The sequence below is a fragment of the Seonamhaeicola marinus genome (assembly GCF_008085455.1).
The window spans coordinates 1-57,671 of record NZ_VSDQ01000332.1 but is presented as its reverse complement, the minus strand read 5'-3'; the positions used below and the strand labels follow the sequence as shown (position 1 = coordinate 57,671).

Below are 57,671 nucleotides of genomic sequence, written 5' to 3'. Positions count from 1 at the left end.
ATTTAAGGAAGATATAGAAGAGCTTAGTAAAACAATTTCCACTGTTTTTTATGCTGGTTTTATTGCTACTGTAATTGTTTCTGTAGCATGTTACTTTAATGCAGAGCATATTAAAGATATTATCTTTCCTAGTTACAATAATTATACGTTAGCAATAAAAGTCTTTGCAATTGTACTTCCTTTTTATGCTTTAAATATGTTCTCTTTTTCTATAATGAATGGATTTTCGAAGTATAAAATCCTGATCATTATAAACATCATAGGTCAAATCTTAAGCGTATCTATTGCTTTATTATTAATATACCAAGAAAAATTAAAAGGAGCGTTAATTTCTGTGGCAATTGCCGAATCATTAATATTCCTTATAACACTTGTTGGTATAACAAACAGGAGAAGTTTAGTACCACTCATAAAGGCACATAAGGTAAGCTTAAGTTTCCTAAAAAAATTAGCACCGTATTCCACAATGGCATTGTTTTCAGCTATTATATTGCCTTTGGTAGCAATTGCAATTAGAACATACATTATAGAAAATATTGGTTATAAAGATGCTGGGTATTGGGAGGCTATGACGCGTATTTCCAAGTACTATTTAATGTTTGTAACCTCTTTAATGACGCTTTATATTTTACCTAGGTTTTCTGAAATTACGAGTAAAACAGAGTTTAAAAAGGAAGTTTTTGCGTTTTATAGAACAGTAATGCCCTTTCTAGCAATTGGGCTACTTCTAATCTACTTTTTAAAGCATATTATTGTTTTAGTTATTTTTACGGATGAATTTCTGCCAGTTGAAGATTTGTTCTTTTGGCAAGTGCTAGGAGACTTTATTAAAGTACATTCTATGGTAATTGCATTTCAGTTTATAGCTAAAAAAATGTTCTGGCATTATATTATTACCGAAGCGTTATTAATTGTTATACTGTATTACAGTAGCATCTATTTCTTAAATTACTTTGAAGATGTAATAGGTGCTGTATTTGCTCATTTTGTTAGCTATTTAGTATATTACATCATTATTTTAAGTATTTTTTGGACTTCCTTGTTTGGTTCCAAAGAAGACGTAATTAAATAAATGTGGATAATAAAGAAACTAACCATCTTTTTTTAAAAGTATTCTCATATAATAGTATTGTTGTTGTTGGTAAGCTAATTACTTCTTTTGTAGTTTCTAAGGTTAGCGCCATTTATCTTGGACCGTCTGGTTATGCCATTGTTGGAAATTTTAAAAATGTTCTTCAAGGTCTTCTAGGAATTACCTCAACAGGTTTTCAAAGCGGAGTTGTTAAATATGTAACAGAAAATAAGAACGATAAGGAGAAATTAAATATACTTATTTCCTCTGTTTTATTTCTTACCGTAATAATATCTTTTGTTGTTGGAATATTAATCTATTTATTCTCTGAGCAATTAACCGTTTATGTTTTAAAAGAACCTACCTACATCTATGTTTTTGAGTGGTTGGCTTTTTTTTTGCCACTTGTTTCATTAAACTTTATTACTATTTATATTGCTAATGGATTACAAAAAATTAGATTATACACATTAATTATTACTCTATCTAATGTTGTTAATGCACTAGGGTCATTTTTTTTAATTTATTATTTTAATTTGAAAGGAGCTTTAATGGCTAGTTTAATTGTTCCATCATTATCCTTTTTGCTTGGATTTATTTTTAAGGAGATTCGCGAAATATATTCGGTGTTTTATAAATACTACAAAGATATTTCAATAACGTTTATTAAATCAATTTCTACTTACTTGTTTATGGCTATTTATTCATCTATTTTAATTAGTCTTTCTTACATATTAATTCGAAATAAAATCATTGAATCTATAAATACTTTTAACGCTGGGTTATGGGAAGCAATGAATAAAATATCAACGTTTTATATGATGTTTTTTTCATCATTATTTACACTTTACTTATTACCGGAGTTAACAAATAATAAGACCGTAAAAGGGTATTATCAAATAATGAAACATTATTTTAAATATATACTTCCAATAATGCTTGTTTTGTTCACTGGGTTATATATATTTCGGGTTTATGTAATTAAAATAGTACTAACTAATGAATTTGAATACGTAAAACACTTCTTTTTATTACAATTTGTTGGAGATTTTATCAAAATTCTTGCTTTTTCCATAGCTTATCAGTTTCATGCAAAGAAAATGGTAAAGTTCTACTTAATTTCAGATTTTATACTTTATGGAACTTTTTACATTTTTAGCACTTTTTTAATAAATGATTTTAACTTACAAGGAATCTATTATGCATATATTTTAAGTGCATTATTGTATTTTTTATCTGTCGTTCTATTTGTTTCTAGGAACAATCAAAAATATTTGGTAACGCATGTCTTATGATTTCAAAAATTTACTGCTTTTAAGTATTCCTTTAATACTTAAGTATATCTTTTTATTATTATTAGTTGATATTTATTTCATAGAGATAGGTGATGTTAAAGAAGATATTTTGTTTTTTACTGTAATTGTAGCTTTGTTTTCAATGCTTAAATTCATGCGAAAACAATTGTTTTATGACGTATTGACTTTCAGTTATTTGTTATATTTTATACTAGAGACAACATCGTATATTGCAGTTTCTTCTAACTTTTCTTCTTCATACATGTTTTTATTATTAGAATCTAACAAGGAGGAGCTAACAGAATTTTCAAGTTCTTATTTAAATGAGGCTATAATCATTTTTGCTTCCATTATTTTGGGGGCTTTTTTTGTTGTTAGACGCGCAAGGATTAATGCCAAATATATAAGAAAGAATTACATAAAAGTTACAGTTGTCCTTTTTGTTGTTGGCTTTTTAAAGTATACAGGTTTAATAGAAAACAATGCTTATCATAATATAGTAAGAGGTGCATACGGATACATTAATTTAAAAAATAATGTTAGTTATAATGAAAATGTATTGGCAAAGGACATTAATATATCATCTAGTAATGAGGTGTTAGTTGTTGCATTAGGAGAATCTACTACTAGCAAACATATGCAAGTCTATGGTTATGATGAAGAAACTACCCCTTTTTTAAATAGGATTAAGGATAGTTTGTTTTTATACTCTAATGTTATTTCAACAGATGTTATTACTACCAAGGTAGTACCAAAAATTTTAACGTCTTTGGATAACGGTACCAACAACAATGAAGATTTGGTTACCAATATTATTGAAGTTTTTAATATAGCGGGATTTGATACATATTGGCTATCAAATCAGAGACCTATTGGATTTTTTGATAATAGAGTTACAGAAATGGCTTCTGTATCAAAAAACATTAAGTTTTTAAATCATGCCCATGAGGTAAAAACAATCAGTTATGATGAAGTTTTAATACCAGCTTTAAAAGCGGCTTTAAGCAAACCAGGTAAGAAAGTTATTTTTTTAAGGTTAATAGGTACGCACTTTGACTATAATAAACGATATCCTGAGGAATTTTCTAAATTTATTGTTAGTAGTAAAGCAACTAAAAAAGAGCGGGTCATTAGTTATTATAATAATGCTGTAGCTTATAATGACTATGTTGTTTATTCTTTTATTAAAGAGCTTAAAAAGAAACGAATTAAAAGCATGCTGTTGTATTTATCAGACCATGGTGAAAATGTTTATCACGGTAACGATTTTTTTGGAAGATCCGAAAATAGTTTAACTAAAAGTATGTTTCAAATTCCTTTTTTGGTATGGACTTCAAAGGATTTTGAGTTTCCTAATGATTTTGAATATGTTCCAAATAGGGCCTTTATGACCGATCATACTTATGAAAGTTTAGGTCATATGTTTGGAGTTAAATATAAGGATATGGACGAATCTAAAAGTATCTTTAGTAAATCCTTTAAAAAACGAAAAAGAAAGGTTGTAAATGATATAGACTACGACTCTTATTTTTTAAATGTAAATGAATAAGAAAATTTGCTTATTAACAACAAGTTTAAGTTCTGGAGGTGCTGAAAAAATGGTGGCCAATATGTCTATTGCCTTAAGTAAGGCAGGTTACGATATTACTATTTTTTCAATGAAAGATGAAATACATTATAAGTACAAAGGTAATCTATATAATTTTGGTCTGGATAAATCTAATTTAGGTAAAGCTAAGGCGTTTTTTAAATTTAGAACTTTTTTTAGAACAGGTAAATTTGATTTTATTATAGATCATAGGCTAAGGGATAATTTTTGTAAAGAGATTCTTTTTTCAAAGTTTATTTTTAATAGATGTAAGGTTATTTATTGTGTCCATAGTTATAGACTAAAATATTATTTTCCTTTTCGCGTATCTTTCCTGGCTAAATTTCAGCATGTTAAAAAGAGAATATTTGTTTCAGTTAGTAGGGAGATTAAAGACCGTATTAAACGAGATTTAAATATTGATAGTATAACTATCCACAATTTTTTAAATTTTGAATATTCTTCTTCTGTAGAAAATTCTAATGAAAGAAGTAAACAGGCTTATATTCTCGGGATAGGAAGACTTACAGAAACAAAACAATTTGATGTTTTGATAAATTGCTATGAAGCATCTGATCTTATTGAAAGGAATATTAAACTTTTAATATTAGGTAATGGACCATGCCGAAATCAGTTAGTTAATTTAGTGAAAGAAAAAAAACTAGAATCTTTTGTCGAAATTTTGCGGTTTAGAAAAGATCCTATTCCTTTAATTAAAGACGCAAAAGCTTTAGTTTTATCAAGCAAAGTGGAAGGGTTTCCAATGGTTTTATTAGAAGCTCTAGCTTTAAATGTACCCGTAGTTTCTTTTAATTGTAAAAGTGGTCCTTCGGAAATAATACATAATGGTGTTAATGGTATTCTTGTTGAAGATCAGAACAAAGAAAAATTTGTAGAGGCTCTTAACAAACTGCTTGATAAGGATTTTTATGATGGTCTTAAAAATAATACTTGGGTAGGTTTGGAATCTTTTTCTGAGGAAACAATACTTTATCAATGGGAAAAACTTTTTACCCAGATGTAAAATGTCTTTAAAAAATAAAATATTGATGTAGGTGTATAATATTTTAAACCTTGTATAACAGTGAGATTGGTAGGAGAAATTTTTTCACTATAGAACTTAACCAATTTATAATTTAATTCCATTTTATACAGAACAACAAGTTTAAAATGCACAAAATCTATATATTTTTTTAAATCTTTATTTTGATTGTTTTTTAAATATACCTCATAATCTGGAATGACTCTATTGCTATTTTTGTTTGGAGCAGTTAGTTGATTTTGTATGCCTACTCGATATAGCATTTTTGCTTCTTGATAATATACCAAATTATATTTGCTAAAACACTTTATAAAATATTCATCGCCCTCTCCGTAAGTTATAGATTCATTAAAATATCCTATGTCTAAGACAAGATCCTTTTTTACAACCAAAGAACTTGGGCCAAAGATATTTTTACATATCTTAAAATAATTTGTGATTAGTTTTTCATTACTAGGGTTGTAGGAGAAAGAATTTAGATCACTATGCTTTCTTGAAGTAAACTCCCTAAGATTAGTGGCGAATATAGATTCGCTTTTATGTTTTTGAATTAAGTTGTACTGGGTTTGAAGGTAATCATGCATCCATAAATCATCGGCATCTAAAAAAGCAATATAGTTAGCTTTTGCTTTTTTTATTCCAGCATTTCTTGCAGCAGATAATCCTAGGTTTTTCTGTTGAATTATTTTAATTCTTGTGTCCTTAAATTCTTGTGCAACTTTAAGACTGTTATCTGTAGAACCATCATTAATGATTATTAGTTCAAAGTTGTTAAAAGTTTGATTTAATACACTATTTAATGTTGTTTCAACAAAATCTTCTTTATTGTAAAGAGGAATAACTACAGAAAAAAAAGGATTCATAATTTAAACTTTTAGACTGTAATAACACATGATGGTGAGTTTATATACTTGCAGAAGGAATATAGACGGTTTTTTACCTAATAAGTTTTTTTTAATTAGTGGACTTATTGTAAGATGAATGACATACATTAAATAAACTAGTTTAGATTTCTTAAAAAAAGTATACCATTTTAGTAAATCATTTGAATGCTGTGAAAACTTTTCTTCATTACTTAATTTCATTAGCGTTTTTACAGCTTGTTCCGTTTTATTTAAAAATATAGAGCTTTTTTCTAACCCTAAATGATATACTTCATTATTAAGATGTAGTATTTTAATTTTAGTTTGTTTAAGTAAGGCCCCAAAATAGTTGTCTAATCCGTAGTTATTAAATAGCATATTAGAATTAGTTTTCAAGAAAACTTCTTTGGTAATAAACATATTACCTGAGATTATTACTTTGTAAGGTTCTTTATTTCTAATAGTTTCATCGATCTCTTCTCTAGATTTTCCATATTTCCATCTTAGGATAGCATTATTATCTGGTCTTATTTTATCATAAAAAAAACCACCAAGTATAACATCATAACCCTTGCCTATTTGTGTAATATAATTGGAAATGTAATTTTTAGATTTAGGAATAGTATCAGCGTCAATAAATAGTAAATGGTTGTATATGGCTTTTTCTGCTAGTAAATTTCTAATAGAGCTTCTACCAATATTTTGAGTATTGGCTTTAAAAGTGCAATTTTTTAATTTATTAATTTCTTCGTTAACGTTGTTTGTTGGGGAGTTAGAACCATCGTCTAAACAAATAATTTCATACTCAATATTTACTTCATTAGACTGTCTATGTAATTCTTTAACTAATGTAGTTACATCATAATTATATATAGGAATTAATATTGAAAGCATAAATTAACGTTTCTTCTGCACCACCTCATAAACCTCATTATTATCACATTTTAAGGTTTTGCTTGGGTATTTCAGAAGTAAGGCATAATCATGTGTAGCCATTAAAATGGTATTGCCGTTTTTGTTGATATCCTGTAGAACTTCCATAACTTCAACACTTGTTTGCGGGTCTAAGTTTCCTGTAGGTTCATCAGCAAGTATAAGTTCAGGATTATTAAGCAAAGCTCTTGCAATAGCAATACGCTGTTGTTCACCACCAGATAACTCATGCGGAAATTTAAAGCCTTTAGTTTTCATGTCAACCTTATCCAAGACCTCTTCTATCCGCGTATTCATTTTGTCTTTATCTTTCCAACCTGTAGCTTTTAAAACAAAAAGAAGGTTGTCGTTAATTGTTCTATCGGTTAGTAATTTAAAATCTTGAAAAACCACCCCTAATTTACGTCTTAAAAAAGGAATGTCTTTTTCTTTTAAGGTTTTTAAATCGTATTCAACAATACTGCCGTCGCCTTCTTTTAGTGGTAAATCACCATAAAGGGTTTTCATAAAACTACTTTTTCCTGTACCTGTTTTACCTATTAAATACACAAATTCACCCTTGTTGATTTCAACATTAACATTAGATAAAACCAAATTATCTTTTTGGTAAATAGAAGCGTTTTGTAATTGTAAAATTGGGTTCGACATAAAATAGAAACGTAGTTTTAAGTTTGGTAAATGTATTATTAAAAACTTTAAAGTTCAAAGTTTAGTGTTCAAAATCTTAAGATTCTTCAGTAGGATTTTTAGATGTTTTTTAACATTTAATAAGTCGGTTTATAATTATGGCACGATTATTTCGTTATAGGGGGTATATTAAATTATATTTGATATTAAATTAAAAAACGAATAGTCAATGACTAAAAAAAGTATCGTTTCCCTCTTTGTAGCTATAGGGTTTAGTCTTCACCTAATAGCTCAGCAATCTGCCGCATATACCAGTAATATGGTTGATTACCAAAAGGCTTTATCGCTTTATAATAATCAACAATACTTGGCGGCGCAATCTATGTTTGGGAATGTAAAGAAAACAGCGAAGGAAGAAATTTTACTATCTAATTGTGATTACTATATGGCTAATTGTGCGGTTAGATTAAATCAGCATAACGCCGATCAAATGGTTGAGGATTTTGTAAAAGAATACCCAACCAGTACAAAACGAAATACAGCCTTTGTAGATGTTGCCGATTATTACTTTGAAAACTCAAAATACCCACATGCCAGAAAATGGTATGCCAAAGTAAATGAAGACGCTTTAGGTAGAGCTGAAAAAGAAAAATTCTATTTTAATAATGGCTACACTGCATTTGTAACTAAACAATACAGAGATGCTAAGAAGTATTTATCTAGGGTAGAAAATTCTCAAGAGTTTGGCTCTCAGGCAAAATATTATATAGGTTTTATGGCTTATGAGGGAGATGACTATGATAGAGCCAATGAGTATTTTGAGCAAGTTGAAGACCAAGAAAGGTACAAAGAAAAACTATCTTACTATCAAGCAGATCTAAACTTCAAATTAGGAAACTTTAAAAAAGCAATAGAATTAGCAAAGCAACGTCTAGCCAGTAGTGATGATGATGAGATTTCAGAATTATCTAAAATTATTGGAGAGAGTTACTTCAATTTGGAAGAATATGAAGCGGCAATTCCATACTTAACTGCTTATAAAGGAAAAAAGGGAAAGCGAGATAGAACTGCCAAATGGAGTAATACCGATTACTATCAATTGGGATATGCGTACTACAAACAGAAAGATTATGAAAAAGCCATTTCTGAATTCAATAAAATAATAGGTGGTAATAATTCTATTGCCCAAAATGCATATTATCATTTAGGAGAAAGTTATGTTCATGTAAGTAAGAAGCAAGAGGCTTTAAATGCGTTTAGGTTAGCTTCTCAAATGGACTTCGATAAAAAAATCCAAGAAGATGCATGGTTAAACTACGCTAAAATTAGTTATGAAATTGGGAACCCTTATGAGCCAGCACCTCAAGTTTTAGCTGGTTATTTAGATAAATATCCAGAGACCAGTTATAAAGAAGAAATTGAAACGTTGTTAATAGATTCTTATATCACTTCAAAGAATTACAAAGAAGCACTTAAGTTGTTAGAAGGTAAAAAGAGTTTTGAAAATAAAGTAGCATATCAAAAAGTGGCATTCTATAGAGGTATTGAGTTATACAATGAAAATCAATATTTAGAAGCCGAAAATTTGTTCGATTTATCTTTAAAAGAGCAACAAGATGAAAACTATACGGCAAGAGCAACATTCTGGAAAGCCGAGGCAGATTATAACCTCACTAATTTTGAAGATGCTTTAATTGGTTTTAAACAATTTGAGCAATGGATGACAAATACTCCAGAAAAAGAAAATCTAGATTACAATTTGGCTTACACCTATTTTAAGTTGAAGAATTATGCAAAAGCTATAGATTATTTCAATCAATTTATAGCTAATAGAAAAGATGATAAGGTTAGGTTGAATGATGCCTATTTACGTTTAGGAGATGTCAATTTTGTTACCAGTAACTATACAGCAGCTATAAATGCTTATAACAATGCCATTAAAGTAGGTGAGATTGGAGCAGATTATCCGGCATTTCAAAAAGCTATTAGTGTCGGATATTTAGGAAAAGCCAATAAGAAGATTAAAGAGTTAGAACAGTTTATTAACGATTATACTTCATCAAAGTTACGAGATGACGCCATGTATGAACTTGGTAATTCATATGTAAAAACAGGTGAAACAGATAAGGCCATAAAAATGTACGATAGATTAAATGCCGAGTATAAGGCAAGCTCTTTTGTACCAAAAGCTTTGTTACGCCAAGGGCTGGTGTTTTACAATGCAAGTGAAAATGAAAGAGCACTTGGTAAGTTTAAAAATGTGGCTAAAAGTTATCCTGGAACTCCTGAGTCTATTCAAGCTGTATCTACTGCCAAATTAATTTATATTGATATGGGGAGGGTAGATGATTATGCGCGCTGGGTAAAAACCTTAGATTATGTTGAGGTAACAGATTCTGAGTTAGATAATGCCACTTATACCGCAGCAGAAAAGCAATACTTAGACGGAAATACAGAAAAAGCTATTAGACAATTTAATGGTTATGTAAATGACTTTCCAAACGGATTACACATTCTACAAGCACATTTCTATTTAGGACAGTTATATTACAAAAAGAATTTAGTAGCTAATGCAGCACCACATTACAAATACATTGTAGACGCTTCGCAAAGCGAATATACAGAAGAAGCTCTATCACGTTTGTCACAATATTATTTAGAAGAAAAAGATTGGTTAAGAGCTATTCCTACTTTAAAACGTTTAGAGAATGAAGCTAACTTTCCTCAAAATGTGGTATTTGCTCAATCTAACTTAATGAAAGCAAATTATCAATTAAACAATTATGATGAAGCGGTGTCTTATGCCGAAAAAGTATTAGCAAGCTCCAAAATTGATAACAAGATTAAGAGTGATGCATTAATAATCATTGCCCGTTCCGCTATTAAGACTGGAGATGAAGTTAAAGCGAAGTCTGCCTATGCAAAGGTTGAAAAGGTAGCACAGGGAGAAACTGCTGCAGAGGCACTTTATTATAATGCCTATTTTAAAAATAAAGAGGGTAAGTTTCAATCTTCTAACAATGCTGTTCAGAAGTTGGCTAAAGACTATTCGGGATATAAATATTACAGTGCAAAAGGTTTAGTTGTTATGGCTAAGAACTTTTATGCTCTAGATGATGCTTTTCAAGCTACTTATATACTAGAAAGTGTTATTGAAAACTTTTCAGAATTTAATGATGTTGTTGAAGAAGCAAAAGAAGAACTAAGTAAAATAAAAGTTGAAGAGTCTAAAACAAACTCATCTATTCAACCAGAGTAATACAGTTATCAGTATGCAGAATTCAGTTCTCAGTAGGCAGTCTCAGTTAGCAGATAGATTAATTAAATCTTTAAAAAGGTTGAATTCTTTGCATCTTAGTGACTCTATGATAGAGTATTTTACTGAATAAAGAAGAGGCAACTCAATAAAAAATAGTCAATTATCATTAGAAAATTATAAAATATGCGCAAGCACATAAAACATATATTAAGTTTTGTATTACTGTTAAGTGTTATAGTAATGCATTCACAGAATAGAGATAAAGATACAATCAATACAGGTGTAATAGATGTTGTTAAACCTTATACACCATCAATTTCAGACGCTTTTAAAGTAAAAGAAATCCCTACTTTAGAAGATGAAACTACAGAAAATAAAAAGGAAGTTAAGTACAATATTTTTTCGTTCCCTGTAGCATCAACCTTTACACCTGCAAAAGGAAAAGCAGCTGTTGTAGAGAAACGCAAACCTGTTAAGTTATTTGATAATTATGCAACTGTAGGTGTTGGAACCTACACTACAATTTTGGGTGAAGTATATTTAAATCATGCTATTAATAGAAATGAAAGCGTTGGTGGTTATATAAGTCATAATTCTTCTGCTGGAGGAATAGAAGGTGTGTCTTTTGATGATAACTATTCTATATCAAAAATTAATGCCAATTATGCTACAAAATTAAGAGATTTATCATGGAATGTAGAGGCGGGATTTGTTAGTCAAAAATACAATTGGTATGGCGTGCCACAACCTTTTGATACAAATGCTATTAATGACAATATAGATGAGGAACACACATTTTATGATGCTCATTTTGGTGGCGATATAAAATTTGAAGACACCTATATAAATTCAGGAAGTTTCTTTTTTAGACGTTTTGGTGATAACCAAGGTAGCGGAGAGAACAGGTTTTTAGTAAATACAAAAATTGATATTCCAGTCAATAGAGAAGAGATTTCAACCATATTCACTTTCGATTATATAAACGGTACTTTTGATAGAAGTTATGAGGTAGATGAAGAGTTTAAGTACGGTAATTTTATAGTAAGTGCTGCACCAACCTACGAAATGAAGCAAGATGACCTAACCGTTAATGTGGGTATTACAACATCGTTTTTAAGAGATTCTGAAGCCAAGAAAAACAAGTTTTACATATTCCCTAACGTTACTGCAACTTATAGGTTAGTTAATGATGTATTAATTGCCTATGGAGGCATTGGAGGAGAGCTAATTCAGAATTCGTACTATGGTTTTGCATCAGAAAACCCATTTGTATCTCCAACTTTGGCTGTAATGCCAACAGACCAACAATACAATGTGCATATTGGTTTAAAAGGAAAGCTATCCAGTAACATGAGTTACAACATTAGTGGACTTTATAGAGCCAATAGAAATAAAGCATTGTTTAAAAACAATAGTATTACTTTAATGACAGATCAGGCCTATTCTTACGGGAACTCTTTTGGTATTGTTTATGATGATGTAAGTACTTTTGGAGTAGCTGGTGAAATAAATGTAGATGTAAATAGAAATTTTAAACTAGGGATAAAAGCAGAGTATTTTGGTTATTCAACCGATGTTGAAGATGAAGCCTGGAACTTACCAGATTTCAATGGTTCGTTATTTATGGACTACCAAATTAATGAACATTGGTTTACAGGAGCTAATTTGTTTTATGTAGGAGAAAGAAAGGATCAATTCTTTTTAAACGATGGTATCGCAATTACATCGCCATTTACAGTAACATTGGAAAGCTATTTTGATGCCAATGCACATTTAGGCTATCATATTAATGACCAAATTTCTGTATTTGCTAAGGCTAATAACATAGCAAATAACGACTACCAACGTTGGCAAAACTATCCAGTTCAAGGCATTCAGTTTTTAGCAGGAGCTACGTTTAAGTTTGATTTCTAAATAATCTTATTTGTCATTCTCGCGAAGGCGGGAATCTAAGCTAACATGATTCAAGGTATTTTAGAACTTATAGCAGATTTTTGGCTTGACATAGCCGATTATAAGCACGAAAAGAAAGTTGGTAAAAAAGAAAAGAAAGATGGTATTAAAAGACCATTGGAAAAATATTTTTTACAACCTAGTACTAAAACTACTTTTTTAGCCTTAATTGTTTTTGGTTTAGGGTTCGTTTTGTTTTTTATTTATCAGAAAAGGGTAATCTATCCGAAAAATACAAAAGAAGAAATTCAACAAATAACGGAATGGATTGAAATGTGGTATGATAAATATGAATCTTATCCTAAAAGTCTGAAGGAAGCAATAGGTACCAATCCTATGAGACAGGATTGGTATAGGGATGCATGGGGTAGGGAATATAAATATTCTTTAATGAATGGAATGTTTAAAATTGTATCTGCAGGAAAGGATGGAGAATTTGGCACTAAAGATGATGTAAACTTAAAATAGCTAACTCAATCTGGCCAAATAATCAAAATGCTCGCCTTCTAAGACTAACTTGCATTTTAAACCAACAGTTTCACAAGCTAGTTTTAAGGTGTCAAAATCAAGATAAAGCCATTTCATAGGGACTTCCTTTTCGCCTTTGTAACTAATAAAATAATCTAATTCACCATAATAATTGGCATTCATATCTTGCCAAAAGCCACCATCTTCGTCTTCATACATGTATTTAATATCCGAAGAATCAATAAGAATTTGTCCGTTAGGTTTTAGGAGGCTTTTTAGGTGCTTTAAATATTTAGAAACCTGTTGCAACTCTTGAAAAATACCTGTCCCATTCATTAGTAGTAGAACAGTATCAAAGGTTTCCGTTTCCTCTAATATACCTAATACTGCAGCATTTAAAACGCCACGTTCCTTAGCAACTTCTATAGCTCCTTCAGAAATATCAATAGCTTTAACATAAAGGCCTTTTTCCTGCAAATACAAGCTATGACTCCCTGAGCCACAACCAACATCTAAAACATTACCCTTAGCAAGTTGTAATGCTTGCTGTTCTATTTTGGGCATTTCGGTAAAGTCCCTAAATAAGTAGGGAAGCGGTAAAACATCTTCCTCTGAAATACTTGTTGCGGTAATTATATCTTCAGAATAATTTCCATTTTGATAATCTAGTAAAGCTTTTCCAAATATGTCTTGCATAATTAATATTCGCTCATTCTCGCAAAGGCGGGAATCGATTTTTTGTCATGCTGAACTAGTTTCAGCATCTCGTTTATAATAGGTCTTGTTGTCATTGCGAGGACGAAGGACATGGCAATCTCTTCCTTGAAATTGTTTACCTCTGTCAGTTCGAGTGATTTCATTTTTCTGAAATCGTATCGACCACTTGTCATTATAAATTAAGTCTAAACTTCTCTATAAATAATTCTTGGATGCTTCTGCTTTGCCCACTACCCAAGAATATCACATAAAGTGACATCTTTATAATTTAATAAATGTCTAAATTAGCACCATGCAAGACATCATAGATAATCTTCCAAAGCAGGCCAAAGATAAGCATAACGAGAACAAGAAGTTCTTTCAGAAATTAAAAAAGAAGGCTCCAAAGAATTTAGACTATATCATGCAAGATTTGCATGAAGATGAATTTGAACGAACCGATTGCTTAAAGTGTGCTAACTGTTGTAAAACCACTGGGCCGTTGTTTACAAATAAAGATATAGAGCGTATATCGAAATTTTTAAGACTAAAGCCACAACAATTCATTGCGCAATATTTGCGAGTAGATGAAGAAAATGATTATGTCTTACAAAGTGTTCCTTGTACGTTTTTAGGAGTGGATAATTATTGCTCTATTTACGATGTGCGACCAAAAGCTTGTAGAGAGTTTCCACATACCGACAGAAAAAAGTTTCAGCAAATAGCTAATCTTACACTTAAAAACGTAGCTATTTGTCCAGCGGCCTATAATATTGTTGAAGCCATGAAAAAGGCAATTAACTCTTAAAAATTGGTTCTTAAAGTTCAAAAATTGAGCTAATGTGTTCAAAATAAAATAGTTGCGTTTTAAAAGACATTTGTTGTCTAAGTGGTTGATAATTAGAGGTAAAATGCTATAGAATTTAAAACTCTAGCATTATGACCAGCAAACCATACCTTCATAATTTAACAGCTTTACGGGGTATAGCCGCTATTTTGGTAGCCGTACTTCATTTTCACTTTTTCTTAGGGCCAATAATGCCTTATAAGAATGCTCCTGTTATAGATAAACTATACTTAATGGTAGATTTATTCTTCATTTTAAGCGGATTCATAATGTGCTATGTTTATGAAGGTAGTTTTAAAATTGGTGTTAAAAAGCAAAACTACAAGAACTTTTTAATTGCCCGATTAGCTAGAATTTATCCTCTACACGTTTTAACATTATTAGCGGAAGTTTTCATTTTTCTATTCATCTTGAGTATAGGCAAGTTTGATTTTTTACCGCTACCAAAGCAGAATATGTTTAATCTAAACGCTATACCAACTAACTTAACATTTTTGCACACTGTTGGGTTTCATGATTTCGCCTCATGGAATTCGCCTTCATGGAGTTTAGGTGCAGAATGGTGGGCGTACATATTGTTTCCATTTCTATTTATCTTTTTTAGGAAATTAAAGAATACCAATTGGATAGTAGGTTTAATAATGGCAATTGGCGGATGGTTATGTATCGAATTTATTCTTGCCGGTATGGAGCCATTTATGCATTTTCCTCCAAACCCTGAGAAACGTACTTTAAATGTTATTTGGCATTACGGAACCATTCGGGGTATTGTTGGTTTTGTTGCCGGAATGGTCGTTTGGCAGATGTATAACAAATCAAAGTTTAAAGAGGTATTGGCAAATGGTTGGGTGTTGTTAATATTCACTTTACTCTCAATTCTATCGATGCAATTTAGCTGGTACGATACGGTTACTGTAGTTTGTTTTTCTGTAATTATATTATCGATAGCCTATGGAAGTTTTAGAATTAACAAGTTTTTCAGTTTTAAACCTCTAAGGCTATTAGGAGATTGGTCGTTTTCAATTTATCTATGGCATATGATACTTATTAATTTGGTTCGGTTATACTTCTTTTGTCAACTAACTGAACCAGCCAAAAAGTTTCTCTTACGTCCTTGGCAAGGTGAACCTGCCTATGTAATTCTATTGTTGTTGTTAGTTTTTCTGCTTCTTACAAGTTTGGTGGGGTGGTTGTCTTTTAAATATATAGAAACACCTACACGCCAATGGATAAAGAAAAAGTATTCGAAATAAGTTCATCATCTCAATCAAAAATAAATGCAAAAACCATATTTACATAACCTAACCTCATTACGAGGCATAGCGGCAATTTTAGTTGCCATATTACACTTTCATTTTTTTATGACGCCTGTAGCTTCAGGTAATACTGCACATGTAATAGATAAGTTTTATTTAATGGTTGATCTATTTTTTATTTTAAGTGGTTTTATAATGTGCTACGTTTATAATGATAGTTTTATTAATGGGATTGAAAAACGAAGTTATAAGAACTTCTTAATTGCGAGATTAGCCAGAATTTACCCTTTGCACGTAGTAACCATTGGAGCAGAAGTACTTGTGTTTTTAAGCTTACTTAGTAAAGTTGGTTATGATAATCTCGGACCTTTTAAACAACACCTTTATAGGCTAGATGGTATTCTGGTTCAATTAGGTTTTTTACAAACAGTTGGTATTTTTAATTTTGATACCTGGAATGCTCCAGCATGGAGTTTAAGTGCTGAGTGGTGGGCCTACGTATTGTTTCCTTTCTTATTTATAGTTTTTTCTAAGCTGAAAGGTTTTAAACAATTCTTACCAATTGTTATAGCTATAATAGGTTGGATATTGATTGAGTTTGTATTGTCAGCCAAAGAACCCTTTATGGACTTTCCATTAAACCCGAATAAAAGAACATTAGATGTTAATTGGCATTATGGCACTTTAAGAGGAATAGTCGGATTTATATGCGGTATGGGGATTTGGCTCGTTTTTGAAAAATTGAAATTTAAACCTGTTTTAGGAAACGGGTGGACTTTGGTTGTAACTGGTACATTAGTAATTATTTCTATGATGTTGGGATGGTACGATGTAATTAGTGTCTTTCTCTTGGGAACGATAATTTTAATTTCAGCTTATGGGAGTAAAAATATGGATAGATTTTATGCGTTTCCAATTTTGACTAAATTGGGTAATTGGTCATTTTCGATTTATATATGGCATAATGTAATTATTCATGTAATATTAATTCCTTTTAATAATGTTGGTACTAACCCCAAAAAAGCGTTTCAAACATACACTCAAGATATACCCTCGTTTTTGTCGTTAATAGCTTTTCTTCTAATTACAAGTTTGGTAGGTTGGTTGTCTTTTAAATTTATTGAAAGGCCTACGCGTCAATGGATTAAGCGTAGGTTTAGTAGTTAAAACAAATGTTATGCATGCATAGTTTATTAAAGAGTTGTATATTTAATGAAAACTAAATAAGACCATGCAAGAATTTTTAAACTATTTTGAAAATATACCTTCACTTCATAGAAGTATCATTTTGATTGGTGGATTAACCTTATTTTGGTTGATAGAAAGTGCTGTTCCGTTGTTTAAGTTCAATTATAGAAAATGGAAACACGCATGGCCGAATATATTTTTTACACTAACAACCGTGGTTATAAATTTTGTTTTGGCTTTTCTTTTATTAAAATCGGCCGACTGGGTTACTGAAAACGACTTCGGAATTATAAATTGGCTACCAGAAATGTCTCTTGGACTATACATATTTCTCGGTGTACTATTGTTAGACTTTTTCGGAGCCTATTTAGCCCATTTAGTAGAACATAAAATTGGAGCGCTCTGGATGGTACATTTGGTACATCACACAGATCATAATGTAGATACGACTACAGCTAACCGACATCACCCTATTGAAAGTGTCATACGATTTACTTTTACGCTTTTAGGCGTTATCATTGTTGGTGCTCCTATTGGTATTGTAATGCTCTATCAATCTTTGTCGTTAGTATTTTCCCAATTTAACCATGCAAACATAAAGCTCCCAAAAACAATAGATAAGACCATAAGTTATCTTTTGGTTTCTCCCGATATGCATAAAGTGCATCACCATTTTAGATTGCCTTATACAGATTCTAATTACGGAAATATTTTCTCTGTTTGGGATAGGTTATTAGGAACTTACCTAGAATACGATCGAGAAAAATTGGTGTATGGTGTAGATGTATTTCCAGATGAAGAAAAAAATGGAAAGATTACAGAGCTTTTAAAACAACCTTTTCAGAAGTATGAAAGGCCAACTGAAACACCAGAGATTTAAATTACATTGGCATAATTAATGATGGTTTGCATGATTATTAATTTATAGTGAATGGAGGCTTTTAAAAGTTTTTTGAATATTGTTATTTTACTGGGAGCTTTACAAGGTTTTATCTCAAGCATATTACTTTTTAAGTATAAACATAATAGGTCTAATAAGTTTCTAGCTTGGATAATTCTATTTATTTCTTTAGCCTGTTTAGATGTGTATCTATTTCAAGCTATTGATAATGACGTTCAATCAACGACATATCACCTAATAAGGGCCATATTACCATTGGGTATTTATATGCCAATATTTCCTCTAGTTTATTTCTATACGAAGTCCTTGTTTAATACTGAGTTTAAACTTAATAAATCTCATAAAATTCAGTTGTATACTGTTTTATTCGACATTGTGCCTTACCTAGTAGCTCTAGTATATGTGGTTGGCGTATTGATGAAAAGTATAAGTTCGCAAAATAGTGATGGTTATGGAAATTTTATTTACATCTGGAATACCTATGGCGATATTCCTAGGTGGTTATCCCTTATGTTTTATTTGCGGTTAACTTATAAAGAGATAAGTGCCAATAACGATTCTAAAGTATACAAAGCTACAATAAGTTGGGTGAGGCAGTTGTTTAAAGCATTTTTGATGTTTTCAATACTTTGGTTATTCTATTTAATACCTTATGTTATACCTTCTGCATCAGAACAACTAGTAAAGGTACTAGGCTGGTTTCCTATTTATATCCCACTCTCAGTTTTAGTTTATTGGTTAGGAATAAAAGGATATATAATAGGAACTAAAGTAAATGCGCATAGAGCACCGAAGACAAAACTAGAACCACATATAATTGAAAAAACAGTGCTGAAATTGAACAATGCGATGCAAAACGATAAACTGTATCTTGATGCGTCGTTAAAATTAAATGATATCGTAGCATACGTGAAAATTCCTCAAAAAACTATTTCAGCCGTGTTAAATCAACACCTTCAAAAAAGCTTCAACGAATATGTAAATGAGTATAGAATTGAAGAAGTGAAATCAAAATTAATAAACCCCGATTTTGACCATTTAACCATAACCGGCGTTGCACTAGAAAGTGGTTTCAATTCTCAAGCAACTTTTCAACGTACTTTTAAGAAAATTGTGAAACAATCTCCCAAAGCTTTCAGGTTAAATTGTACTAATACCAGTATAAACAGTTCTCAAATCTAGATTTGAGTAGACCGGAGTACTCATAAATTTTTCATTTGTAGAAAATAAATAAAATTCTAAAAATGAAACAAACTGCTTATATCGTATTAATACTAGCCTTTGGTTTAACAAGTATTATTAATGGTCAATCTAACAAAAAGATAAAGAAAGGAATTGAAAAATATCTAGCCAAAAAAATTAACAAAAATGAGCAGGGAGCATCTGTTTTAATTGGGAAAAAAGGAAAGATTTTATACAGCAAAGGATTTGGCTTAGCCAATCAAGAATGGCATACACCAATCACTAATGAAACTGTTTTTCAAATAGGGTCATTAACAAAACCAATTACGGCATTGTGTATTTTACAGTTAGTAGAAAAAGGGAAATTATCTCTTGAGGATAGCATTCAAAAGTTTATACCCTATTTTCCTTCAAAGGATTATACTATAACCATAGAACACCTATTAACACATACATCTGGAATAAAAGAATATCTAAGTTTAAACCATCAAAACCCTTTTATTTTACGAAGTGATTTGGAGTCAACTGAAATTATTATTTTTTTCAAAGATGAACCTTTGAACTTTATGCCGGGAACAAAATTTTCGTATTCAAATTCTGGTTATTTTTTGTTGGGAGTTATAATTGAGAAAGTTTCAAAACTTTCATATGCTTCTTATGTGAAACAAAATATTTTTGAGGCATGTGGAATGAAAAATTCATTTTATGGTAATAATTTTAAAATTATTCCAAATCGTGCAACCTCATATGTCAAAGATAATGGAGAATTAAAAAAAGGCGATTATTGGAGTATGTCAATTCCTTATGCCGCTGGTGCGCTACTTTCTACCACCGAAGATTTATTTAAATGGCAGCAAGCCGTATTCAATAATAAGCTATTAAGCAAAGAATGGGTTACTAAGGCAATTACAAAATATGAATATAGTAATGGTATTATTTCTAATTATGGATATGGGTGGTTTTTAGATTTTATTGATATTAACGGAAGTAAAACTATTGCACATAGCGGTGGCATATCCGAATTTAATTCGTTGTTTTTGTATTTACCAGAGGAAGATATCCAAGTTATTGTTTTATCTAACTATGGGGATACAGATGTTAATACAATTGCTATAGATTTAGCAAAACTAGCAAGTGGTAACGAATTAGCATCATTTCAGTTAAATAAAGAGTTAAAAGAAAGTTATAAGGGAACATATGAATCTATTATAGATGGGGAAAAGAAAACCATCCAGATATATGAATTAGAGAATAAGTTAGTATTAGATACTGTTGAGTGGAAACTTGAAATGGTTCCGCTTACAAATACTAAATTTCAAATGAGGAATGCAAGACCAATTATCACTGTGGAATTTATTAAAGACATTCTTGGAAATATAAAGTTTATATCAAAACAAAAAGAACAGCTATATGAGTGGAAGAAAATAGATTAAAAAATAATTGTTGAAGAAGAATTACTTAGATTTTGGTCTTTATTGGTCAGATATTCTAAAACCTGATTCATTAAAAATTTATTGTATTTAAAAACTCATTTGTTGTTTAAATCGTTGATAATTAAGGTTATACTTGATTGTGAATTTAAACCCTCTAATTATGAAAAGCAATTTATTTTTTGTTGGCATGTTATGTCTTTTAATGATTGGTTTTCAGTTGAAAACTGAAGCTCAAGAAGTCGGAGACTATAACTTTTTAAAAGAACGTTTAGAAAATACAAAGGCAATTACTATTAAAGTAATAGAAGCCATGCCCGAAAGCCTATATATGTATAAACCAACTGATGACCTTAGAACATATAAAGCTTTAGTATCTCACATTGTATACTCTATTGAGTGGAATATAGCATTATTGAAAAATGAGCCCATTAAATGGCAACCTGGAGATGAAAATCGTTTTTCAAAGCAAGAGCTTATTGAATACGCAAATGAAGAATTTGACAATCTTATTCAATTTATGACCTCCACTAAAGCTTCTCCCGAGTTAACAGAAAAAGTAATAGATGTTTTAAATCATAATGCGCATCATAGAGGACAACTTATGATCTACCTAAGATTAAAAGGTATAACACCACCAAATTAAATATAGCATGAAGTCATTCAGATACGTTTTAATCGTCATTATCTCAACTATTAGCAATGCTAATGTATGTGCACAAGATTCAAAATTTCTTGCCCATTTAGTAGATTCACTTCCAAAAGGGAAACCCATATTGGTCAATTTTCAAATAAAAAAAGGGTTTATGGCAACAGAGCGTATAGCCATTTCTAAAAACGGAAAGCAAATCTATTACGGTGTTAGAAATGGCTACGGAACTTTGGGAAAGCATGATGCAAAAGCTCATATCATGAAAATTAATTATACAGAAGGGGCTTGGGGTGCACCTCAAAAAGTTTTCGCAGATAGTGCAGGAGCACCAGCGTTTTCCAAAAATGAAAAAACACTGTATTTTCAATATGATGACACACTTCTCGTAAAAGGATTGTATACTAATAAAACTAAGCTAGGGTGGCAAACGCCTAAACAGTTTAATCCTTCAATTAGAAAATCACATTATTTTCAATCACCTAAAAAAAACAGTTACTATTATACAGCAGGTATTAATAAAGCTGAAAGTGTACAAGATGTATTCCAAGTAATTACATCAAAAAAAGACACCATTATTAATCGTTTAGGCTTTAATATAAAAGGAGAATGGGCAGATTTTTATATGTCACCAAATGAGGACTTTTTAATACTGCTATTTGGTAAAGAAAATAAAGGAGGCAATTATAAATTCTATGGAAATTCTAATTTATTTATATCTTTCAAAAGAAAAAATAATACATGGACCAAACCATTAAACTTAGGTAAGGAAGTCCACAGTATTTCTAAATGGAATTGGGGACCCTATGTTACAAGAGATAAAGAGTATTTATTCTTTTCAAGCTGGGGGAAAACTGTTGGTACGTATATGATAGATTTTAAACCTATTTATAATAAATTGAAAATTGAAGCATTAAAGGAATGAAGCATTTTTCTGTTGTAGCTAGTTTAGTTTTTTTGATACTTTTTATGAATTGCAAAGACAATAATACTATTGATATTCAAGGCCATCGCGGATGCCGAGGGTTAATGCCAGAAAATACTATTGAAGCTTTTAGAAAAGCCATTGATTTGGGAGTTCATACTTTGGAATTAGATGTAGTTGTTTCAAAAGACAATATGGTTGTTGTTTCACATGAACCTTTTATGAATCATGAAATGTGTTTAGCTCCAGATGGAACTGAAATAACTGAAGCCGAAGAGAAACAATACAATGTTTATCAAATGACGTTTAATGATCTTAAAGAGTTCGATTGTGGTACAAAAGTTCATCCAAGATTTCCTGAACAAGAAAAGTTAAAAACCTATAAACCATCTTTAGATAAGGTTTTTAAAATGTCTTTAGCAAAGAACCCTGATATTAAATTCAATATTGAGTTAAAATCGAAACCAGAATACGATGAAATTTATACTCCAAAGCCTGAAGAATTTGTAGGGTTGGTTTTGGATATAATCAACAAAAATGATGTTTTTAATCAGGTTAACTTACAGAGTTTTGACCTAAGAACTTTAGAAGAGATAAAAAAGCAAGCTCCAAAAATGGAAGTAGCTTTACTAATTGATGAAGATGAAGATATTTGGAACAAAATGACTAAGATGTCTTACCTACCTGAAATTATTAGTCCATATTATAAACTATTGGATGCTAAAAAAGTAAGAAACCTAAAGGCAGAAGGTTTTAAGGTTATCCCTTGGACCATTAATAAGGTTGAAGATTTACAACTTATGATGGATTTTAAAGTTGATGGTATTATTACCGATTATCCTGATAGATTAATTAAACTAATAGAATAGTGTCATGTCATCAAGAAGGAAGAACGACTACAGAAGCTATGCTAACTTCAATTATAAAAGGTATATTAATCATAAATCAAATACTTTTTCCTAACAAGTTTAAAAGCTTCTAAGTCTTTCTGCCATGTTGCTTTGATATCTGTTTCAGACATTCCAGATTCAATTTGTTTTTGAAGCGTTGTGGTTCCGGCATGCTTTGTAAAATTATCTGTATTAAAGAATTTAGATTTGTCGGTTGCATTTTGGTAAGCTTTAATAACCCATTTTAAGGTCATTTCTCCCTTAACCATTTCACTCCTTAAATCCTCACCATAACATAATTTATTTTGTTGCTTAGGGTATTTAGCTCCAAAATTGGAAACAGGGGTATATGTAAACAACATAGTTTCCTTATTTAGAAATGGCGCTCCATAACGTTGAAACTGAAACTCCGTACCTCTGCCAGCATTAATGTTGGTGCCTTCAAATAAACCTAAGCTTGGGTATAATTCAATAGATTTATCATTAGGTAAATTAGGAGAAGGGCGTTGAGGTAAACTGTATGGTGTTTGGTGTCCGTAATTTTTAACAGGAATAATTTCAAGCTTACATTGAATACCATTTTTTAACCATTTTTCTCCATTTATCATTTTTCCATATTCTCCTATGGTCATACCATGAACTAAAGGGATAGTATGCATTCCAAGAAAGCTTTTGTGTTTGGCCTTTAAAGTAGGACCATCAATATAGTGTCCGTTTGGGTTGGGTCTATCTAAAATAACAACAGGAATATTGGCTTCTGCACAGGCTTCCATAACATAGTGTAACGTAGAAATATAAGTATAAAAACGCACGCCAACATCTTGAATATCAAAAACAACAATATCTAAATCGCTAAGCTGTTCTTGAGTTGGTTTTTTGTTTTTTCCGTGAAGAGAGAAAATGGGTAAATTAGTTTTGGTATCAAAACCATCTTTAACATGTTCTCCGGCATCAGCGCTTCCTCTAAAACCATGTTCTGGAGCAAATACTTTTTTAATATTTACATGCAATGATAATAGAGAATCTACAAGGTGCGTATTACTGTCTTTTTTAGAGGTGTTTAGTGACGAAGTAATCTCTTCTTTGAATATTACACTGGTCTGATTAGCTACAACACCAACACGTTTTCCTTTTAAAACAGGTAAATAAAGTTCAGTTCGATTTGAAGCAATAACCAGAGTACTGTCATTCTGAACGACGTTGAGAATCTCACTTTCGGTCTTATGTATCCCATCGTTCTTCTTCTTAGAGTTTCCACAAGAAATAAGTATAATAACAAATAATAAAACTGTATTTTTGACAAGAGTTAACCGCATTATATAAATTGAATTACGAGTATTTTATAGCTAAACGCATTATTAGTAGTAAAGCGTATAAAAGTAGTGTTTCGGCCCCAATAATAAAAATTGGTATTGCTGCTATAGCTATAGGTATTGTTGTAATGATGATTGCTATTGCCACAGGTGTTGGGTTACAACAAAAGATTAGAGATAAGGTTGTTGCTTTTAATGGGCACGTTATTATTTCAAATTACGATAGCAATAATACAGATGAGAGTATTACTCCAATTTCTAATGAACAAGATTTCTATCCGGAGTTCAACACAGTTGAAGGCATCGACCATATCCAAGCGGTAGCCTCTAAATATGGTGTTGTAAGAACTGAAAAGGATTTTGAAGGAACATATTTAAAAGGTGTAGGAGGAGATTATAACTGGAAATACTTTAAAGAATTTTTGGTTGAAGGTGAATTACTGGATTATACTCCAAAAAGAAACGAAGATGTTCTGATATCTCAATACCTAGCCAATAGATTGGCACTTAAGCTTAATGAAACTTTTCAAATGGTGTTCTTTAAAAATGATACAGAAAAGGTTCCAAACATCATAACGTACAAAATAAAGGGAATTTATAATTCGGGTTTTCAAGATTTTGATGCCAATTACATTATAGGAGATATTCGCCATATTCAACGTATTAATAGGTGGAAAAAGAATGAGGTTGGTAACTTTGAAGTTTTTATAGAAGATTATGATGAATTAGACATAAAAGGAGAAGAGATTCACAACAGTGTACCATCCAAACTTTATGGGCAAACGATAACGAATAAATACCGATCAATTTTCGACTGGATTAAAATTTTTGACACCAATATTTACGGTATTATTGGTATGATGATACTCGTAGCTGGAATTAATATGATTACGGCATTGCTGGTTCTAATTCTTGAACGTACTCAAATGATTGGAATTTTAAAAGCTTTAGGTAGTAATAATTTCAGCATTAGAAAGGTGTTTTTGTACAACGCATCTTACCTAATTCTTCTTGGTTTGTTTTGGGGGAACCTTATAGGTTTGGCCTTGTTATTTGCTCAAAAATACCTTAAACTTTTTACCTTAGATCCAACGGTTTATTACGTTACAGAGGCTCCAGTATATATAAGCTTAGGTTATGTTCTAGCATTAAATTTGGGAACACTTGTATTGTGCTTGCTAATGCTTTTAATTCCTTCTTATGTAATAACTAAGATTTCGCCAGTAAGAGCTATTAGGTTCGATTAGTTGGCTATTCCCCTTCAATATCACTAATATGATGCTCTAAGGCTTTAACAGATATCTGAATTTCAACAATTAACAAAGATAAAGAGGCAATTAACAGAAGTAGGGCTGCTCCAAATACCCAGATAGCAATGGTATTTTGGTCTACATAAATTAAAAACATAGTAAGAACACATAACAGCAAACTGGTAATACCTAAGATTTGCATAGAACGGGTAAGGTAGAGTCTTTGTTTAATATTTTTAATTTGAGCAATTATAATGCTATCTTTATTCTGCTTGTATTTATCATGTAAATTTCTAATTACAGCTGCATAAGCTAAGAATCTATTAGTATATGCCAACATGATAAGCGATATGGCCGAAAATAGTAGGGCAGGTGTGGTTAATGTTAGTGCTTCCATTAATGTAAATTAATTACAAAATTACAAATAACTACCACATTAATACTTTTATAAATGAAAAAGAGAGACCCAATATATTGAGTCCCTCCTTTTACTAAACTTAAACATAAAAATCTAAAAAACTAATTTTTTTTCCAGTAAGCGCTCATAAGTTTCATTTTTTCCTTACCCACTATGGCTCTTATTTTTTTTGAAGACGTTTGTTTAACCTCTTTTATCTTTTCTTTTTCTATAGCTTTATCTAGTTTTTGCTTTTTAATAGCCTTTATACTGGCTACTTTTTCCTTTTGAATAGCTAAAACCTTAGTAGACTCTGCTTTGTCTAATTTGGCATATGCAATAGCACCTTTAATGGTTTTCTTTTCCTGAGCATCTACAGCTAGGGCCAGAAATAAGGCAAAAACTAATAGCATTAATTTTTTCATAATCTAGTATTGTTTTGTTTTAGACAAAGTTATTGGTACTTGTTTGTTTGGAAGTTCAGATATGAGTTTTAAAACATAGTAAATGATTCGGTTTTTATTTTTTGTAAGATTTTTCTATATTCGAGGCATGCAGGAAGACTTTTTACATTACATATGGAAACATAAAAAGATTGATTTTGGTGAACTTAAAACCACAAACAATGAAGACCTTATTATCAATTCGGTAGGTACCTATAATACCAATTCTGGACCAGATTTTTTTAATTCGAAGATTAAAATAGGAAATCAATTATGGGCAGGAAATGTTGAGATACATGTAAAATCATCAGATTGGTTTCTACATAATCATGAAACTGATATGAATTATGATAATGTAATTTTACATGTGGTTTGGGAGGAAGATACAGAGGTTTTTAGAAAGGATAATACAGTTCTACCTACCTTGGAATTAAACTCATTGGTTAAGCCCAACACCTTAGAAAATTATCGCAACCTTTTTTCAAAAGGAAATAAGTGGATTAATTGTGAAAATGATTTTAACTCCATTAGTCCGTTTCTAATGAATAATTGGTTGGAGCGTCTATACTTTGAGCGTCTAGAAAGAAAATCTGGAGCTATGGATACTATGCTGAAATCTTCAAAGAATAACTGGGAAGCGGTTTTGTTTAAAATGCTTTTAAAAAACTTTGGACTTAAAGTGAATGGCAATGCGTTTGGCAGTTTAGGAAATTCTATTGATTTTTCAATTGTTAGAAAAGTACAATCCAATCACCTTTCGTTAGAAGCACTATTATTTGGCCAAATGGGGTTGTTGGAAAATAGTATTGAAAATGCCTATTATATGGAACTTTCCAAAGAATATAAATTTTTAAAACAGAAGTTCGGTTTGGATAACACAAATGTTATTCCTGCTCAATTTTTTAGATTAAGACCCTTAAATTTTCCAACAATAAGACTATCTCAGCTAGCTTGCTTGTATAACAAACACCAAAATTTATTCTCTAAAATAATTGAAACTTCTACCATTGAAGACTTTTATGACTTGTTAAACGTGGGTACATCCAATTTTTGGAATACTCATTATACATTTCAGAAAGAATCTAAAGCGCGTGTAAAGATGCTGTCTAAGTCATTTATAGACTTACTTTTAATAAATACCGTGTTACCGTTAAAATTTAGTTATAACAAGCAAAATGGTATTTCAGACGATTCAATTCTGATAGATATGGCTAATGCTATTAAACCTGAGAAGAATAATGTTATTTCCGCATTTAATAGGTTAAAAGATGTGGCAAACACATCATTACATTCACAGGCTTTAATTCAGCTTAAATCGGAGTATTGTAATAAACATAGATGTTTACAATGTGCAATTGGTAATTCAATTTTAAATAAATAAACTTTTAAACTTGTAAAGTAAAGATTAACTTGCAGCATGAATGTTTATAAACCATTATATTTTTTTCAAAAGCATGGTTATTACGTATGCCAACGTATAGCAGACCGTTTGGGTATAAGGGCAAAGGTAGTGAGGTTATCCTTTATGTATTTAACTTTTGTTACTGTAGGATTTGGTTTTGCTCTATATTTATTCTTGGCGTTTTGGATGCGTATTAAAGACAGAATTTATACAAAACGTTCATCGGTTTTTGATTTATAATATATGAATCCATTAGTAAAACTCTTCCGTTCAAAAATTTACGCAGCTTTCACTTTATTGGGTGTTTTATTGCTAATAGGGGTGGTGGGCTATAAATTTATTTCAGGGTATACATGGGTAAATGCCTTATACATGACGGTTATTACCATGACCACAGTTGGTTTTGGTGAAGTAGAACCCTTAGACGAACAATCTAAAATATTTACGGTATTTTTAATTTTAGCAAGTGTTGTTATAGTCGGTTATGCTATTTCTATTATTACCGAATATATATTAAGTAAAAATGACGTTGAAGAATTAAAACATAAAAAGATGCAGAAACAAATAGATAGTTTTAAAAACCATGTTGTTATTTGTGGTTACGGTAGAAACGGTAAGCAAGCTGCTAGAAAGTTAATGGCGCATAATAAATCTTTTGTTGTTATTGAGAAAAGTAAGGAAATGGAAGAACGTTTAAGGTTAGATGGGGTTCCTTATGTCATTGGAAATGCCAATGAAGATGAGACTTTGCTTTTAGCGGGGGTTGATAGAGCGTCTAGTTTTATTTCTGCATTGCCTAATGATGCGGACAATTTATTTGTAGTACTTTCTACAAGACAGATTAACAAAAATATAAATATAATAAGCAGAGCATCGCAAGAGTCATCTTATAATAAACTTAAGTTTGCCGGAGCCAACAATGTTATTTTACCAGATATGATAGGAGGGGATCATATGGCATCTTTAGTAGTTGTACCAGGATTAATGGAATTCATTGATAATCTTTCTATTGTAGGGGAATCCAATATTAATATTGAAGAAGTTGCGGTAGAAAAATTATATAAATCCAAAAAGCCAAAAACCATAAAGGATTTAGACTTTAGAAAAATTACAGGTTGTAATATAATTGGATACAAAAATGCTAACGGAGAATATACTGTTAATCCTGAAGCAGGTACCATTTTAGAAGCTAATTCTAAAATAATTGTTTTGGGAAGACCAGAGCAAATAGAGGAATTAAATTCCGCCTTTGATATCGATATTGAAAACAGTTAAATGTTTAATTCAATTTTATCAAATCAATAATTTTTAGCATATTGCTGACTTTAATAACGATTTTTCAATAAAATCTGACTAATTTCTAACTAATTCAAATATCTTATGAAGAAATATCTTCTATTAATAACTTCATTTATAATTCCATATGTAACATTTGCGCAAGAAACTGCTGAAAAAGGTTTAGATCAACGTATTGACGAAGGGTTTAAACCTTTTTCTGATTTTTTTAGTAATGTAATATTTTTTGAAATAGGAGGTACGCCTTTCGTATTAATGCTACTAGTGGGAAGTGCCGCATTTTTTACGATTTATTTTGGTTTCCCAAACATTAGATTTTTCGGTAAAGCTATTAACGTAGTAAGAGGTAAATATGATGATGTAGATCATGCCACAGTAGAGCCAGCATATGGAGATTCTACCCCAGGAGGAGATGCAATTGAAACTATTAGAGATGAAAGTAAAGAAGGAGAGGTAAGTCATTTTCAAGCATTGGCTACAGCAGTATCAGGAACAGTTGGTAATGGTAATATTGCCGGTGTTGCATTGGCAATTGCCCTTGGAGGACCTGGAGCAACATTCTGGATGATTGTTTGTGGTTTGTTAGGTATGTCTACAAAATTTGTAGAATGTACTCTAGGTGTACAATATAGAGACGTTGGCGAAGATGGTACGGTTTACGGCGGACCAATGTATTACATATCAAAAGGCTTAAAGGATAAAGGATTTAAAACCTTAGGTAAAATAGCAGCAATTTTCTTTGCCATATTTTGTATTGGAGGATCTTTTGGAGGAGGTAATGCGGCACAATCTAATCAGGCAACAGTAGTTCTTAAGGAACTAATGGGATTAGAAAGTTCTAGTGCTGGAGCCTTAATTGGTTTGGTATTAGCTGTTCTAGTTGGTATCATCATTATAGGAGGTATTAAGCGTATTGCTTCGGTAACAGAGAAAGTAGTTCCATTTATGGCTGTACTTTATATTGTGGCTTGTTTATATATTATTTTAACTAACATATCATTTGTGGATGATGCTTTTGGCTTAATAATTTCCGAAGCATTTAACCCTACAGCTATTGGAGTAGGAAGTGTTATTGGTGTATTATTAGTCGGATTTCAAAGAGCTGCATTTTCAAATGAGGCTGGAGCAGGATCTGCATCTATTGCGCACTCTGCTGTAAAAACAAAGTATTCAGCTTCTGAAGGATTAGTAGCATTATTAGAGCCTTTTATCGATACGGTAGTGATTTGTACAATGACAGCACTAGTTATTATAATTTTTAACTCTGGAGGAATCTTCGATTATGGAGGTGTTGCTGGTATGATTGAGCAAGCCGACGGAACTTTTAGTGCAGTTGTTGACGGTATAACGTATACAGACGTAAAAGGAAAAGTTTTAATTAATGGAGAATTAAAAGAAGGTGCGGGAATTACCGCTTCTGCCTTTGCTGAATATATTCCTTTTTCTAATGTGTTCTTAACTATAGCTGTTGTTTTATTTGCTGTTTCAACTATGATTTCTTGGTCTTACTACGGATTACAATCTTGGAAGTTTTTGTTTGGTAGAGGTAAGACTGCAGATTTAGTTTACAAGTTATTATTCTTATTATTTATCATAATTGGAGCAGCTGCAAGTATGAACTCTATTTGGGCGTTTTCGGATGCAATGATTTTTGCAATGGTATTCCCTAATATGATTGGTCTTTATTTCTTATTCCCAGTTGTGAAAAAACAACTTAGAAGGTATTTAGACGCAATTAAAGCAGCTAAAGCTTAAAATAAATACAAAACAAAATGAAGTCCCATTTCATGTTTACTAAAAAGCAACGAAATGGGATTTTTTTATTGGTGGTTTTAATTCTTATTTTACAAACCATTTATTTTTTAATTGATTTTTCTTCGACCGAAATAATTGTAAATGAGCAAAAATTAGCTCAATTTAATAAAGAGATTGATTCGCTAAGGAATATTGAGATTGAATCCAGAAAACCCAAGATGTTTCCCTTTAACCCTAATTACATAACAGATTATAAAGGAGCTGTTTTGGGCATGTCAACTAAAGAAATAGATAGATTGTTTGCCTACAGAGCAAAAGGTAAATGGATAAATTCATCACTGCAGTTTCAGGAAGTTACAAAGGTTTCTGATTCACTTTTAAGTCGTATTTCCCCTTATTTTAAATTTCCAGATTTCCGTGAAAAAAACAAAGCTAAACGTGCAGCGAATAATTTAAAATCAGCCCAACCCAAAACTTACAGTCAAAAATTAGATCTTAATAAAGCAACAGCGCAACAATTACAAATTGTAAACGGAGTTGGAAAAGTGCTATCACAAAGAATAATTAGGTTTAGAAATACATTTATAGGAGGTTTTATTGCCGATGTACAATTAAAGGATGTTTATGGATTAACACCAGAGCTAATTGAACTTATCTTAAGCGATTTTACAGTTAACACACCTCGTAGTGTAAAAAAGATAAATTTAAACGAAGCCACTGTTGAAGAGTTAGTTACCATACAACATATAGATTATGACCTAGCAGCCAATATAATAGAGGAAAGAGTGTTAAGAGAAGGCATTAATTCTATGACCGAATTATCAAAAGTAAAAGGCTTTCCAATAAATAAAATAGAGATAATTGAATTATATTTGTGCTTCCATTAAAAAAAAGAGCAAATGAATAGTATGTACTTCACTGAAGAACATAACCTTTTTAGAGAAAGCCTAAAAGATTTTTTAAATAAAGAAGTAGTTCCCAACATTGAAGAATGGGAAAAAACAGGAACAATAGATAAGTCTATATGGAAGAAATTCGGAGATATGGGCTTTTTAGGTATAAGTTACCCTGAAACGTATGGAGGTCTTAACTTAGACATGTTCTATATGGTTATACTTCTTGAGGAACTACAAAAGATAAATTCTGGAGGTTTTGCAGCAGCAGTTTGGGCACATATGTATTTGGCTATGACGCACCTTAATGCAGAAGGAGATGAAGCCATAAAACAAAACTATTTAGAACCAAGTATTTCAGGTGATAAATTAGGTTGTTTATGCATTACAGAACCTTTTGGTGGTAGTGATGTTGCAGGAATGAGAACAACAGCTGTTAAAGACGGAGATACATACGTAATTAATGGTTCCAAGACATTTATTACTAATGGTGTTTATAGTGACTATTTAGTTGTGGCAGCAAAAACAACCCCAGAAATAGGTAATAAAGGAATAAGCATATTTGTTATAGATAGAGAAACACCTGGGGTTTCTGCTACTAAGTTAGATAAACTTGGTTGGAGAGCTTCGGATACTGGTGAAATTGCTTTTGATAACGTTCGAATTCCTGTATCGAACTTAATGGGTGAAGAAAACAAAGGGTTTTCATATATAGTTCAGCATTTTGGTCTTGAGAGGTTAATTATGGGAGTTAATGCCCATGCTCGAGCTGAGTATGCTCTTGACTATGCCAAACAATATATGTCCGAAAGAATGGCTTTCGGAAAATCCATAGATAACTTTCAAGCATTAAGGCATAAGCTTTCAGATCTTTACACCGAAATGGAGTTTTGTAAAGAGTTTAACTATTCGGTTGCATATAAGCTAAATAAAGGTCATTATGTTGTAAAAGAAGCAACTATGTCAAAGCTTAAATCTACTCAAATGGCAGATGACGTTATATATCATTGCCTGCAATTTTTAGGAGGTTATGGCTATATGGAAGATTATCCAATGGCAAGATTATTAAGAGACAGTAGATTAGGTCCTATTGGAGGAGGAACTTCAGAAATACTTCGTGAAATTATTGCTAAGATTGTAATTGACGGTAAAGACTATAAGCCAGTTACTTAATCTATATTTTAGGTTAAAGAACAAAGTACAGAGAAGTAGATGCTGCTTTCATTTAAGTTAGGCTAAAGAAAAGCGGAAATCTAATTCGCCATATTCACTATGTTTTTAGGCCAAGGATCAGGGAATTGTTCTCCCATTTCATAATGGATTATTTCTTCTTCCGTTAAGAAACATGATTTAAGAGCTTCAGTAAATCTATCAACCTGAGTTTTATCACCAATAACGGTAAGATGACAGTGGCGATCTCCAAACCTTCCAGCTTCTTCAGCTATTTTTTCTTCCAGTAGTTTTATTTCGTGCTCAAGAAGACCATTATTTTCATCTTCTAAAATTCCAGAACGCCAATAGCCAATTAATTCAAGATTAATACTACCAGCAGCTTGGTTCCAGAGAAGTGAAATTTTATCACGACTAGCTAACCAAAAAAAGCCTTTACTTCTGTAAATTCTTTTGTCAAGATATTGGTGGCATACATCCCATAACCTTTGAGGATGAAAAGGTCTATGGTCTTTTATTACGCGCGTGGCCATATTGTATGGGCGGTCACCATAAGACTCAGAAGCTAATACTGGTCTCAACTCATTTGTTAATTGTTCAACTCGGTTAAAATCATATTCGGGTAGTTCTAACATTTGATCAATAGATAAGTTTCCAAATACAACAGCTAAGATTGAAACATAAGGGTTTATTGGTTGAATATGTTGCGCTATCTCAGATAACTTCTCTTGTTTAATTCGATCTGATTTGGTCAGTATTAAGTGACTACAAAACATAATTTGCTCAACTAACAAGTTTACCATGTCTCGCTTATTGTTACTTAAATTTTGCTGCATTTTAGGAATAAGTGTTTTACCATAATCGTAATCGTGGGCTAACATCAAACTATCTACTAATGTAAATACACCAGTTAGGATTAAGTGCTTTTGCGTTTTAAAGAATTCAATTAAAGGCATCGGGTGACAACTTCCAGACGTTTCAATAATTATTAAATCCGGTTGGTGATTAGATAAAAGCGTATTTAATGCTAAATCTAGTTTTTCCAAACCTATTTTACTACTAAGCACGCAAGAATGAATAGATTGCATAATACTATCGTTATCTTCAACAATATCGGTATTGGCAATTAACTCTCCATCTACATCAAGTTCGCTCATGTCATTAACAATAGCACAAACTGGTAAAGCTTTCTTTTTTGATTGAGCAAGAAGCTTTCTAAACAATGTAGTTTTACCAGAACCGAGGAAACCATTTAAAATAATGACTCTTGGTTTAATCCTTGAATTAGCAGTTTTTTGTTTTGTATTGTCCAAGACGCTTTAATTTGAAGTTAATACGAAAAAGTCTAATTTCCCAAATAGTAGTAGGAGTAGACTTTTTATGATGTCGCAAAATTAATTGAAAACTTCAACAATATCAAAGTGTCTTATTGTTGATTTTATTGGGTAAAAATCAGAAGAAAATAAAATTTATTGATTGTTCAATTACAAATAAAAAATATTATATATTTGCACTCCAAAATTTTAAAAGAGAGGAGGTTAAGACACTATGTTAGTAATTCCAATTAAAGAAGGAGAAAATATAGATAGAGCTTTAAAGCGCTATAAGAGAAAGTTTGATAAAACTGGAACCAAAAGAGCGTTACAAACACGTAAGCAGTATACAAAGCCTTCTATTGCACGTAGAGCGCAATTACAAAAGGCGCAATATGTTCAGCAATTAAGAGATGCAGAAAACATTTAATAGAAGTTCTGTTTTAAAATATAAATCCCACTTATTAGGTGGGATTTTTTTGTTTATATATTTTATCTAAGTAAGAACTTGGTTCTTTTAGTTTCGGTTCTACTCAATTAAAACTTTGCACATTTAAGTTTTAAAAATTAAATTTATAGAATGTCCTTACAATCATTTATAGATTATTTGCTTCTAGAAAAAAACTATTCTGAACTTACCGTTAATGCGTATAAGAGAGACTTAGAAAAATTTAGTGAATTTGTGAAATCTGAATTTCAAACTTCTAATACAACCAAAGCTAATTATTCTCAGATAAGAAGTTGGATTGTTTTTATGGTGGAGGATGGTTTAACAAATAAGAGTATAAATAGGAAGATCTCTTCTTTAAATTCGTATTACAAGTTTCTTTTACGTGTTGGAGATATAGAAGTAAACCCGTTGGCAAAGCATAAAGCTTTAAAAACTTCAAAAAAAGTTCAAGTTCCTTTTTCTGAAGATGAAATAATAAGAGTTCTAAATAACTTTTACGATGAAACAAATTTTGAAAGTTTAAGAGATAAGTTAATAATAGAGTTATTCTACTCAACGGGTATAAGGAGAATAGAATTAGTAAATCTTAAGCTATCAAGTTTAGATCTTCCCAATAAAACGTTAAAAGTTCTAGGTAAAAGAAATAAGGAGAGAATTGTACCGTTGTTAAAGTCTGTACAAGATACCATTGGTAAATACTTGGTTTTAAGAAGTGAGCTGGGGTACATTGAGGATAAGGACTATTTATTCCTCACTAAAAAAGGATTTAAAATATATGAAACACTTGTTTATAGAATAATAAATAGTTATTTTAGTAGGGCATCTTCTAAAGTTAAAAGAAGTCCTCATATATTAAGACATTCTTTTGCAACTCATTTACTAAACCAAGGTGCCGATATTAATGCTGTAAAAGAACTTTTGGGACATTCAAGTTTGGCCGCCACACAAATATATACTCATAATAGTATAGCCGAATTAAAAAAAGTGCATATAAGGGCGCACCCTCGAAGTAAAAAATAGCAGCTCTAATTTATTGTCTAACCAAAAAATATAAATTATGAAAGTAAACACGCAATCTGTTAATTTCAATGCAGACAAAAAACTATTGGATTTTATTCAAAAGAGAATGGATAAGTTAGATATGTTTTATGATAAAGTCATTAGTTCAGATGTTTATTTAAAATTAGAAAATACTAGTGATAAAGAGAACAAAGTATTTGAAGCAAGAGTTAGTGTTCCTGGAGATAGTTTTATTGTGAAAAAGCAATGTAAGACCTTTGAAGAAGGTGCGGATATGGCAGCTTCATCATTAGAAAGACAATTAAAGAAACGTAAAGAAAAATTAAGAGCTCATATGTAGCAAATAATTAATTAAAATTTTTTAAAAAATGTTTTGAATAATGAAATAATTCAATACATTTGCAGTCCGTTAGAAATAGCGGATTTTTTTTATGCGTAAAAATGTATAAAAAACGCCGATATAGCTCAGCTGGCTAGAGCAGCTGATTTGTAATCAGCAGGTCGTGGGTTCGAGTCCCTCTATCGGCTCTAAATAATTAAAGAGCGTTCTTTAAAATACTGAAAAAATTAAATTGGGAAGATACTCAAGCGGCCAACGAGGACAGACTGTAAATCTGTTGGTTTTTACCTTCGCAGGTTCGAATCCTGCTCTTCCCACTTTTAAATTTTGAATTCAAAAATGAATTCAAAATAATGCGGGAGTAGCTCAGTTGGTAGAGCGTCAGCCTTCCAAGCTGAATGTCGCCGGTTCGAACCCGGTCTCCCGCTCAAAACTATTTACGAGTTACGATGTACGAATTACAAATCGTAAATCAAAAATCGGCAATCGTAAATGAATTGCCGGTGTAGCTCAGGGGTAGAGCGTTTCCTTGGTAAGGAAGAGGTCACGGGTTCAAATCCCGTCATTGGCTCTAGTATTAAAATTGATTAGAATACACTAATATTATTATATAACTAAGATTAAATTATTTTAACATGGCAAAAGGAACTTTTGATCGTTCAAAACCACACTTAAATATAGGTACTATTGGACACGTAGATCACGGTAAAACAACTTTAACAGCTGCTATTACTAAAGTATTAGCTGATGCAGGTTTATCTGAGGCTAAAGACTTCGATCAGATCGATAATGCTCCAGAAGAGAAAGAAAGAGGTATTACAATTAATACATCTCACGTTGAGTATCAAACAGCTAACCGTCACTACGCGCACGTTGACTGTCCAGGTCACGCCGATTACGTAAAGAACATGGTAACTGGTGCTGCTCAAATGGATGGTGCTATCTTAGTTGTAGCTGCAACAGATGGTCCAATGCCACAAACTCGTGAGCACATCTTATTAGGTCGTCAGGTAGGTATTCCACGTATCGTTGTTTTCTTAAACAAAGTTGATATGGTTGATGATGAGGAGCTTTTAGAGCTTGTTGATATGGAGGTTAGAGATTTATTATCTTTCTACGAGTATGATGGAGATAATGGACCTGTAATTTCTGGTTCTGCTTTAGGTGCACTTAACGGTGAGAAAAAATGGGTAGATACAGTATTAGAATTAATGGAAGCTTGTGATAACTGGATCGAAGAGCCAGTACGTGATATGGATAAGCCTTTCTTAATGCCAATTGAGGATGTATTCTCTATTACTGGTCGTGGTACTGTAGCAACTGGTAGAATTGAAACTGGTATTGCTCAAACTGGTGATCCTGTTGAAATTATCGGTATGGGTGCTGAGAAGTTAACTTCTACTATTACAGGTATTGAGATGTTCCGTCAAATATTAGATAGAGGAGAAGCTGGTGATAACGCTGGTATCTTATTAAGAGGTATTGAGAAAACTCAAATCTCTAGAGGTATGGTAATTACTAAGCCAGGTTCTGTTACTCCACACCAAAAATTCAAAGCTGAGGTTTATATCCTTAAGAAAGAAGAAGGTGGACGTCACACGCCATTCCATAACAACTACCGTCCTCAGTTCTACGTAAGAACAACTGACGTAACTGGTAACATTGGTTTACCTGATGGAGTTGAGATGGTTATGCCTGGAGACAACTTAACTATTACTGTTGATTTAATTCAACCAATTGCAATGAACGTTGGTTTACGTTTCGCAATCCGTGAAGGTGGTAGAACAGTTGGAGCTGGTCAGGTAACTGAAATTTTAGACTAAGACAGTTTAATATATTAATAAGTGAAGGTATTCCTTTTATTGGAATACCTTGACTTATATTTACGGGTTTAGCTCAGTTGGTAGAGCACTGGTCTCCAAAACCAGGTGTCGTGAGTTCGAGTCTCGCAACCCGTGCAAATAAAATTATAAATGGCAGGATTTGTAAATTATATAAAAGAATCATTTAACGAACTAAAATCTAACGTAAGTTGGCCTACGTGGGCTGAGGCTCAGAATTTAACAGTTTTAGTAGCTGTTTTTTCTATTATTTTTTCCTTGGCAATATATGGGGTTGATGTGGTTTTTAGTAAAGTAGTGGGTTATTACTTTGATTTAATTAAATAGTTAAGTGTAAGTTTATGTCTGAAGTAAGTGAAAAAAAATGGTATGTTGTTAGGGCTGTAAGTGGTCAAGAAAACAAAATCAAAACCTATATAGAGAATGAAATAGCTCGTTTAGGTATGCAGGATTATGTTGACCAAGTATTAGTGCCTACAGAGAAGGTTATTCAGATAAGAAACGGGAAGAAAATAAGCAAAGAAAAAGTTTATTTTCCTGGTTATATAATGATTCAAGCTAATTTATCAGGAGAGGTTCCTCATATAATTAAGGGTATAACAAACGTTATAGGCTTTTTAGGAGAAACTAAGGGAGGAGACCCTGTGCCTTTAAGACAGTCTGAAGTTAATAGAATGTTAGGTAAAGTTGATGAGTTATCTGTTGAAGAAACAACTAATGTTGCTATTCCTTATACCAAAGGAGAAACAGTTAAAGTTATTGATGGTCCGTTTAATGGATTTGATGGTACCATTGAAAAAATTAACGAAGAAAAGCGTAAGCTTGAGGTAATGGTTAAGATTTTCGGAAGAAAAACACCATTAGAATTAAGTTATATGCAAGTAGAAAAAGTATAATAATTGTTACACTATAAGATAGGTTCTTTTTGCTTCCAACTATAAAGAATACTATCACATATTAAATTATTAAAAATGGCAAAAGAGTTAAGTAAAGTAGTTAAGCTACAAGTTAGGGGAGGTGCTGCGAATCCTTCGCCACCGGTTGGACCCGCTCTAGGTGCTGCTGGGGTTAACATCATGGAGTTCTGTAAGCAATTTAATGCTAGAACTCAGGATAAAGCTGGAAAAGTTTTACCTGTTGTTATCTCGGTTTATAAAGACAAATCTTTTGATTTTGTTATTAAAACCCCTCCAGCTGCAGTACAATTATTAGAAGCGGCCAAGGTGAAAAAGGGTTCAGGAGAACCAAACAGAAAAAAAGTAGCGAAAGTTTCTTGGGATCAAATCAGAACTATAGCAGAAGACAAAATGCAAGATTTAAATGCATTTACTGTTGAATCGGCTATGAAAATGGTTGCTGGTACAGCAAGATCTATGGGGATCACTGTAACAGGGCAATTCCCTAATTAATCTTTAAAACATTAAATATGGCAAGATTAACAAAAAAGCAAAAGGAAGCTCAAGCGAAAATTGAGAAAGGAAGACTTTATTCTGTAGATGAGGCTTCTGCATTAATTAAAGAAATTACCAATACTAAATTTGATGCATCAGTTGATATTGCTGTACGTTTAGGAGTTGACCCTAGAAAAGCAAATCAAATGGTTAGAGGTGTTGTTTCATTACCTCATGGTACTGGTAAAGATGTAAAAGTATTAGCATTAGTAACACCAGATAAAGAAGCAGAAGCTAAAGAAGCTGGTGCTGATTTTGTTGGTTTACAAGAATACCTTGATAAAATTAAAGGTGGTTGGACTGACGTAGATGTTATTATTACAATGCCAAGTGTAATGGGTAAATTAGGTCCTTTAGGACGTGTATTAGGTCCTCGTGGTTTAATGCCTAACCCAAAAACTGGTACTGTAACTATGGATATTGCTAAGGCTGTTAGTGAAGTAAAAGCTGGTAAAATTGACTTTAAAGTTGATAAGACTGGTATTGTTCACGCTGCTATTGGTAAAGCATCTTTTAGTGCTGATAAAATTGCGGGTAACGCAAATGAATTATTACAAACATTAATAAAACTTAAGCCAACTGCGGCAAAGGGAACTTATGTGAAGAGTATTTTTATGTCTTCTACAATGAGCCCTAGTGTTGCTGTTGATCCTAAGATTGGTTAATATAATTAGTTAAAACTTTTATTATGACAAGAGAAGAAAAATCACAAGTAATTGAGGAGTTAACTGGTGAATTAGCAAATAATGCTAATATCTATTTAACTGATATTTCTGGATTAAACGCAGGAACTACCTCAGACTTACGTCGTGCTGCTTTTAAAGCAAACGTAAAAATGGCTGTGGTTAAAAATACATTACTTGAAAAAGCAATGGAAGCTTCAGACAAAGATTTTGGAGACCTTCCTTCTGTATTAAAAGGTAATACATCTGTGATGTATTCAGAGACAGGTAATGCACCAGCTAAGTTAATTAAAAACTTCCGTAAAAAATCGGAGAAGCCTTTATTAAAAGGAGCTTTTATTGAGGAGGCAATTTACATTGGTGATGATCAGTTAGACGCATTAGTGGATATCAAGTCTAGAGAAGAATTGATTGGTGAGATTATTACATTATTACAATCTCCTGCTAAAAATGTTGTTTCAGCGCTTCAATCAAGTGGTGGAAAACTGGCTGGTATTATTAAAACACTATCTGAGAAAGAAGGATAGTATTTGGCAAGTACGCACTTATTACAATTATATTTAAATTAAAAAATTATTAAAACGATAGAAAAATGGCAGATTTAAAAGATTTCGCAGAACAATTAGTTAACTTAACAGTAAAAGAAGTTAATGAATTAGCTACTATATTAAAAGATGAGTACGGTATTGAGCCTGCTGCTGCAGCTGTAGCTGTTGCTGCTGGTGGAGGTGCTGCTGGTGGTGGTGAAGCTGCTGAAGAAAAAACTGAATTTGACGTAATCCTTAAAGCGGCAGGTGGTTCTAAATTAGCTGTTGTAAAATTAGTTAAAGAATTAACTGGTTTAGGCTTAAAAGAAGCTAAAGGATTAGTTGATGATGCACCAAGCGCAATTAAAGAAGGTGTATCTAAAGATGAAGCTGAAGGCTTAAAATCTTCTTTAGAAGAGGCTGGAGCTGAGGTTGAGCTTAAGTAAGCAATATAACCTAAGAACATAAAGGTTTAGGTCTAGAGAGTAGCTCTCCAAGACCTAAACCATTTTGCGTATATAAAGAGTACATAACTCTATCATAATTTTTTTTAATCAAAATTCCGTTCATTGATGTTGTCAACACAAGCTGAAAGATTAAATTTCTCGTCTATTGTAAATAGAACAGAATACCCAGATTTCTTGGATATTCAAATCAAATCCTTCCAGGATTTTTTCCAATTAGAAACAAAATCGGAAGAGCGAGGAGACGAAGGGCTTTATAATACCTTCATGGAAAACTTTCCAATTACAGATTCTCGTAATCAATTTGTTTTAGAATTTTTAGATTACTTCATAGATCCGCCTAGATATGCCATAGATGAGTGTATTGAGAGAGGACTAACATACAGTGTTCCCCTAAAAGCTAGATTAAAATTATACTGTACAGATCCAGAACATGAGGATTTCGAAACTATCGTTCAGGATGTATATTTAGGAACAATTCCTTATATGACACCTAGTGGTACTTTCGTTATCAATGGTGCAGAACGTGTAGTAGTTTCTCAGTTACACCGTTCTCCTGGTGTATTCTTTGGACAGTCATTTCACGCTAATGGAACAAAACTTTACTCAGCTAGGGTAATTCCATTTAAAGGGTCTTGGATTGAGTTTGCTACAGACATTAATCAAGTAATGTATGCTTATATCGATAGAAAAAAGAAGTTACCAGTAACTACACTTTTTAGAGCAATCGGTTTTGAGCGAGATAAAGATATTTTAGAAATTTTTGATTTAGCTGAAGAGGTTAAAGTATCAAAAACGGGATTAAAAAAATATTTAGGTAGAAAATTAGCAGCTCGTGTACTTAACACGTGGCATGAGGATTTTGTAGATGAAGATACTGGAGAGGTTGTTTCAATAGAGCGTAATGAAATTGTGCTTGATCGTGATACAATACTTGATAAAGAAAATATAGAAGAGATTATTGGAGCAGAAGTAAAAACTATTCTTTTACATAAAGAAACTTCTGAGCAAGGTGATTATGCTATTATTCATAATACACTTCAAAAAGATCCAACTAACTCTGAAAAAGAGGCTGTTGAACATATTTATAGACAGTTACGTAATGCAGAACCGCCAGATGAGGAAACTGCACGTGGAATAATTGATAAATTATTCTTCTCAGATCAACGTTATTCATTAGGAGAAGTTGGTCGTTATAGAATGAACAAAAAATTAGGTCTTGATATTGGAATGGATAAGCAAGTACTTACCAAAGAAGATATCATTACCATTATTAAATATTTAATTGAGCTTATTAATTCTAAAGCTGAGATTGATGATATAGATCACTTATCTAACCGTCGTGTACGTACAGTTGGAGAGCAGTTATCTTCTCAGTTTGGTGTTGGTTTAGCGCGTATGGCTCGTACAATTCGTGAACGTATGAACGTTCGTGATAACGAAGTGTTTACACCAATTGATTTGATTAATGCCAAGACATTATCTTCGGTTATTAATTCTTTCTTTGGAACAAATCAGTTGTCTCAATTTATGGATCAAACAAATCCATTAGCAGAGATAACGCATAAACGTCGTTTATCTGCCTTAGGTCCTGGTGGTCTTTCTCGTGAAAGAGCTGGTTTTGAGGTACGTGATGTACACTATACACACTACGGAAGACTTTGTCCAATTGAAACTCCTGAGGGACCGAATATTGGATTAATTTCTTCTCTTTCAGTTTATGCTAAGGTAAATTCAATGGGATTCATTGAAACACCATATAGAAAAGTTGAAGAAGGAGTTGTAGACATTAAAAATGAGCCAACATACCTAAGTGCAGAAGAAGAGGAAGAGAAATTAATTGCTCAAGCTACTGTAGAAGTAGATGGAGATGGTAAAATCTTACATGATAAGGTAATTGCAAGAATGGAAGGTGATTTCCCAGTGATTGATCCAAACGAATTGCATTACACCGATGTAGCGCCTAATCAAATTTCATCTATTTCGGCATCGTTAATTCCATTCTTAGAGCATGATGATGCCAACCGTGCATTAATGGGATCTAACATGATGCGTCAGGCTGTACCATTATTAAGAGTTGATGCTCCAATTGTAGGAACTGGTCTAGAAAGACAAGTTGCTAAAGATTCAAGAGTATTAATTAATGCTGAAGGAGAAGGAGAAGTATTATATGTTGATGCTAACGAGATTCAAATAAGATATGATAGAACTGAGGATGAAGCTAAAGTAAGTTTTGACTCAGATGTTAAGTCTTATCCATTAATAAAATTTAGAAAAACAAACCAAGGAACGTCTATCAACCTTAAACCAATTGTTGTTAAAGGAGATAGAGTTACTAAAGGACAAGTTTTATGTGAAGGTTATGCTACTCAAAAAGGTGAGTTAGCACTTGGTAGAAACATGAAGGTTGCCTTTATGCCTTGGAAAGGATATAACTTTGAGGATGCAATTGTAATTTCTGAAAAGGTTGTACGCGAAGATATATTTACATCTATTCATATTGATGAATATTCTTTAGAAGTTAGAGATACGAAATTAGGTAACGAAGAGTTAACTAACGATATTCCTAACGTTTCTGAAGAGGCTACAAAAGACCTAGATGAAAATGGTATGATTCGCGTTGGTGCAGAAGTTAAACCAGGAGATATCTTAATTGGTAAGATTACTCCAAAAGGTGAATCTGACCCAACTCCTGAGGAAAAATTATTACGCGCTATTTTTGGTGATAAAGCTGGTGATGTAAAAGATGCATCATTAAAAGCTTCGCCATCATTAAATGGTGTTGTAATTGATAAAAAATTATTCGCAAGAGCTGTAAAAGATAAGCGTAAGAGAGCACAAGACAAAGACGATATCTTAGCTTTAGAAGCAGAATATGATAGAAAATTTGATGAGTTAAAAGATGTTTTAGTAGACAAGTTATTTAACATTGTTAATGGTAAAACTGCTCAAGGGATATTTAACGATTTAGGGGAAGAAGTTTTACCAAAAGGTAAAAAATTCACTTTAAAAATGTTAAATGCTGTTGATGATTATGCACATTTAGTTTCTGGAAAATGGACTACTGATGATCATACAAATGCACTTGTTGCCGATTTAATTCACAACTATAAAATTAAAGAGAACGATTTACAAGGTTCTTTAAGACGTGAGAAGTTCACAATTTCTGTTGGAGATGAATTACCAGCTGGAATCATTAAACTTGCTAAAGTTTACATTGCTAAGAAACGTAAACTTAAAGTAGGTGATAAAATGGCAGGACGTCACGGAAACAAAGGTATTGTTGCAAGAATCGTTCGTCAAGAGGATATGCCATTCTTAGAGGACGGAACACCAGTGGATATTGTATTAAATCCGTTAGGGGTACCTTCTCGTATGAACATTGGTCAGATATATGAAACTGTTTTAGGTTGGGCAGGTCAAAATTTAGGTAGAAAGTTTGCTACTCCAATTTTTGATGGTGCAACATTAGATCAAATAAATGAGTTAACAGATGAAGCAGGAGTACCTCGCTTCGGACATACTCACTTATATGATGGTGGAACAGGAGAACGTTTCGATCAAGCGGCTACTGTAGGTGTTATTTACATGTTGAAATTAGGACACATGGTAGATGACAAGATGCACGCTCGTTCTATTGGACCTTACTCGTTAATTACGCAACAACCATTAGGTGGTAAAGCACAGTTTGGTGGTCAGCGTTTTGGTGAGATGGAAGTATGGGCACTTGAGGCATATGGAGCATCAAGTACTTTACGAGAAATATTAACTGTAAAATCTGATGATGTAATTGGTAGAGCTAAAACATACGAAAGTATTGTTAAAGGTGAACCAATGCCAGATCCAGGATTACCAGAGTCATTCAATGTATTAATGCATGAATTAAAAGGTTTAGGATTAGACATTAGATTAGAAGAGTAAAAATAGTTTGCAGTCACAGTATACAGTTTAGATGAACTGAATACTGAGACTGAGACTGAAAACTTAAGAAAATGGCAAGAAAACAAGATAAAAATACAGTTAAGAGATTTAATAAAATCTCAATTGGTTTAGCATCGCCAGAGTCTATTTTAGCAGAATCTAGAGGTGAAGTTTTAAAACCAGAAACTATTAATTACCGTACACATAAACCAGAACGTGATGGTTTATTTTGTGAGCGTATTTTTGGTCCTGTTAAGGATTATGAGTGTGCTTGTGGTAAGTATAAACGTATTAGATATAAAGGTATCGTTTGTGACCGTTGTGGAGTTGAAGTAACTGAAAAGAAAGTTAGAAGAGATAGAGTTGGTCATATTAATTTAGTTGTACCAGTTGCACATATTTGGTACTTCCGTTCTTTACCAAATAAAATAGGTTATTTATTAGGGTTACCGTCTAAGAAATTGGATATGATTATTTACTACGAACGTTACGTAGTAATTCAGCCAGGTAATGCTAAAAATGAAGAAGGAGAACCATTACAGAAAATGGACTTCTTAACTGAAGAGGAGTATTTAAATATTCTTGAATCACTTCCTCAAGACAATCAATATTTAGACGATTCGGATCCAGAGAAATTCATTGCTAAAATGGGTGCTGAATGTTTAATTGAGTTATTAGCTAGAATTGATTTAGAATCTTTATCATACGAATTACGTCATAAAGCAAATACTGAAACGTCTAAGCAACGTAAAACTGAAGCTTTAAAACGTTTACAAGTTGTTGAGGCATTAAAGGAATCTAACAAGAATAGAGAGAATCGTCCTGAGTGGATGATTATGAAGGTTATTCCAGTAATTCCACCTGAATTACGTCCGTTAGTACCTTTAGATGGTGGTCGTTTTGCTACTTCAGATTTAAATGATTTATACCGTAGAGTTATTATTAGAAACAACCGTCTTAAAAGACTTGTTGAAATTAAAGCTCCTGAGGTAATTTTACGTAATGAAAAACGTATGTTACAAGAATCTGTAGATTCATTATTTGATAACACACGTAAATCTTCAGCAGTAAAAACCGATTCTAACAGACCGTTAAAATCATTATCAGATTCATTAAAAGGTAAGCAAGGACGTTTCCGTCAAAACTTACTTGGTAAACGTGTTGATTACTCTGCACGTTCTGTAATTGTTGTTGGTCCAGAATTAAAATTATACGAATGTGGATTGCCAAAGAATATGGCAGCAGAACTTTACAAGCCTTTTGTAATTAGAAAACTAATTGAAAGAGGTATTGTAAAAACTGTAAAATCTGCAAAGAAAATTATTGATAAAAGAGAGCCAGTAGTTTGGGATATCTTGGAAAATGTTCTTAAAGGACATCCTGTATTACTAAACCGTGCTCCTACATTACATAGATTAGGTATTCAAGCCTTCCAACCAAAATTAATTGAGGGGAAAGCAATCCAGTTACACCCACTAGTGTGTACTGCATTTAACGCAGATTTTGATGGTGACCAGATGGCAGTTCACTTGCCATTAGGTCCAGAAGCTATTTTGGAATGTCAATTATTAATGTTGGCATCACATAATATCTTAAATCCAGCAAATGGTTCGCCAGTTGCGGTACCATCACAGGATATGGTACTTGGTCTTTATTATATGACTAAAGAGCGTAAGTCTACTCCAGATTTAGAAATTAAAGGAGAAGGTTTAACATTCTATTCTCCAGAAGAAGTAGAAATTGCTTTTAATGAGAAGCGAGTAGACCTAAATGCTGCTATCAAAGTTAGAACGTTAGATATTAATGAAGACGGTAAGTTAGATAGAATGATTCTTGACACTACTGTAGGACGTGTATTATTTAACCAACATGTACCACAAGCAGCAGGATATATTAATCAGGTATTAACTAAAAAGTCTTTAAGAGATATTATTGGTAACATCCTTAAAGCTACATCTGTTCCTGAAACAGCAGATTTCTTAGATTCTATTAGAACTTTAGGATTTAACTTTGCATTTAAAGGCGGTTTATCATTCAGTTTAGGTGATATCATTATTCCTCAGGAAAAGCAAGGAATGATTGATAAAGCAAATGGCTTAGTTGATGGTATTATGGGTAACTATAATATGGGACTTATAACCAATAACGAGCGTTATAATCAGGTAATTGATATTTGGACGTCTACCAATGCTGAGTTAACAGAGTTATCTATGAAACGTATCCGTGAGGATCAACAAGGATTTAACTCGGTATTCATGATGCTTGATTCTGGAGCTCGTGGATCTAAAGAGCAGATTCGTCAGTTAACAGGTATGCGTGGATTAATGGCAAAACCTAAAAAATCTAATGCAGGTGGTGGTGAGATTATTGAAAATCCGATCCTTTCTAACTTTAAAGAGGGGCTTTCAATTTTAGAATACTTTATTTCTACTCACGGTGCTCGTAAAGGTCTTGCGGATACCGCTCTTAAGACAGCGGATGCTGGATACTTAACACGTCGTTTAGTAGATGTATCTCAAGATGTTATTATTAACACTGAAGATTGTGGTACATTAAGAGGAGTATTAGTAGAACCATTAAAGAAAAACGATGAAGTTGTTGAAACTTTAGAAGCTAGAATTGTAGGACGTGTTTCTTTAAATGATGTATACAATCCTTTAACAGATGAATTATTGGTAGCTGCTGGAGATCTTATTGAAGATGATATAGCTAAGTCTATTGAAGACTCGCCAATTGAGAGTATAGAAGTTCGTTCGCCGTTAACATGTGAGGCGCTAAGAGGAATTTGTGCGAAATGTTATGGACGTAACCTTGCAACAGGTAAAATGGTTCAACTTGGTGAAGCCGTTGGAGTAGTTGCTGCACAGTCAATTGGTGAACCTGGTACACAGTTAACGCTTCGTACGTTCCACGTAGGTGGTATTGCGGGTAACATCTCTGAAGATAACAAGTTAGCTGTTAAGTTTGATGGTATAGCAGAGATTGAAGATTTAAAAACTGTAAAAGGTCAAGATAACGAAGGAAATGATGTTGAAATCGTTATTTCTAGAACTTCTGAAATTAAATTAGTAGATGAGAAAACAGGAATTACGTTAAGTACTAATAACATTCCTTATGGTTCTCACTTAATGATTAAGAACGGACAGAAATTAACTAAAGGCGATGTTGTTTGTACTTGGGATCCATATAATGGTGTTATTATTTCAGAATTTGCTGGAAAAATTAAGTATGAGAACATTGAACAAGGTATCACTTATCAAGTAGAGATTGATGAGCAAACTGGCTTCCAAGAAAAAGTAATTTCAGAATCTAGAAATAAGAAACTAATTCCAACAATTCATATTGAGGATGCTAGTGGTGAAACCATACGTTCATACAACTTACCAGTTGGAGCGCACTTAATGATAGATGATGGAGAAAAAATTAATGTTGGTAAAGTATTAGTTAAAATACCAAGAAAATCTGCTAAGGCAGGGGATATTACAGGAGGTCTTCCACGTGTAACGGAGTTATTTGAAGCACGTAACCCATCTAACCCAGCTGTTGTAAGTGAGATTGATGGAGTTGTATCTTTCGGAAAAATAAAGCGTGGTAATCGTGAGATTATTGTAGAATCTAAAGTTGGAGAGATTAAAAAATACTTAGTGAAGTTATCTAATCAGATTCTTGTTCAAGAAAATGATTATGTAAAAGCTGGTATGCCTTTATCTGATGGTTCTATTACGCCAAATGATATCTTAAATATTAAAGGACCTTCAGCTGTTCAACAATACTTAGTAAATGAAGTACAAGAAGTATATCGTTTACAAGGTGTAAAGATTAATGATAAGCACTTTGAAGTAGTTGTTAGACAAATGATGCGTAAAGTAAGAATTATAGACTCTGGTGATACTATTTTCTTAGAAGATCAATTAGTTCATAAAGCAGATTTCATTAAAGAAAATGATGATATCTTCGGAATGAAAGTAATTGAGGATGCTGGAGATTCAACTAATCTTAAAGCTGGACAGATTGTAACACCGAGAGAATTAAGAGATGAGAATTCAATCTTAAGAAGAGAAGATAAGAAGCTTGTTGTAGCAAGAGATGCGCAACCAGCTACTGCCACTCCAATACTACAAGGTATTACGAGGGCTTCGCTTCAAACTAAATCATTTATTTCGGCAGCTTCGTTCCAGGAAACAACTAAGGTTCTTAATGAAGCAGCAGTTGCAGGAAAAGTAGATTCTTTAGAAGGACTTAAAGAAAATGTTATTGTTGGTCATAGAATACCAGCAGGAACAGGTATGAGAAAGTATTCTAATATCATAGTAGGTTCTAAAGAAGAGTTTGATGAAATGATGCAGGTAAAGCAAGAGTTGAATTACAACTAAAATGTATCACTCCCAACGGAGGAGGGAATCTATAAAAACAAAAGCCTTCATGTATTTTACTTGAAGGCTTTTTTTAGTATTAAACTCCAGCAAGGTTTTTAGAACCTTGTGGGTGTAGTAAAACAATTAATAAATAGGACTTCCACTTTCTTGGAAGTGAAAAATAGAATTTTCAATGGCTGACGAAAACGACAAACCAAAACAAGGACAAATAAATATAGAATTAGATGAAAAGGTTGCTGAAGGGACTTATTCTAACTTAGCAATCATAAATCATTCTGTCTCAGAATTTGTGGTAGATTTTATAAACATCATGCCTGGTGTTCCAAAAAATAAGGTGAAATCTAGAATTATTTTAACACCACAACATGCTAAACGATTATTAAAGGCACTAGCTGATAACGTTAATAAATTTGAAAATGCTCATGGGGAAATTAAAGATTATGAGCAACCTCCAATACCTCTTAATTTTGGACCTACAGGAGAAGCATAATGTTATCCTATTATATTAATGATTTATTATAATTAAGTCTTATAGTAATCGTACTGTTTAAACGAAGTTTAAGCAAGTTAAATACTTCATTGATGTCTTATGATAATCCATTAGTATTTATGCTTTAGAACTTATAATTTAAGGGATTTTAACTTTTTAGGACTTCATTACAAAGAAAACAAAAGCGCTTTAGATATTTCTAAAGCGCTTTAATCTTTTAATATTATTCTTTAACATTAGGCGACATCTTTTTGCTTTAGAAAATACTTTAAAGCTCCAGATGGACATCTTTCAATTTGTTCAACTATTCTATCCGTATCCGTGTTATCTAAATTCACCCATGGAATTATAGAATCACTAAATACTTCAGAAAGTTCTTTTGCGCAGATTCCAGATAAAGTACATTTACAAGGATCATAGGTAACAACAATATCTCCATTGCTGAATTCATTGGCTTTAACTTCCATAAGTAGGTAATTTTGGTTGACTAATTGGGTTTTAATCCGATTAAATGTATTAAAACATCGATTAAAAACAAATTTTAAATCGGTTTATTCGATGAAATACAACAACCTTAATTGTATTCTGATGTAAAGTGGAACTTAATACTTGGGTATTTTTGCTGCGTCATTTGTAGTGAGAACATGGAGTCCGCAAGAAAAACTAGTTGGTCCTGCTTATCTTTAGCTAAGAATCTCTGTTTAACTTGTTTAAATTCCTTGAATTCATCATTTTTCTCATCTTCAGGTTCTACCCAACATGCTTTTGCAACATTTAAATTTTCATAAGTACATTTGGCTCCGTACTCGTGTTCTAACCTATATTGAATTACTTCATATTGAAGCGCACCAACCGTTCCTATAACTTTACGACCGTTAAGTTCTAATGTAAAAAGTTGCGCCACACCTTCGTCCATTAGCTGGTCGATACCTTTAGCAAGTTGCTTAGATTTTAACGGATCGGCATTATTAATATATCTAAAATGTTCTGGAGAAAAGCTTGGGACTCCTTTGTAATTTAGTACTTCCCCTTCTGTTAATGTATCTCCTATTTTGAAGCTTCCTGTATCTTGCAAACCTACGATATCACCAGGATATGAGATATCTACAATCTCTTTTTTTTCAGCAAAAAATGCATTTGGGCTAGAAAATTTTAGTTTTTTATTATTTCTAACATGTAAGTAAGGCGTGTTTCGTTTAAATTCACCAGAAACAATTTTTACGAAAGCTAATCTGTTTCTATGATTAGGATCCATATTGGCATGAATTTTAAAAACGAAACCTGTAAATTTCTTTTCGTCTGGATCAACTAAACGCGTATCACTTTGTTTGGATCTTGGTGTGGGTGCAATTTCAATAAAGCAATCTAACAACTCTCTAACACCAAAATTATTTAATGCCGAGCCAAAAAAGACAGGCTGCAATTCACCATTTTTATAGGCATCTTTATCAAAGTCCGGATAAATACCTTGAACTAACTCAATTTCTTCCCTTAAGGTGTTAGCAGCATCTTCTCCAACAAGTTTATCTAATTCATCAGACGCCAAATCCGAAATTTCAATAGTTTCTTCTATATCTTTTCTACTATCACCGCTAAAGAGATTAACATTTTTTTCCCAGATATTATAGATCCCTTTAAACTCATATCCCATACCAATAGGAAAGCTTAAAGGTGTTACTTTTAAACCTAACTTTTGCTCCACTTCATCTAATAAATCGAATGCATCTTTACCCTCTCTATCTAATTTGTTAATGAATACTATCATAGGTATGTTACGCATTCTACATACTTCAACAAGCTTTTCAGTCTGCTCCTCAACACCTTTTGCTACGTCAATAACTACTATAACACTATCTACAGCCGTAAGCGTTCTAAAAGTATCTTCAGCGAAATCTTTATGACCAGGGGTATCGAGAATATTAATTTTTATACCATTGTATTCAAACGCCAAAACCGAAGTTGCTACAGAGATACCACGCTGACGTTCAATCTCCATAAAGTCACTTGTTGCGCCTTTTTTAATCTTATTACTCTTAACAGCACCTGCTTCTTGAATTGCGCCACCAAATAACAGTAGTTTTTCTGTTAAAGTGGTTTTACCAGCATCTGGGTGAGATATAATACCAAAGGTTCTTCTGCGATTGATTTCTTCTAAAAAACTCATTTTAATTCTTCACATTTAGGTAGCTGCAAAAGTAATTATTTTAAGGAGTTTAGTATGGCATTTAATAATCTTTCTTCTTCAAATGGTTTTTCTAAGATGTCGTTAAATAGTTCTCCTTTATGCTGAAGTAAATTAGCGTTAATTATTTGGCTTGTAATTAGAACTATTGGCGTTTTACTTTTTTGCTTATTATCCATTCTCCGAATAGTTTTTGCTGTTTCAACACCATCAAGAAAATGAATTTTATAATCCATTAAAATAACATCATAATGTACGTTATTAACAGATTTAACTGCATCGAAGCCGTTATCTACTATGTCTAAGAAGAATTTTTTCGTTTTAGCTAAAGTTTTAAATATACTTAGTTGATGAGTAGCATTATCTTCAACAAGAAGTATGTTTGGTTTTCTATTACCTTTAGGTTGAAATTTTTTAATAGATATGTTTTGTCTTTCTTCTTTTTTTATGGGTAATGTTTTAACCTTTATAACAACCGTGAATGTAGAACCTTTATTTGGTTCACTGTTAACATAGATTTCTCCATTCATTAGGTCAATTATTTCTTTTACTATAGATAGTCCCAACCCTATACCTTCTATAGTATTGGTGTTTTCTAGTCGATCAAAACGTTTAAAAATAGCATCGTAGTCTTCTTCTTTTATTCCAGGACCAGTATCTTTTACGACAACCGATATACTTGCGTTTTGAGCTCTATAGTATAGTTGTTTTATTTCTAAACTAATAGAACCTTCTTTTGTAAATTTAAGAGCATTGTCCAGTAAATTTTGGATAACTTGAGCTATTCTTGTTTCATCACTTTCTATAATAACTGGTATGGATTCGTCTATGTTTGTTATAAATTCTAGAGCTTTATTTTTGCATTTATGACTATAGTGTGCCGAAATCTTATCAATTAAGCTGCGAAAGTTAAACTCAGAGTTTTTAATTTCTAATTTGCCTTTTTCTATTTTAGAAAGGTCTAAAATATCATTAATGATAGATTTTAGATGAATACTTGAATTAATAATTAAGTTTAAATAATCTTCTTGTTCCTCTTTTAGGTTAGTATCCTTTAACAAATTCGTAAAAGAAATGATACTTGCAATTGGACTTTTCACCTCATGACTAAAATTGGAAATAAACTTATTTTTAAAGGCTTCTTGTTCACGTAAAAGTTTATTCTTCAGAATTAGGGATTCTGACAGAATAGAGGTCTCATTTCTCGACTGAACCAAACTTTGAAAAGATTCATAATGCTTTGAAAAATCTGTAATTATAACCAAAAATAAATTATCGTTAATTACTTTAACTTCGATGTCGCATGTAAATGTTTTAGAATTAAGCTCCAAATGAACACATGTAAAATCCAATAAAGTTTCAGCAGAAAATAAAGCTATGATACTTTTAAAAAATGGATGAATTTCACCTAAATTGAAACCTTGTTTAGCAACAAACAGTTTGTTATCACTTTCTTTTATAATGCCATTAACATCTGTAGTAATGAATTGAATACGTAGAACTTTATATTTCTGTTTTAAATCCGTTAAATGCATTCTATTGTTATAAGAAGTAAATTATTCTTCCAGAATTAGTTCTTTGGCTATATCTAAAAAAATAGTGTTTATGTTTTCACCTGTCTTGGCACTACCCAGATATTGTTTAGAACCCATTAATTTTTCGTATGCTTCTCGCTCTTCTGCATCAAAAAGGTCTACTTTATTGCCAACAACTTTTATTAATGAATTTGAAAACATAAGTTTTAGTTTATTAACATTTTCTTCTAGATTAACATATGTAATTGGGCGGGTAACGTCATAAACATATATAAAGGAGTCGGTTCCTAATAAATAAGAGGTATTAACAAGGTCTATATTATCTGTACCTTCTAAATCCCAAATAATTAATGAACAAATACCGCCGCTTTTAAGAGAAATTTCTTTTTTTAAAATATGAACTCCAATGGTCACCTTATAATCGGTTGAAAATTCATTAGTAATAAATTGCCTAACAATTGAAGATTTACCAACACCAAAATGCCCAAGTAAAACAATTTTTTTAGATGTTATCATCCTTAAAATATTTAGCTAATTTTTCAGAAAGATTTGTGTTAGGGTTTTTATTGGTTAAATGTTTTTCTGCGAAAGAATAAAGCTTAGTTTCTAATTTATTTTTATAAATATTGTCTGAAACACCATGTAAAACAACAGCCACATAAAAGGATCCGAAATTTTGAAGATGTATATTGTAAGTGCCATATTCTATAGATTCCAGATCTTCTTGATCTAATTTTAAAGCTTCTTCTACAAAACTTTTAATGGCAGTAAGCATCGCAGAAAGAACCTCTTTATCTATTGTGTTTGTTTTAGAAAAGTTTGCTAACAAAATTCCTGATTCCTTATTTATTATGAATACTTCCTGAATTTCCGTTAGGGCTAAATCATTAATGACTAAGCTTTCTTCTTTAATACCACTAAACTTAGCTTTGAATTTTCTAGACCAATTTTTAAAAGAAAAACTTTTTTGTAGTTGTTGAGTAATTTTTTCAGATAAAACCTTAAACTCTCTTTTAATGTACTTTTTTATCATTTTACCAATAATCGGATATAGCGCGTCAACAACCCGGTCTTTGGAGTTTTCTATTTCATTTTTTAACGATTTCGTTATTGTAGGGCCAAGTTTTTTAGGAATTTCTTTAGAATAGGCATTTAGCTTATCATCAATTATTGGGTTTATTTTTTTAGAAAGCTTTTCTTGTTTTTCAATGATACTTTCCAATTCTTTAATACGAGATTGTAAAGAATTAACTAAAGTTCTATCATCGGTTAACAGTAATTCTTTTAAAAGAATAAGTTTTTTTTCCTCCCCCATGTGGTATAGAATTACTCACTTATTTTAGAGCCTAATTTAATAAGTAAATCACCTAAATCTTTTCTGTTGACCTTTTTTCTATTTAGGTCTTCAATTTTATTTTCAATAGAATCACTAAGACCTGTTAGTCTAATATTTAAATCAGTACTTAAATTATCTATAACGCGCTTAAGCTCTATTTCTGTAGTTGATATCAGATTTTCTAAAGCAACCTTTTTTTCTAGAATATCGTTTTTTATAGCTTCAAATTCATTATCATATTCAACTATATTTTCACCAAAAATTAAATTTTTTATGGTCTCTATTTTGGAATTACTGTTTTCTTTTACCTGCTTGTTTTGTTTGTTGGCTTCCGACATATGTATTTTTCTTTATCGCGAAGTTAAAAAAAAGTAAGAATATATAAACAAAGTGCATTTCATCTAATATTTGTGTAGTTTATCGGTGTTTTTGAAAATAATTGCTTAATGATAGTTGCGAATATAAAATAGCACTAGCTTTAATTGTACATAAAGTATGTGTGAATATATATGTAATTATTGATATATATAATAAGAAAAAAATGTAAATAATTTTGTCTTTTTTGTGTTTTGTCGTTCGTGTTTTGTTTTTAAACGATTTTCTTCATTTCAAAGAAGCAGAATTAATTAAACCCAAATGACATGAAAGAAAATTATTTTTTGAAATTTATCAAACATAGCATAAATACAAAGTTGATTTTGTTAGCGGTATTTTTAGGGGTTTTTTGTTCGCAAAAAATAGTCGCTCAATGCTACGGACCTCCAGGAGATTGTGATAATGATGGTATTCCAGATTCCCTAGATTTAGATGATGATAATGATGGCATTCTTGATGCAATTGAATTCCAAGGAGAAGATGTAAATTGCCCTAAGGGGTTGTTTCAAGTAATATCGCAGGTAACTGGTTCTACAATTTACAGAGGTCAATTGAAAATATATGATACAACGTCGGCTTCATACATAAGCATTGGAGTTCCTGCGGGTTTTAGGTACAATGCTATGGGATTCCATGAAGGGATGTTTTACGCCTTAGTCCAAATAGATGGTACAGACCCTTCTCCAGTTACTGACTCGTCCGGTGACCCTGTAGCTAATGGAGATATTATAACAATACATCCTAAAACGGGTGAAACCAATAGAATTACGACAGCTTCTACTGGAAGTGTGCTTACAGCGGGAACGGTACTTAATGGTGGCTTTTATTACGGTAATCAAACTAACATACATAGATATGATATTGCCACAGGAACAAGTGCTAGGGTTATTTTTGATACTGATAACACTTCTGAATTCAATGTTCTTGATTATGTCATTGTAGATGATATTATGTATGGGTTAAAAAGGCATACATCTTCAGGAGTACCAGATTTAGTTGATGTTGTAACTATTGATTTAAATGCACCCTCACCGAAAACAGCAAATGTAACAACAATTACAGAGCCTACAGGATATACCTCAGGAGGATTTGGAGCTGCCTTTTTACAAGATGATGGTGCTGGAAATAAAAGAATATTTTTTGGTGCTAACAATGATGGTTTAATTGTAGAACTATTAGACTATACAACTGGAACACCTAGTTTTGGAGCTCCTTTTATGTCTGAAGTTACTAGGGAAAATGATGGGGCTGCTTGTAGTGATGCCCAGTTAGGACCAGCAGATACAGATAATGATGGAGTACCAAATTTTCAAGATCTTGATAGCGATAATGATGGATGTTTAGATGCTATTGAAGGTGCTGGAAACTACAATCATTCAGATTTGACGAGTACAGGTAATTTAACAGATACCGATGAAGGTACTGTAGATAACGATATACTAAATATAGGAACAATTGGTGTGCCTAATAATGGCGGAGATCAATCTCAAAACACCACAGTTGCTGTAACAGGAAGTGATGTAATAGCTTCAGTTGTGATTTTACCTACTCCAGCAGAGGTCTGTTTAGGGGAAAGTATAACTTTAACAGCTTCACCAACAGGTCTTAGGGTTACAGATTTTGGTGCCACTGGAGCCACTTCAGATGATACAACTATACCAATACCAACAGGTGATTATATCTATAGGTGGTATATTGGAATAAGTACCACGCCTTTAACAGATTCATCTCCATACAGTGGGACTAACACTGCGAGTTTAACCATTTCATCAGCTACGCTTGCACTATCAGGAAACAATTATCGCGTAGAAGTAACAACTAATAATAATAGTTGTCCTGAAGAAGATACAGTTGAGTTAACGGTTAATGTCTTACCATTAGCACCAGTTGCAAATGCTCAAAGTTTTTGTTGGGGAGAAAACCCAACAATAGCAGATCTTATAGCAGCAGGAACAAATTTACAATGGTATACCACTGCCTCAGGAGGAAGTCCTTTGTTAACATCACATAATTTAGTTGATGCTACAACGTATTATGTAAGTCAAACAGATGGTAATTCTTGTGAAAGTCCAAGAACTGCTGTAGGCGTAACAGTTTTAGCTGACTGTGATGGTGATGGCGTAACAGATGAGGATGAAATTACACCGCCAGATGGTGAACCAGCAACCGATTGGAACGATCCATGTGATTTTACCGCATCAGATATTACACTAGCTGTAACAGCAGTTACTGATTGTGATGGTGATGGCGTAACAAACCTAGACGCGGTAGATCCAGATGGTGATGGTACACAAGGATCTGGTGATACAGATTGGAACGATCCATGTGACTTTACCGCATCCGATATTACACTAGCTGTAACAGCAGTTACTGATTGTGATGG

51 protein-coding genes and 5 tRNA genes (1 of these 56 running past the window's edge) are annotated in these 57,671 nt (G+C 32.2%); 42 read left to right on the top strand and 14 right to left on the bottom strand.

Annotated features, from left to right (window positions below):
- The 4 genes in view from FUA24_RS04515 to FUA24_RS04500 are tightly spaced (at most 2 nt apart) and all read left to right on the top strand, a layout consistent with a single transcriptional unit that may run on beyond the window.
- A protein-coding gene (locus FUA24_RS04515) for an O-antigen translocase (protein WP_148540219.1) crosses the window boundary here: on the top strand, positions 1–1,072 show its 3' portion. Its footprint begins 233 nt before the window's first position; the window shows 1,072 of its 1,305 coding nt (coding positions 234–1,305); its start codon lies off the left edge, out of view; the stop codon is at positions 1,070–1,072.
- Between the two features lie 2 nt (positions 1,073–1,074).
- Positions 1,075–2,367: an O-antigen translocase gene (locus tag FUA24_RS04510; protein WP_187388161.1), complete on the top strand. Its 1,293-nt coding sequence runs from the start codon at positions 1,075–1,077 to the stop codon at positions 2,365–2,367.
- Positions 2,357–3,916: a phosphoethanolamine transferase gene (locus FUA24_RS04505; RefSeq protein ID WP_148540217.1), complete on the top strand. Its 1,560-nt coding sequence runs from the start codon at positions 2,357–2,359 to the stop codon at positions 3,914–3,916. The genes FUA24_RS04510 and FUA24_RS04505 overlap by 11 nt, the downstream gene beginning before the upstream one ends.
- Positions 3,909–4,979 (top strand): glycosyltransferase, encoded by a 1,071-nt coding sequence (locus FUA24_RS04500; protein ID WP_148540216.1) that lies wholly within the window; start codon positions 3,909–3,911, stop codon positions 4,977–4,979. The genes FUA24_RS04505 and FUA24_RS04500 overlap by 8 nt, the downstream gene beginning before the upstream one ends.
- On the opposite strand, the gene FUA24_RS04495 is transcribed toward FUA24_RS04500, so the two are convergent.
- The 3 genes from FUA24_RS04495 to FUA24_RS04485 are packed head-to-tail and all read right to left on the bottom strand — an operon-like array spanning position 4,949 to position 7,441.
- A complete protein-coding gene (locus FUA24_RS04495) occupies positions 4,949–5,860 on the bottom strand; it encodes a glycosyltransferase family 2 protein (protein ID WP_148540215.1) in 912 nt (303 codons plus the stop codon). The two genes, FUA24_RS04500 and FUA24_RS04495, sit on opposite strands and share 31 nt — an antisense overlap.
- A 3-nt stretch (positions 5,861–5,863) precedes the next feature.
- On the bottom strand, positions 5,864–6,754 hold the full coding sequence (locus FUA24_RS04490) for a glycosyltransferase family 2 protein (protein WP_148540214.1): 891 nt from the start codon (positions 6,752–6,754) through the stop codon (positions 5,864–5,866).
- A 3-nt stretch (positions 6,755–6,757) separates the two neighbouring features.
- Positions 6,758–7,441 carry a cell division ATP-binding protein FtsE gene (locus FUA24_RS04485; RefSeq protein WP_148540213.1) on the bottom strand — a complete coding sequence of 228 codons (684 nt, stop codon included), beginning with the start codon at positions 7,439–7,441 and terminating at the stop codon, positions 6,758–6,760.
- 208 nt (positions 7,442–7,649) lie between these two features.
- On the opposite strand from FUA24_RS04485, the gene FUA24_RS04480 reads away from it, so the two are divergent.
- The 3 genes from FUA24_RS04480 (at position 7,650) to FUA24_RS04470 (ending at position 13,100) form a co-directional block, all read left to right on the top strand.
- On the top strand, positions 7,650–10,679 hold the full coding sequence (locus tag FUA24_RS04480; RefSeq protein ID WP_148540212.1) for a tetratricopeptide repeat protein: 3,030 nt from the start codon (positions 7,650–7,652) through the stop codon (positions 10,677–10,679).
- Positions 10,680–10,862: 183 nt separating this feature from the next.
- The gene (locus tag FUA24_RS04475; RefSeq protein ID WP_148540211.1) at positions 10,863–12,593 is read left to right on the top strand and encodes a TonB-dependent receptor; all 1,731 of its coding nucleotides are present in this window, start codon (positions 10,863–10,865) and stop codon (positions 12,591–12,593) included.
- Between the two features lie 45 nt (positions 12,594–12,638).
- The gene (locus FUA24_RS04470; protein ID WP_148540210.1) at positions 12,639–13,100 is read left to right on the top strand and encodes a type II secretion system protein GspG; all 462 of its coding nucleotides are present in this window, start codon (positions 12,639–12,641) and stop codon (positions 13,098–13,100) included.
- Here FUA24_RS04470 and FUA24_RS04465 read toward each other — a convergent pair whose 3' ends face one another.
- Positions 13,101–13,796, bottom strand: coding sequence for a class I SAM-dependent methyltransferase (locus FUA24_RS04465; RefSeq protein ID WP_148540209.1), 696 nt, complete (start codon positions 13,794–13,796; stop codon positions 13,101–13,103).
- Between the two features lie 313 nt (positions 13,797–14,109).
- Between FUA24_RS04465 and FUA24_RS04460 the strand changes: the two genes are divergently transcribed.
- The 9 genes from FUA24_RS04460 (at position 14,110) to FUA24_RS04420 (ending at position 23,043) form a co-directional block, all read left to right on the top strand.
- Positions 14,110–14,604 carry a YkgJ family cysteine cluster protein gene (locus FUA24_RS04460; RefSeq protein WP_148540208.1) on the top strand — a complete coding sequence of 165 codons (495 nt, stop codon included), beginning with the start codon at positions 14,110–14,112 and terminating at the stop codon, positions 14,602–14,604.
- Positions 14,605–14,735: 131 nt separating this feature from the next.
- Positions 14,736–15,896, top strand: a complete 1,161-nt coding sequence (locus FUA24_RS04455; RefSeq protein WP_148540207.1) for an acyltransferase family protein — start codon at positions 14,736–14,738, stop codon at positions 15,894–15,896.
- Positions 15,897–15,920: 24 nt separating this feature from the next.
- Positions 15,921–17,066 (top strand): acyltransferase family protein, encoded by a 1,146-nt coding sequence (locus FUA24_RS04450; protein ID WP_148540206.1) that lies wholly within the window; start codon positions 15,921–15,923, stop codon positions 17,064–17,066.
- A 64-nt stretch (positions 17,067–17,130) separates the two neighbouring features.
- The gene (locus FUA24_RS04445) at positions 17,131–17,967 is read left to right on the top strand and encodes a sterol desaturase family protein (RefSeq protein ID WP_148540205.1); all 837 of its coding nucleotides are present in this window, start codon (positions 17,131–17,133) and stop codon (positions 17,965–17,967) included.
- 51 nt (positions 17,968–18,018) lie between these two features.
- Positions 18,019–19,170: a helix-turn-helix domain-containing protein gene (locus tag FUA24_RS04440; RefSeq protein WP_148540204.1), complete on the top strand. Its 1,152-nt coding sequence runs from the start codon at positions 18,019–18,021 to the stop codon at positions 19,168–19,170.
- A gap of 62 nt (positions 19,171–19,232) precedes the next feature.
- Positions 19,233–20,603 (top strand): serine hydrolase domain-containing protein, encoded by a 1,371-nt coding sequence (locus tag FUA24_RS04435; protein WP_148540203.1) that lies wholly within the window; start codon positions 19,233–19,235, stop codon positions 20,601–20,603.
- A gap of 160 nt (positions 20,604–20,763) precedes the next feature.
- Positions 20,764–21,246 (top strand): DinB family protein, encoded by a 483-nt coding sequence (locus FUA24_RS04430; RefSeq protein WP_148540202.1) that lies wholly within the window; start codon positions 20,764–20,766, stop codon positions 21,244–21,246.
- Positions 21,247–21,253: 7 nt separating this feature from the next.
- A complete protein-coding gene (locus tag FUA24_RS04425) occupies positions 21,254–22,174 on the top strand; it encodes a hypothetical protein (protein WP_148540201.1) in 921 nt (306 codons plus the stop codon).
- Between the two features lie 44 nt (positions 22,175–22,218).
- Positions 22,219–23,043, top strand: coding sequence for a glycerophosphodiester phosphodiesterase family protein (locus FUA24_RS04420; protein ID WP_148540263.1), 825 nt, complete (start codon positions 22,219–22,221; stop codon positions 23,041–23,043).
- Positions 23,044–23,108: 65 nt separating this feature from the next.
- On the opposite strand, the gene FUA24_RS04415 is transcribed toward FUA24_RS04420, so the two are convergent.
- A complete protein-coding gene (locus FUA24_RS04415; protein ID WP_148540200.1) occupies positions 23,109–24,380 on the bottom strand; it encodes an exo-beta-N-acetylmuramidase NamZ family protein in 1,272 nt (423 codons plus the stop codon).
- 8 nt (positions 24,381–24,388) lie between these two features.
- Between FUA24_RS04415 and FUA24_RS04410 the strand changes: the two genes are divergently transcribed.
- The gene (locus tag FUA24_RS04410) at positions 24,389–25,624 is read left to right on the top strand and encodes an ABC transporter permease (protein ID WP_148540199.1); all 1,236 of its coding nucleotides are present in this window, start codon (positions 24,389–24,391) and stop codon (positions 25,622–25,624) included.
- Between the two features lie 4 nt (positions 25,625–25,628).
- On the opposite strand, the gene FUA24_RS04405 is transcribed toward FUA24_RS04410, so the two are convergent.
- Both FUA24_RS04405 and FUA24_RS04400 read right to left on the bottom strand, forming a co-directional pair.
- Entirely contained in the window at positions 25,629–26,024 is a 396-nt protein-coding gene (locus FUA24_RS04405) for a DUF2721 domain-containing protein (RefSeq protein WP_148540198.1), read from the bottom strand.
- 122 nt (positions 26,025–26,146) lie between these two features.
- A complete protein-coding gene (locus FUA24_RS04400; RefSeq protein ID WP_148540197.1) occupies positions 26,147–26,449 on the bottom strand; it encodes a hypothetical protein in 303 nt (100 codons plus the stop codon).
- Positions 26,450–26,531: 82 nt separating this feature from the next.
- Here FUA24_RS04400 and FUA24_RS04395 point away from each other — a divergent pair, with 82 nt between their 5' ends.
- The 6 genes from FUA24_RS04395 (at position 26,532) to FUA24_RS04370 (ending at position 32,986) form a co-directional block, all read left to right on the top strand.
- Entirely contained in the window at positions 26,532–27,848 is a 1,317-nt protein-coding gene (locus FUA24_RS04395; RefSeq protein ID WP_317131933.1) for a DUF2851 family protein, read from the top strand.
- 36 nt (positions 27,849–27,884) lie between these two features.
- A complete protein-coding gene (locus FUA24_RS04390) occupies positions 27,885–28,109 on the top strand; it encodes a PspC domain-containing protein (protein WP_148540195.1) in 225 nt (74 codons plus the stop codon).
- Between the two features lie 3 nt (positions 28,110–28,112).
- Positions 28,113–29,144 carry a potassium channel family protein gene (locus FUA24_RS04385; protein ID WP_148540194.1) on the top strand — a complete coding sequence of 344 codons (1,032 nt, stop codon included), beginning with the start codon at positions 28,113–28,115 and terminating at the stop codon, positions 29,142–29,144.
- A gap of 105 nt (positions 29,145–29,249) precedes the next feature.
- On the top strand, positions 29,250–30,920 hold the full coding sequence (locus FUA24_RS04380; RefSeq protein WP_148540193.1) for an alanine/glycine:cation symporter family protein: 1,671 nt from the start codon (positions 29,250–29,252) through the stop codon (positions 30,918–30,920).
- A 17-nt stretch (positions 30,921–30,937) separates the two neighbouring features.
- Positions 30,938–31,807 carry a ComEA family DNA-binding protein gene (locus FUA24_RS04375; protein WP_148540192.1) on the top strand — a complete coding sequence of 290 codons (870 nt, stop codon included), beginning with the start codon at positions 30,938–30,940 and terminating at the stop codon, positions 31,805–31,807.
- A gap of 12 nt (positions 31,808–31,819) precedes the next feature.
- On the top strand, positions 31,820–32,986 hold the full coding sequence (locus FUA24_RS04370; protein ID WP_148540191.1) for an acyl-CoA dehydrogenase family protein: 1,167 nt from the start codon (positions 31,820–31,822) through the stop codon (positions 32,984–32,986).
- An 80-nt stretch (positions 32,987–33,066) separates the two neighbouring features.
- Here the strand turns inward: FUA24_RS04370 and FUA24_RS04365 are convergent, their stop codons facing one another.
- Positions 33,067–34,296 (bottom strand): CobW family GTP-binding protein, encoded by a 1,230-nt coding sequence (locus FUA24_RS04365; protein WP_222861318.1) that lies wholly within the window; start codon positions 34,294–34,296, stop codon positions 33,067–33,069.
- Positions 34,297–34,531: 235 nt separating this feature from the next.
- Here FUA24_RS04365 and rpsU point away from each other — a divergent pair, with 235 nt between their 5' ends.
- The 18 genes from rpsU to FUA24_RS04275 all read left to right on the top strand — a co-directional run bounded on the left by rpsU (position 34,532) and on the right by FUA24_RS04275 (position 49,860).
- Positions 34,532–34,726, top strand: a complete 195-nt coding sequence (gene rpsU / locus FUA24_RS04360; protein ID WP_148540190.1) for a 30S ribosomal protein S21 — start codon at positions 34,532–34,534, stop codon at positions 34,724–34,726.
- 150 nt (positions 34,727–34,876) lie between these two features.
- On the top strand, positions 34,877–35,767 hold the full coding sequence (locus FUA24_RS04355; protein ID WP_148540189.1) for a tyrosine-type recombinase/integrase: 891 nt from the start codon (positions 34,877–34,879) through the stop codon (positions 35,765–35,767).
- A 37-nt stretch (positions 35,768–35,804) separates the two neighbouring features.
- Positions 35,805–36,107, top strand: coding sequence for a ribosome hibernation-promoting factor, HPF/YfiA family (gene hpf, locus FUA24_RS04350; protein ID WP_148540188.1), 303 nt, complete (start codon positions 35,805–35,807; stop codon positions 36,105–36,107).
- 114 nt (positions 36,108–36,221) lie between these two features.
- Positions 36,222–36,295 (top strand) — tRNA-Thr (locus FUA24_RS04345).
- A gap of 46 nt (positions 36,296–36,341) precedes the next feature.
- A tRNA-Tyr gene (locus tag FUA24_RS04340) sits at positions 36,342–36,424 on the top strand.
- A 38-nt stretch (positions 36,425–36,462) separates the two neighbouring features.
- Positions 36,463–36,535, top strand: a tRNA-Gly gene (locus tag FUA24_RS04335).
- A gap of 71 nt (positions 36,536–36,606) precedes the next feature.
- A tRNA-Thr gene (locus FUA24_RS04330) sits at positions 36,607–36,678 on the top strand.
- A gap of 64 nt (positions 36,679–36,742) precedes the next feature.
- Entirely contained in the window at positions 36,743–37,930 is a 1,188-nt protein-coding gene (gene tuf, locus FUA24_RS04325) for an elongation factor Tu (protein WP_148540187.1), read from the top strand.
- 62 nt (positions 37,931–37,992) lie between these two features.
- Positions 37,993–38,065, top strand: a tRNA-Trp gene (locus FUA24_RS04320).
- Positions 38,066–38,080: 15 nt separating this feature from the next.
- Positions 38,081–38,275: a preprotein translocase subunit SecE gene (secE, locus tag FUA24_RS04315; RefSeq protein ID WP_148540186.1), complete on the top strand. Its 195-nt coding sequence runs from the start codon at positions 38,081–38,083 to the stop codon at positions 38,273–38,275.
- A 14-nt stretch (positions 38,276–38,289) separates the two neighbouring features.
- Positions 38,290–38,844, top strand: coding sequence for a transcription termination/antitermination protein NusG (nusG, locus tag FUA24_RS04310; protein ID WP_148540185.1), 555 nt, complete (start codon positions 38,290–38,292; stop codon positions 38,842–38,844).
- A 75-nt stretch (positions 38,845–38,919) separates the two neighbouring features.
- Entirely contained in the window at positions 38,920–39,357 is a 438-nt protein-coding gene (gene rplK / locus FUA24_RS04305; RefSeq protein ID WP_148540184.1) for a 50S ribosomal protein L11, read from the top strand.
- Between the two features lie 17 nt (positions 39,358–39,374).
- Positions 39,375–40,064 (top strand): 50S ribosomal protein L1, encoded by a 690-nt coding sequence (gene rplA / locus FUA24_RS04300; RefSeq protein ID WP_148540183.1) that lies wholly within the window; start codon positions 39,375–39,377, stop codon positions 40,062–40,064.
- Positions 40,065–40,087: 23 nt separating this feature from the next.
- Positions 40,088–40,609: a 50S ribosomal protein L10 gene (gene rplJ, locus FUA24_RS04295; protein ID WP_148540182.1), complete on the top strand. Its 522-nt coding sequence runs from the start codon at positions 40,088–40,090 to the stop codon at positions 40,607–40,609.
- A 65-nt stretch (positions 40,610–40,674) separates the two neighbouring features.
- A complete protein-coding gene (gene rplL, locus FUA24_RS04290; protein WP_148540181.1) occupies positions 40,675–41,055 on the top strand; it encodes a 50S ribosomal protein L7/L12 in 381 nt (126 codons plus the stop codon).
- Positions 41,056–41,181: 126 nt separating this feature from the next.
- Positions 41,182–44,994: a DNA-directed RNA polymerase subunit beta gene (rpoB, locus tag FUA24_RS04285; protein ID WP_148540180.1), complete on the top strand. Its 3,813-nt coding sequence runs from the start codon at positions 41,182–41,184 to the stop codon at positions 44,992–44,994.
- Between the two features lie 71 nt (positions 44,995–45,065).
- A complete protein-coding gene (rpoC, locus tag FUA24_RS04280) occupies positions 45,066–49,367 on the top strand; it encodes a DNA-directed RNA polymerase subunit beta' (RefSeq protein WP_148540179.1) in 4,302 nt (1,433 codons plus the stop codon).
- Positions 49,368–49,542: 175 nt separating this feature from the next.
- Positions 49,543–49,860 carry a DUF3467 domain-containing protein gene (locus FUA24_RS04275; protein ID WP_148540178.1) on the top strand — a complete coding sequence of 106 codons (318 nt, stop codon included), beginning with the start codon at positions 49,543–49,545 and terminating at the stop codon, positions 49,858–49,860.
- A gap of 236 nt (positions 49,861–50,096) precedes the next feature.
- Here the strand turns inward: FUA24_RS04275 and FUA24_RS04270 are convergent, their stop codons facing one another.
- From FUA24_RS04270 to FUA24_RS04245, 6 genes are all read right to left on the bottom strand, one after another.
- Positions 50,097–50,327 carry a (4Fe-4S)-binding protein gene (locus FUA24_RS04270; RefSeq protein WP_148540177.1) on the bottom strand — a complete coding sequence of 77 codons (231 nt, stop codon included), beginning with the start codon at positions 50,325–50,327 and terminating at the stop codon, positions 50,097–50,099.
- Between the two features lie 107 nt (positions 50,328–50,434).
- On the bottom strand, positions 50,435–52,024 hold the full coding sequence (locus FUA24_RS04265; protein WP_148540176.1) for a peptide chain release factor 3: 1,590 nt from the start codon (positions 52,022–52,024) through the stop codon (positions 50,435–50,437).
- A gap of 35 nt (positions 52,025–52,059) precedes the next feature.
- A complete protein-coding gene (locus FUA24_RS04260; RefSeq protein WP_148540175.1) occupies positions 52,060–53,577 on the bottom strand; it encodes a hybrid sensor histidine kinase/response regulator in 1,518 nt (505 codons plus the stop codon).
- Positions 53,578–53,598: 21 nt separating this feature from the next.
- Positions 53,599–54,093, bottom strand: a complete 495-nt coding sequence (locus FUA24_RS04255) for a Rab family GTPase (protein WP_148540174.1) — start codon at positions 54,091–54,093, stop codon at positions 53,599–53,601.
- Entirely contained in the window at positions 54,080–54,892 is an 813-nt protein-coding gene (locus tag FUA24_RS04250; protein ID WP_148540173.1) for a cell envelope biogenesis protein OmpA, read from the bottom strand. Before FUA24_RS04250 ends, FUA24_RS04255 begins: the two co-directional genes overlap by 14 nt.
- An 11-nt stretch (positions 54,893–54,903) precedes the next feature.
- A complete protein-coding gene (locus FUA24_RS04245) occupies positions 54,904–55,251 on the bottom strand; it encodes a fructose 1,6-bisphosphatase (RefSeq protein WP_148540172.1) in 348 nt (115 codons plus the stop codon).
- Between the two features lie 303 nt (positions 55,252–55,554).
- On the opposite strand from FUA24_RS04245, the gene FUA24_RS04240 reads away from it, so the two are divergent.
- On the top strand, positions 55,555–57,671 hold a 2,117-nt coding region (locus FUA24_RS04240), incomplete at its 3' end, for an immunoglobulin domain-containing protein (protein WP_148540171.1).

Bases quoted from the DNA above. Each gene is read 5' to 3' on its own strand.
- FUA24_RS04505 (WP_148540217.1), top strand. From the start codon at position 2,357: ATGTCTTATGATTTCAAAAATTTACTGCTTTTAAGTATTCCTTTAATA.
- FUA24_RS04500 (WP_148540216.1), top strand. From the start codon at position 3,909: ATGAATAAGAAAATTTGCTTATTAACAACAAGTTTAAGTTCTGGAGGT.
- FUA24_RS04495 (WP_148540215.1), bottom strand. From the start codon at position 5,860: ATGAATCCTTTTTTTTCTGTAGTTATTCCTCTTTACAATAAAGAAGAT.
- FUA24_RS04490 (WP_148540214.1), bottom strand. From the start codon at position 6,754: ATGCTTTCAATATTAATTCCTATATATAATTATGATGTAACTACATTA.
- FUA24_RS04485 (WP_148540213.1), bottom strand. From the start codon at position 7,441: ATGTCGAACCCAATTTTACAATTACAAAACGCTTCTATTTACCAAAAA.
- FUA24_RS04480 (WP_148540212.1), top strand. From the start codon at position 7,650: ATGACTAAAAAAAGTATCGTTTCCCTCTTTGTAGCTATAGGGTTTAGT.
- FUA24_RS04475 (WP_148540211.1), top strand. From the start codon at position 10,863: ATGCGCAAGCACATAAAACATATATTAAGTTTTGTATTACTGTTAAGT.
- FUA24_RS04470 (WP_148540210.1), top strand. From the start codon at position 12,639: ATGATTCAAGGTATTTTAGAACTTATAGCAGATTTTTGGCTTGACATA.
- FUA24_RS04465 (WP_148540209.1), bottom strand. From the start codon at position 13,796: ATGCAAGACATATTTGGAAAAGCTTTACTAGATTATCAAAATGGAAAT.
- FUA24_RS04460 (WP_148540208.1), top strand. From the start codon at position 14,110: ATGCAAGACATCATAGATAATCTTCCAAAGCAGGCCAAAGATAAGCAT.
- FUA24_RS04455 (WP_148540207.1), top strand. From the start codon at position 14,736: ATGACCAGCAAACCATACCTTCATAATTTAACAGCTTTACGGGGTATA.
- FUA24_RS04450 (WP_148540206.1), top strand. From the start codon at position 15,921: ATGCAAAAACCATATTTACATAACCTAACCTCATTACGAGGCATAGCG.
- FUA24_RS04445 (WP_148540205.1), top strand. From the start codon at position 17,131: ATGCAAGAATTTTTAAACTATTTTGAAAATATACCTTCACTTCATAGA.
- FUA24_RS04440 (WP_148540204.1), top strand. From the start codon at position 18,019: ATGGAGGCTTTTAAAAGTTTTTTGAATATTGTTATTTTACTGGGAGCT.
- FUA24_RS04435 (WP_148540203.1), top strand. From the start codon at position 19,233: ATGAAACAAACTGCTTATATCGTATTAATACTAGCCTTTGGTTTAACA.
- FUA24_RS04430 (WP_148540202.1), top strand. From the start codon at position 20,764: ATGAAAAGCAATTTATTTTTTGTTGGCATGTTATGTCTTTTAATGATT.
- FUA24_RS04425 (WP_148540201.1), top strand. From the start codon at position 21,254: ATGAAGTCATTCAGATACGTTTTAATCGTCATTATCTCAACTATTAGC.
- FUA24_RS04420 (WP_148540263.1), top strand. From the start codon at position 22,219: ATGAATTGCAAAGACAATAATACTATTGATATTCAAGGCCATCGCGGA.
- FUA24_RS04415 (WP_148540200.1), bottom strand. From the start codon at position 24,380: ATGCGGTTAACTCTTGTCAAAAATACAGTTTTATTATTTGTTATTATA.
- FUA24_RS04405 (WP_148540198.1), bottom strand. From the start codon at position 26,024: ATGGAAGCACTAACATTAACCACACCTGCCCTACTATTTTCGGCCATA.
- FUA24_RS04400 (WP_148540197.1), bottom strand. From the start codon at position 26,449: ATGAAAAAATTAATGCTATTAGTTTTTGCCTTATTTCTGGCCCTAGCT.
- FUA24_RS04395 (WP_317131933.1), top strand. From the start codon at position 26,532: ATGATTCGGTTTTTATTTTTTGTAAGATTTTTCTATATTCGAGGCATG.
- FUA24_RS04390 (WP_148540195.1), top strand. From the start codon at position 27,885: ATGAATGTTTATAAACCATTATATTTTTTTCAAAAGCATGGTTATTAC.
- FUA24_RS04385 (WP_148540194.1), top strand. From the start codon at position 28,113: ATGAATCCATTAGTAAAACTCTTCCGTTCAAAAATTTACGCAGCTTTC.
- FUA24_RS04380 (WP_148540193.1), top strand. From the start codon at position 29,250: ATGAAGAAATATCTTCTATTAATAACTTCATTTATAATTCCATATGTA.
- FUA24_RS04375 (WP_148540192.1), top strand. From the start codon at position 30,938: ATGAAGTCCCATTTCATGTTTACTAAAAAGCAACGAAATGGGATTTTT.
- FUA24_RS04370 (WP_148540191.1), top strand. From the start codon at position 31,820: ATGAATAGTATGTACTTCACTGAAGAACATAACCTTTTTAGAGAAAGC.
- rpsU (WP_148540190.1), top strand. From the start codon at position 34,532: ATGTTAGTAATTCCAATTAAAGAAGGAGAAAATATAGATAGAGCTTTA.
- FUA24_RS04355 (WP_148540189.1), top strand. From the start codon at position 34,877: ATGTCCTTACAATCATTTATAGATTATTTGCTTCTAGAAAAAAACTAT.
- hpf (WP_148540188.1), top strand. From the start codon at position 35,805: ATGAAAGTAAACACGCAATCTGTTAATTTCAATGCAGACAAAAAACTA.
- tuf (WP_148540187.1), top strand. From the start codon at position 36,743: ATGGCAAAAGGAACTTTTGATCGTTCAAAACCACACTTAAATATAGGT.
- secE (WP_148540186.1), top strand. From the start codon at position 38,081: ATGGCAGGATTTGTAAATTATATAAAAGAATCATTTAACGAACTAAAA.
- nusG (WP_148540185.1), top strand. From the start codon at position 38,290: ATGTCTGAAGTAAGTGAAAAAAAATGGTATGTTGTTAGGGCTGTAAGT.
- rplK (WP_148540184.1), top strand. From the start codon at position 38,920: ATGGCAAAAGAGTTAAGTAAAGTAGTTAAGCTACAAGTTAGGGGAGGT.
- rplA (WP_148540183.1), top strand. From the start codon at position 39,375: ATGGCAAGATTAACAAAAAAGCAAAAGGAAGCTCAAGCGAAAATTGAG.
- rplJ (WP_148540182.1), top strand. From the start codon at position 40,088: ATGACAAGAGAAGAAAAATCACAAGTAATTGAGGAGTTAACTGGTGAA.
- rplL (WP_148540181.1), top strand. From the start codon at position 40,675: ATGGCAGATTTAAAAGATTTCGCAGAACAATTAGTTAACTTAACAGTA.
- rpoB (WP_148540180.1), top strand. From the start codon at position 41,182: ATGTTGTCAACACAAGCTGAAAGATTAAATTTCTCGTCTATTGTAAAT.
- rpoC (WP_148540179.1), top strand. From the start codon at position 45,066: ATGGCAAGAAAACAAGATAAAAATACAGTTAAGAGATTTAATAAAATC.
- FUA24_RS04275 (WP_148540178.1), top strand. From the start codon at position 49,543: ATGGCTGACGAAAACGACAAACCAAAACAAGGACAAATAAATATAGAA.
- FUA24_RS04270 (WP_148540177.1), bottom strand. From the start codon at position 50,327: ATGGAAGTTAAAGCCAATGAATTCAGCAATGGAGATATTGTTGTTACC.
- FUA24_RS04265 (WP_148540176.1), bottom strand. From the start codon at position 52,024: ATGAGTTTTTTAGAAGAAATCAATCGCAGAAGAACCTTTGGTATTATA.
- FUA24_RS04260 (WP_148540175.1), bottom strand. From the start codon at position 53,577: ATGCATTTAACGGATTTAAAACAGAAATATAAAGTTCTACGTATTCAA.
- FUA24_RS04255 (WP_148540174.1), bottom strand. From the start codon at position 54,093: ATGATAACATCTAAAAAAATTGTTTTACTTGGGCATTTTGGTGTTGGT.
- FUA24_RS04250 (WP_148540173.1), bottom strand. From the start codon at position 54,892: ATGGGGGAGGAAAAAAAACTTATTCTTTTAAAAGAATTACTGTTAACC.
- FUA24_RS04245 (WP_148540172.1), bottom strand. From the start codon at position 55,251: ATGTCGGAAGCCAACAAACAAAACAAGCAGGTAAAAGAAAACAGTAAT.